Origin of the sequence: Limnohabitans sp. (assembly GCF_040401135.1) — a bacterium.
Taxonomy (GTDB): Bacteria; Pseudomonadota; Gammaproteobacteria; order Burkholderiales; family Burkholderiaceae_C; genus Limnohabitans.
Map to the genome: position 1 here is coordinate 1 of NZ_JBBAOV010000022.1, position 40724 is coordinate 40724.

Here is a 40724-nt window from a genome sequence, read left to right on the forward strand (position 1 = left end):
TACAGCCTCAGAAACCCCCGCTCAGTTGAGTGGGGGTTTTTGTTTTTGTACTTGCATTAGTTTATATTAACGATATATTGATCAACAAATAAGCAAGCGCCGCTTTTTTCTAGACTTTTACACATATCTAATATCCACGCATCAAATTCAATTGCTTTTTCATAATTCGTATGAAGTAGATGTAGGTAGTTGGCAGAATTTGCCCATGCAACATAGTCTAAATATTTAATTTTTTGAAGTTCCAGTAATTTGAATTTCAACAACACCTTCGCAGCATATAAGGAATGTTTCTCAGGTGATGCCTTAAACTGAGCTAGTCGTGTTCTTGCCCTTTTCAAGGCGCCACAGATATCAGTGAAAGAAGACCCATGCCCAGGCAATACAAGTTTGGGATTGAGTTGCTCAATAATTTGGAGCGTCGCTTCTACTTCATCGAATGCTTGGATACCATCGATTTCTGGGAATACAACGCCAAAACCGTTTTCCCATAGTGCATCAGCTGATATAAGAATCCCTTCGAGTTCATTAAATAGAATGATTGAATGAGGGTCATGGCCGGGTGCGGAATAAACCCGCCAAGATGCATCACCCGATAACAAGCAATCGTCATTAGAAAGAAGACCACTTTTAGTGAATTTTGGGCAATGTTGCCCAGTTGGTGTGTAGGTTAAGACCTCCGCATTCCAATCTTCAACAAAAGAAGCATGCCCAGGTGGAATGAATGTACTTATTGCTGGGAATAAATGTTGCAAATACGAGTTTCCACCGCAATGATCGCTGTGCAAGTGAGTGTTGACAATTGATGTTAAGGGTTGATTCTGCAAAACAGATGTCACTAACGAAGCCGTCTGATGAGCGTGAGTCCAATAGCCTGTATCGACGAGCAACGCTTCCTCCTCATGTTGAATCAAAACGTTATTGGATGAAAGCCACCCGCGTTCAAAAAACGTTACTCCGTTCGGTAATTTATGCATATGACTTGTTGTTTGTCGGCTGTAAATCATCACAGTATCAGCTTTTTGTTGGCCTGAGACGCCATCTGAGAGGTTGATGAGCCGTAAGTTACAAGTAGCCTGCTTGAATGATTTAGAGAGAAGCACCTAATCTAGGTCAGGAAACAGCAAGAATAAGGGATAACCCTTAGAATAAATTCATGACATTCGTACAAACTTTTGCTGAAACTACACTGAATGGAGGTTGGAAAATGCTCAACATATCAGGTGTTACACAAGATCTGCTTAACAAAACAGAAGGCGCATTAATTCCCATTGCTGCCTTAGATTTTTCGAAAAGCCAGCAGATTTTGCAGCATTTAAACGAATTGTCTGAGCACGATCGCTATTTACGCTTTGGTTACGCGGCAACAAATATTCATATTGAAAAATATGTGGCTAATTTGAAATTTGATCGTGATGAAATTTATGGAATTTTTAATTCTGAACTTCAAATCATAGCCATGGCGCATTTGGCGCTCATGAAAGAAGACGGTCAGGAGCACTGCTCAGAGTTTGGCGTGTCTGTCTCTGCTCATGCACGGGGTAGAGGATACGGCGCGCACCTATTTCAACGCGCCGTCATACATGCAAGAAATGAAAAGGTGTACAAAATGCACATCCATGCATTGAGTGAAAACGCACCCATGATTCGGATTGCTCGCAAAGGAGGCGCAAAGATAGAGCGCTATGGTTCCGAAGTTGAAGCCTTTTTAAGTTTACCGAAACGTAACTTAGACAGCCGGGTCACGGAGTTCATAGCAAATCAATACGCCAAAACAAATTACAGCATTAAAGAAGACGCCAATCGTTTTTGGAGTTTCTTAGCCAAAGTACAGGAAATCCGAACAGGTGTGCGCAAATCGCGCCATCAAGCCGCTGAGTAAAAAAGGGGTAACGTGTATGCACTATGCTTAGGGTCTGTAAGACTCTAGCAGCAACAGCTGCACAACTGTGATACCCCCGAATTCCCGCGATACTGAAAAACAAGACTCACGCAGCTTTTGGCAGCGGTTAGTTGAGTTTATACACCCCGGTCCAGACTCACGCGAAGAGTTGCTAGGCGCGCTTTCTGATGCAGAAGACAACCAAGTCATAGGAGCAGAAAGCCGCCTCATGTTAGAGGGCGTTTTGCGCATGGCCGATCTTACGGCTGGTGAAGTGATGGTAGCTGCCCCGCGCATGGATCAAATCAACTTAGACGATCCTGTTGAGAAGAGTTTGAATCAAGTCATCGATACGGGGCACTCAAGATTCCCTGTTTTCGAGGGTGAGCGTGACAACCTAGTGGGCATCTTGCTGGCAAAAGACTTGTTGAAGTTACAGCGTGCGCCAACGCTCAACATTCGGACTCTATTACGCCCCCCAGTTTTCGTGCCAGAAAGCAAAGGTTTAAATGATTTGTTGCGTGAGTTCCGCAACACACGCAACCACATGGCCTTGGTGGTGGATGAGTTTGGTCGCATTGCTGGACTCATCACCATTGAAGACGTGTTGGAGCAAATTGTTGGCGATATTGAAGATGAATTTGATAGCCAAGAAGATGTGGGTGATATTTTTGCATTAGCCGATCAAACATATCGAGTCAGTGGCGACGCTTCTTTGGAACGTGTGGGTGAAGCGTTTGGAACGCATTTAGAAGTAACTGCTGCCGAAGAATCTGATGATACAAATTTCGACACCATAGGAGGCTTCATCGCCCATGCTATGGGCCATGTGCCGCGCCGTGGTGAACATTTTGAAATAAATAAATTACGATTTGAGGTGCTGCACACAAGGGGTGGCGCCGTCAAGTGGTTCAAGGTCTACCCCGCCCCAGTAGAAAAGGCTCAGCCATAAATATATGCGTGATAGAGACCACGCTGACAAGACATGGCCTTTGCCTTGGAGCGTGACGGCGCTATTGCTGGGAGCGGGCATAGCGCAAGCTGCATCACTTGCTTGGCCATTTAAGGGAGATTGGTCAGGTGTAACTCAGGGCTGGTTGCAGTGCTTGAGCATGGTTGTGTTGGCTGGGATTTTGGACCGCAGTCAATCTCGTAAACAAGCTTTTCTCTCTGGTTGGATATTTTCTTTTGCTTGGCTCGTTGGCAGTATTTGGTGGTTGTTCATTTCAATGAACAAGTACGGTGGTTTACCCGCTCCTATTGCAGCGTTGGCTGTTGGTTTATTGGCGTCGGGTTTAGCGTTGTTTTATGGAGCAGCATGTACCGTTTTTTATGCTGTTTGCAAAACGGGTGTCAGTATTTTGCTGCGAGCCAGTGCCTTTGCCGCTGTCTGGGTGTTAGCAGAGATCGTCCGCGGCACGATCTTTACAGGCTTCCCATGGGGCGCAGTGGGCTATGCCCATTTGGATAGTGTGTTGCAGCACTGGGCGCCGTGGATAGGTGTTTATGGTTTGTGTGCACTGACGGCATTCATCGCCATGGCCATAGGAGCTGAAAAAAGAGAGCGCAACCCACTTTCAGGTGTCGGCAAAGTCGGGATAGTCATTTTTGTTGCAGCGCTGGCCTTCACATGGGGCACTTCCCCAAGTCGAGCGACCAATGATGCGCACCAGTCACAACACCCTTTGCGCGTTACCTTGTTGCAAGGCAACATCCCGCAAGACATGAAATTTGGTGAGGGCGTCAGCCGCGCACTGCACGATTACCGCGAGGCATTGCTCTCAAATACTAGCGACCTAATCGTCACACCCGAAACAGCGATTCCTTTGATTCAGCAACAGATGCCTGATCGCTATTGGCAGCCGTTAGAAGCTCACTTCAGCAATGGCAACCAAGCCGCATTAATAGGTCTGCCGTTAGCCATGAAAAGCGAGCAAGGTCAGTTGAAATACAGCAACTCGGTGATGGCTTTGATGCCACAAACATCCCCCGCCGTAACGGCTAACTACCAATACGACAAGCATCACCTTGTTCCGTTCGGTGAATTTGTACCGCCACTGTTTCAGTGGTTTGTACGCATGATGAACATCCCTTTGGGTGAGTTCACCCCTGGGGCTCTAGCCCAGCCGAGCTTGATATTTAAGGGTGAGCGGATTGCCCCGAATATTTGTTACGAAGATTTGTTTGGCGAAGAGTTGGCCCGTAGCTTTGCAGATCCAAACAATGCGCCTACGCTGATGGTCAACCTTAGCAACATCGCGTGGTTTGGTGACACGGTGGCAATAGACCAACATTTAAATATCTCACGCATGCGCGCCCTAGAACTAGGAAGACCCATGCTGCGGGCTACAAATACAGGGGCTACAGCCATCATCAACGCACGAGGAGAAGTCACGCACCGATTGCCAAGCGCAGTACAAGGGGCTCTGACGGCCGAGGTGTACGGCAGACATGGCCCCATTACCCCGTATGCCCAATGGGTATCCAGATTTGGACTTTGGCCATTGGTCGGATTTGCCCTGCTGATCTTGCTGCTGTCAGGAGCCACAGCGCATGCATCAAGGCACGGGCAGAGGCGTTTCGGCCCGTAAAATCAAAGCATTGCGGGCATCTTGACCCGCAGACTAATTTGCCAGCGTCTGCTGGTCACTTTGCATGCTGACATTTCAACAAATCATTCTCAAACTTCAGTCCTACTGGGCCGAGCAGGGCTGCGCTTTGCTGCAACCCATCGACATGGAGGTTGGTGCGGGCACCTCGCACACTGCCACATTCTTACGCGCCTTGGGCCCAGAGCCTTGGAAGGCCGCTTACGTTCAGCCAAGTCGTCGTCCTAAAGACGGCCGCTACGGAGAAAACCCCAACCGTTTGCAGCACTACTACCAATACCAAGTGGTGTTGAAGCCAGCACCAAGCAACATCTTGGAGTTGTACCTGGGCTCACTCGAAGCACTTGGTTTTGACCTCAAGAAGAACGACATCCGCTTTGTTGAAGACGACTGGGAAAACCCAACATTAGGCGCCTGGGGTTTAGGCTGGGAAGTTTGGTTAAACGGTATGGAAGTGACGCAATTCACTTACTTCCAACAAGTGGGCGGCATTGATTGCAAACCCATCACAGGCGAAATCACCTACGGACTAGAGCGTTTAGCCATGTACCTGCAAGGCGTTGACAACGTCTACAACCTGACATGGACCGATGACTTGAAGGGTAACAAACTATCTTATGGCGACGTCTACAAACAAAATGAAGTTGAGCAATCCACCTACAACTTCGAGCACAGCGATGCTGAGTTTTTATTCACTGCTTTTGGTGCACACGAAAAACAAGCGAAGCATTTGATCAACGTCCAGCTTGCCTTGCCCGCTTACGAGCAAGTGCTCAAAGCCGCACACACCTTCAATATGTTGGACGCTCGAGGCGCCATCAGCGTGACCGAGCGTGCCGCCTATATTGGCCGCATCCGTAACCTCGCACGCGCCGTGGCGCAAAGCTATTACGAGAGTCGCGAGCGCTTGGGGTTTCCCATGGCGCCACGTGAATGGGTAGAGCAAATGAAGAAGACCGCTTGAGCGTAGGACACAAGAACATGACCACACATAACCTACTCATCGAACTCTTCGTGGAGGAGTTGCCTCCCAAAGTTTTACAAAAACTCGGCGATGCTTTCTCCAACGTTTTGTTTGAACAACTAAAAGCACAAGGATTAACTGCAGCCAATTCGGCTGTGACTGCCTTCGCATCGCCACGACGTTTGGCTGCACACATAACCGACGTGTCTGAATTAGGAGCCGACAAAGCCGTACAACAAAAACTCATGCCTACAACAGTGGGCTTGGATGCAAACGGCAACGCGACACCTGCCTTACTGAAAAAGCTGCAAGCTTTGGGCGCAGGCCCTGAAGCAGTGGCGCAACTAAAGCGCGCACCCGATGGCAAAGCAGAAGCCTTGTTCTACGACAGCATTGTCAAAGGCGCGAGCTTGGCCGAGGGCCTGCAAAAAGCACTGAATGAGGCGATCTCCAAACTTCCCATACCGAAGGTGATGAGCTATCAGCTTGAAACCGACTGCGGCATTGACAACTTTTTACCAGGCTGGACAAGCGTCAACTTTGTGCGCCCCGCGCACAGCTTGGTGGCCTTGCACGGCAGCATGGTCGTGCCAGTCAAAGCTTTGGGCTTGGTGGCTGGTAACAGCACACAAGGTCACCGTTTTGAAGCGCGTGTATCGCCTTTGGTGTTGGCCAATGCCGACGTCTATGCCGACACACTCGCCCAAGATGGGGCAGTCATCGCCAGCTTTACTGAGCGCCGCGCAGAAATAGCGCGTCAGCTTAATGCTGCAGCAGTCAAAGCGGGCGGCGGCGAGGACTCAAGGTCACAAGGAGGGCTAAGGCCGATTGAAGACGCCGCTTTGCTCGACGAAGTAACTGCGCTTGTCGAACGTCCCAATGTGTTGGTGTGCGAGTTCGAAAAACAGTTCCTCGACGTGCCCCAAGAGTGTCTCATCCTCACGATGAAGGCCAACCAAAAATACTTCCCGTTGCTCGACGACGAAGGCAAGCTGACCCATAAGTTCTTGGTGGTCAGCAACATCACACCCGACGACCCATCCGCTGTAATTGGCGGCAACGAGCGCGTGGTTCGCCCACGTTTGGCTGACGCCAAATTTTTCTTCGACCAAGACCGCAAAAAGACACTCGCTTCGCGTGTGCAAGGTTTGTCCAAAGTGGTCTATCACAACAAACTCGGCACACAGGGCGAGCGTACCGACCGTGTGCGCGCCATCGCCAAAGGCATTGCGGCCTTGCTGCCTGAGGCCAAAGACGCCAAATTTTTACAAGCAGTCGACACCGCCGCACAGCTTGCCAAAACCGATTTGCTGACCGACATGGTGGGCGAATTCCCAGAGCTGCAAGGCATCATGGGCGGATACTACGCCCGTCACGATGGCTTGGGCGAGGACGTGGCGCAAGCCATCGAAGACCATTACAAACCGCGCTTTGCCGGCGATGCCTTGCCGCGCAACACGGTCGGAGTAGTGGTGGCATTGGCCGATAAGCTCGAAACTTTGGTTGGCATGTTTGGTATCGGTAATTTACCTACGGGCGACAAAGACCCGTTCGCTTTGCGCCGACACGCGTTGGGCGTGATTCGCATGTTGGTTGAAACAGATTTACCCGTCGGTTTGGACGAACTGCTGCTGCGCGCGTTTGAGGATGCACAGTGGGGCGCCGCTATCCAAGCAACAAAGGCGGTAGGACATGCTGCCTCAACCGTGTATCTAAATTACGAAGCGGCAACGCCTTTGGCATCTTTCATTTACGACCGTATTTCTGGCGGCCTGCGCGAGCAAGGCTATTCAGCCCAAGAGGTCGAAGCCGTGTTGGCGCTGCGCCCTCAGCGTTTGAGTGATGTGGCCAAGCGCCTCACCGCCGTCCGCGCATTCGTCGTTTTGCCAGAAAGCCCTGCATTGGCTGCGGCCAATAAACGCATCGGTAACATACTCAAAAAAGCAGGCGAGGTCGACGCACACGTCAACACAGCCTTGTTCAAAGAAGACGCCGAGCAAGCGCTGTATGCCGTCATGCTCAAGTTGCTGCCAGAGTCTGAGGCGCAGTTCAATGCGGGCGACTACACGTCATCGTTGCAAACTTTGGCTACCTTGCGTTCGCCTGTGGATGCGTTCTTTGACGACGTCATGGTCAATGCTGAAGAGATGGACTTGCGCCTTAACCGCCAGGGCCTGCTCAAGTGCCTGCACTTGGCAATGAACCGCGTGGCCGATTTGTCTTGTCTCGCTTCTTAAAACCCAAGCTCAGCCATCATGCAAACGAAACTCGTCATTCTCGACCGCGACGGCACCATCAACCAAGACAGTGACGACTATGTCAAGTCTGCCGATGAGTGGATTGCGTTGCCCGGCGCACTCGAGGCGATTGCACGCTTGAACCATGCCGGTTGGCGTGTGGTGGTGGCGTCAAACCAATCAGGTTTGGGTCGCGGTTTGTTCGATGTCGCCGCCTTGAACGCTATGCACAGCAAGATGCACAAACTGCTGGCTTCTGCCGGCGGCCGCATTGACGCCGTGTTCTATTGCCCTCACAGCCCCGAAGAAACCTGCAACTGCCGCAAGCCCTTGCCCGGCTTGTTCGAGCAAATTGGCGAGCGTTATGGCATGGACCTCAAAGGCGTTCACACGGTGGGCGATTCGTTGCGCGATTTACAAGCGGGTGCTGCCGTTGGTTGTGATACGCACTTGGTACACACAGGCAAAGGCGAAAAGTTGATGGGGCAAACACTTCCTGCAAACTTTCCACCAGGTACTTTGGCGCACGCCGATTTAGGTGAATTTGTCGATTGGATGCTTGCGTTGCCGGATACCGCTGTTAAAAACAAAACATAGGTGTCCTAATGATGAATCTGCTTCGCTCCGCGCTGCACATGGCGTTTATGTTTGTCACCGTCATCCCCTACACCTTGGCTATCTTGGTGGTGCGCTTGTTTGGCGCCAAAGGAGCCATGCGCTACACCATAGCCCAAAAATGGCTCAAGCTCAGTGTGGATTCTGCGCGCGTCATCATTGGCATTCGTTACCAAGTGCATGGGCAAGGTAACTTGCCGGTGGGCGAGACCAGCCCTGCTATTTTGTTGGTCAAGCATCAGTCCACGTATGAAACGTTTTTGATGCCGGCCATCATGCCGCACCCCTTGGCGTATGTGTTTAAAAAAGAGCTGCTTTATGTGCCGTTCTTCGGTTGGTCCATCGGCAGCTTAGACATGATTCACATCGACCGCAGCCAACGAGCCAGAGCGTTTGCCAAAGTGGTGGAGCAGGGCAAAGCGTTGTTGGCCCGGGGTGTGTGGGTCATCATGTTTCCAGAGGGCACACGCATTCCACGCGGCGAACGCGGAAGCTATAAAAGCGGTGGCACACGTTTGGCCATTGCCACCGGCGCACCCGTTATCCCCGTGGCGGTAACCTCCGCCAAATGCTGGCCTCGCAAAGCTTTCATCAAACACCCGGGCATGGTGGATGTATCGATTGGCAAGCCCATCCCCAGCGAAGGCCGCGAAGCAGACGAACTGATGCGCGAAGTCGAAACCTGGATCGAAGCCGAGATGCACCGCCTCGATCCCGAGGCCTACGTCGGCCAACGTTGAGCTCATAAGCATGAGCCGCTTCTTGCAACTCGTGCTCGACATGTTCGACGGCGCGTCACCCGCCAAACCGTCGCCTCGTCCCAAGCCTCGGGTACTGCATGGCCCGCATCAACCTTCTGAGCCCCTGGGTCAAGTACTGCCCAAGGCGCTTTACACACACCCCCGCGCCACCCGCCGCATTCAGCTAGGGAGCGCCGATGTGGCCTATGCTTTTAGGCGTGGCAAGCGTCGCACCATCGGAATGGCCATTGGCCCCGATGGCTTAGAAGTCAGCGCGCCGCGTTGGGTCACGGTGGGTGAGGTGGAGTCAGCCTTGCGAGAAAAATCCGACTGGATTGCCCGCAAGCTGATCGAGATGCAAGAGCGCCAGCAGCAACTGGGAGCCGCCCGCATCGAGTGGGCTGATGGCGTCGTGTTGCCATATTTGGGCGAGCAGTTGCAGGTGGTGCTTGACTCCTCCAGCGCGCTGAAGAAAAACAGTGCGCAGTTTGAGCCATCGCCGTTGCAGCAGGTTGACCAAGCGCTGACGCATAGCCCCATCGCAGACGTGATCACTGAAGAGGCGGGGCAAATCTCGCCTCCTTTGCGCCACACGCTGCGCCTAGGCCTTCCACTCAACGCTGAGGCCCCACAAATTCGCGATGCCGTACAAGCCTGGCTCATGCGTCAAGCCAAAGCCTTGTTTGTCGAACGGCTTAACCACTTCGCGCCTCAGCTCGGTGTGCAGTGGCAACGCGTCTCGCTCAGCAGCGCAGCCACGCGCTGGGGAAGTGCCAGCGCCAATGGCGCTATTCGCCTCAACTGGCGTTTGGTGCACCACAAGCGCGACGTGATTGACTACGTGGTGGCCCACGAACTCAGCCATTTGCGCGTCATGGACCACAGCCCGCGCTTTTGGGAAACCGTGCAAAGCGTCATGCCCGACTACGCCCAGCGACGTCGTGTGCTTAAGGATGAACCCTTACCTCCTTGGTCATGAGCTGATTATTGGAGATTTGCCGCCATAATTGACGTTTACGTAAACGTAAACAAGGCAATCATGGCGACCACCTATTCCATCAGCGACTTAGCGCGTGAGTTTGACCTCACCACGCGGGCCATCCGTTTTTACGAAGACATGGGTCTCTTGCAGCCCGAGCGCTCTGGCCCTGGCGGGCGCAACCGTGTTTACAGCCACCGCGACCGTACGCGTCTGAAACTTACTTTGCGTGCCAAGCGTTTGGGCTTGTCATTGACTGAGGCCAAAGACCTGATCGATATGTACGACAGCCCGCGTGACACAGGCCCACAATTGCAAAAGTTTTTGGTGGTGCTCGATGCGCACAAGCGCGAGCTTGAAGCGCAAATGGCAGAGATTCTGGCCAACCTCGATGAGGTAAAGGCCCACGAAAAAGAAGCCCGAAGTTTGCTGACCAAGCAAGGTGATAAAGCAGTCAAACCCATCAAGATGCTCAAGGCTTTGAAAGCGAGCGCAGCATGACGCACGTTGCATCTGCTCACCCCGAGTTACACGCCCGCATCGAAGCCAGCTTTGTCCGTCAAGGCATGATGCAGCACCTTGGCGCTCGCATCGTGTCTGTGGCGCCAGGCGAGGTTGAAATTGCCTTGCCCTACTCCGAGCGCGTCACACAGCAACAAGGCGGCTACCACGGTGGCGCCATGGGCGCGTTGGCCGACATTGCCGCAGGCTATGCCGGACTCACCATGGCCGCCGAAGGTCAAGAGGTGACTACGGTGGAATACAAAATAAACTTTCTCGCGGCCTTCTCGGGTGGCGAGCTTCGCGCCCGCGGACATGTGGTGCGCGCTGGCAAACGCCTCATCATTACCACCGCCGAAGTGGTGCACCTGGATGACAACGGCGGCGAATCGTCTTGCGCATTGATGCAACAAACCCTCGCCACAGTGAACAAAACATACTGACCCCCTAGGAGATAAAAATGAACAACTTGCCCGGCCTCAACTTTCAACTCGGTGAAGACATCGATGCTCTGCGCGACGCTGTGCGCGATTTTGCACAAGCCGAAATTGCCCCCCGTGCTGCACAAATCGATCACGACGACCAATTCCCCATGGACCTGTGGCGCAAGATGGGCGACCTCGGCGTCCTAGGCATCACAGTCGGGGAGGAGTTTGGCGGCGCCAATATGGGCTACCTCGCACACATGGTTGCGATGGAAGAAATCTCTCGCGCCTCGGCCAGCGTGGGCTTGAGCTATGGTGCACATAGCAATTTGTGCGTGAACCAAATCAAACGCAACGGCACAGAAGCGCAGCGCGCCAAGTACCTGCCCAAACTCATCAGCGGTGAGCACGTGGGTGCCTTGGCCATGTCTGAGCCAGGCGCGGGCTCAGACGTCATCAGCATGAAGTTGAAGGCGGAGTTCAAAGAGCCGAGCGCCTCGGGCGGCGGCTACTACCTGCTCAATGGCAGCAAGATGTGGATCACCAATGGCCCAGACGCCGACACCTTGGTGGTCTACGCCAAGACCGAGCCCGAGTTAGGCGCGCGAGGCGTCACAGCCTTCTTGATCGAAAAGGGCATGCAGGGTTTCAGCGTCGCGCAAAAGCTCGACAAACTCGGCATGCGCGGCAGCCACACGGGTGAGCTGGTGTTCAACAACGTCGAAGTGCCCGAAGCCAATATTTTGGGCGGCCTCAATATGGGTGCCAAAGTCTTGATGAGCGGTTTGGACTACGAGCGCGCTGTGTTGGCGGGCGGTCCGTTGGGCATCATGCAATCGGTGATGGACAACGTCATTCCCTACATTCACGACCGCAAGCAGTTTGGCCAAAGTATTGGCGAGTTCCAACTCATCCAAGGCAAAGTGGCCGATATGTACACCGTGCTGCAAGCCGGTCGCAGCTTTGCCTACACCGTGGCCAAAAACCTCGACTTACTTGGCACCGACCATGTGCGTCAAGTGCGCAAAGACTGCGCATCCGTCATTTTGTGGACCGCCGAAAAAGCCACCTGGATGGCCGGCGAAGGTGTGCAGATTTTTGGCGGCAACGGCTACATCAACGAATACCCACTGGGTCGTTTGTGGCGCGACGCCAAGCTGTATGAAATTGGTGCAGGCACCAGCGAAATTCGCCGCATGTTGATTGGCCGCGAGCTATTCGCTGAAACTTGTTAAGGGATTTTTACCCCTGCGACAATGAATGCATGAGCAATTCACTTCAACACCTTTTCGATAACAACCGCGTCTGGGCGGCCCGCATGATTGAAGAAAATCCTGCGTACTTCTCTCGTCTGGCCAACCAGCAAAATCCCAAGTATTTGTGGATTGGCTGCTCTGATAGTCGAGTGCCTGCCAACCAAATCACCGGCCTAGATCCGGGTGAAGTGTTTGTCCATCGCAACGTGGCCAACTTGGTGGTGCATTCCGACTTGAATGCCTTGTCCGTCATCCAATATGCGGTCGATGCGCTCAAGGTCGAGCACATCATGGTGGTAGGCCACTACGGGTGTGGCGGGGTGTTGGCAGCGACTCGCGGCACACGTGTGGGTTTGGCTGACAACTGGTTGCGCCATGTGCAAGACGTGCGCTTGCGCCATCGCCAGCGCCTTAACCATTTGCCGCAAGCTGAGCTTGAAGCGGTCATGTGCGAGATGAACGTGATCGAACAAGTGGGCAACGTGGCCTTGTCCAATGTCATGCAAGACGCATGGGGTCGAGGTCAAAAAGTAACCGTGCATGGTTGGATATACGGCTTAGATGATGGCCTGGTCAAAGACCTAGGCGTCAGCATGAGTCACGGCGACGAAGTGGTCGATGTGTTTCGCCGCGCTTTCAAACGCTACCCTCGCGGTGGCATGCTTCCCGCTGCGTGACCCTCTGGGTTGGCGTGGCATTTTTTGTATTGGAGAAATTCATGTCCGACCCCATCGTCATCGTCAGCGCTGCGCGCACGCCTATGGGCAGCTTTCAAGGCGACTTCTCAAGCCTTGCCGCACATGACCTAGGCGGCGCAGCCATCAAGGCCGCAGTGGAGCGTGCAGGCATCCATCCTGAGTTGGTCACCGAAGTTTTGTTTGGCAACTGTTTGATGGCAGGCCAAGGCCAAGCGCCTGCACGCCAAGCGGCTTTCAAAGGTGGTTTACCCAAAAGCGCTGGCGCTGTTACCTTGTCCAAAATGTGCGGCTCAGGCATGCGAGCGGCGATGTTTGCGCACGACATGTTGGTGGCAGGCACACACGATGTGCTGGTCGCTGGCGGCATGGAGAGCATGACCAACGCGCCCTACCTCATGCTCAAAGGCCGTGGTGGCTATCGCATCGGCCACGACCGCATCTTTGACCACATGATGCTCGACGGCTTGGAAGACGCTTACGAACCCGGCCGCAGCATGGGCACCTTTGGGGAAGACTGCGCCGCCAAATACAGCTTCACACGCGCCGAGCAAGACGCGTTTGCCACTGCCAGTGTGCAACGCGCCAAGGCCGCCACTGAAAGCGGAGCCTTTGCCACTGAAATCACCCCCGTCACCGTCAAGACGCGTGTTGGCGAAACGGTGGTGTCGATTGACGAAGGCCCCGGCAAAGTCAAGCTTGACAAAATCAGCTCACTCAAGCCCGCGTTCAAGAAAGACGGCACCATCACTGCGGCTTCCAGTTCGTCTATCAACGATGGCGCAGCCGCCATGGTGCTGATGCGCGAAAGTACCGCCAAGAAGTTGGGTTGCACCCCCTTGGCACGCATCGTCAGCCATGCCACTCATGCGCAAGAGCCTGAGTGGTTTGCCACCGCCCCCGTCGGCGCCACGCAAAAAGCCTTGGCCAAAGCAGGCTGGAAAGTGCAAGACGTGGACCTGTGGGAAATCAACGAAGCATTCGCAGTGGTGCCCATGGCCTTGATGAAAGAACTCAACGTGTCCCACGACATCGTCAACGTGAACGGTGGCGCCTGTGCTTTGGGTCACCCCATTGGCGCATCAGGTGCGCGCATCATGGTCACACTCATCCATGCCCTCAAAGCACGCGGCTTAAAAAAAGGCTTGGCCACGTTGTGTATCGGCGGCGGTGAAGGCACGGCTGTGGCACTCGAACTCGTTTAAGTTTTAATCATGCCTACCGCACTCATCATCGGCGCGTCGCGCGGCATTGGGCTTGAACTGGTTCGTCAATATATGGCGGACGGCTGGCGCGTCATTGCTACCACGCGTGACGATGCGGGGCGCGACCGTGTGCAAGCCCTTGGCGCGCAATGTTTGCGCGTGGATGTGGCCAACCCCATCAGCGTCAGTTCGTTCGAGTGGATGCTCGATGGCGAAAAGCTTGACCTTGCTTTGTATGTGGCCGGCGTCATCGACCACAACAACGCCAGCACACCGCCCACGCAAGATGCGTTTGACCGCGTCATGCACACCAACGTCATGGGCGCGATGATGGTCATCCCGCAAGTCGCGCCTTTGGTCCAGGCGGCCGATGGTGTGTTTGCTTGCATCAGCAGCGTGATGGGCAGCTTGCAAGGCACGCGCAGCAGCGATGCCGCGTTGTACCGCATCAGCAAAGCCGCACTCAACATGGTGGTGCGCACCTCACAGCCCGAGTACCCAAGCGCTCGCATGGTGGCCATGCATCCCGGTTGGGTGCAAACCGAGATGGGTGGTGCCAATGCCACGCTCACGGTTGAGCAGGCTGTCACACGCATGCGCCAAACCTTGGCGCACATCACACCCAAACACGCGGGGCAGTTTTTGTCTTACGACGGCAGCACCATTGCTTGGTGATGCCTTTTACACATTCATTTCAAACCGGATAAAGCCATGTTGCTCACCCCCGACCAAACCATGATTCGCGATGCCGTGCGCGACTTTGCCCAACAAGAACTTTGGCCCAACGCCGCCAAGTGGGACAAAGAGCACACCTTCCCGCATGAGGTGCACAAGGGCTTGGCAGCACTCGGCGCCTATGGCATTTGCGTGCCCGAAGACTTGGGGGGTGCAGGTTTGGACTACACCACACTGGCCATTGTTTTAGAAGAAATCGCCGCAGGCGACGGCGGTACCAGCACCGCCATCAGCGTGACCAACTGCCCCGTGAATGCCATCCTCATGCGCTACGGCAACGCAGCACAAAAGAAGCAATGGCTCACCGAATTAGCACAGGGCAATATGCTTGGCGCGTTTTGTTTGACCGAGCCGCATGTGGGCTCTGACGCATCAGCCTTGCGTACTACCGCTACCAAAGAAGGCGATGAGTACGTCATCAATGGCGTGAAGCAATTCATCACCAGCGGCAAAAACGGCCACGTGGCCATCGTCATTGCCGTGACCGATAAAGGCGCTGGCAAAAAAGGCATGAGTGCCTTCATCGTGCCCACCCGTGCGTCTGGCTATAACGTGGCGCGCCTCGAAGACAAGCTTGGCCAGCACAGCAGCGATACCGCACAAATCAACTTTGACAACTGCCGCATCCCCGCCGAGAACTTGATCGGCGCAGAGGGCGAGGGCTACAAAATTGCCTTGTCTGCTTTAGAAGGCGGTCGCATCGGCATTGCCGCGCAAAGCATTGGCATGGCTCGCAGCGCGTTTGAAGCGGCCTTGCAATACAGCAAAGAACGTGTCAGCTTTGGCACCGCCATCTTTAACCATCAAGCTGTGGGTTTTCGTTTGGCCGATTGCGCCACACAGCTCGAAGCCGCACGACAGCTCATGTACCACGCGGCTGAGTTGCGCGATGCTGGCTTGCCCTGTTTAAAAGAAGCCGCCATGGCCAAACTCTTTGCCAGCGAAACCGCAGAGCAGGTGTGCAGCATTGCCATTCAAACCTTGGGGGGCTACGGTGTGGTGAGCGACTTTCCTGTGGAGCGTATCTACCGCGACGTGCGCGTGTGCCAAATTTACGAAGGCACCAGCGACGTGCAAAAAATCATCATTCAACGAGGATTAGCCTAATGTCTTTCGCCACCACCCACACCGCCACATTGCTGAAATACGGCGGCATCAGCTTCATTGCGGGCGCTGTCAACCACGGCATGTTCAGCGAAAGCCGCTCGCTCATCACCGCTGCTTTTGGCGTGTGTTTTTATTTGCTCGGTTCGTGGCTAGAAATGCGCTTGCAAGATACCCAGCGTTTGAGCTGGGCCGATGTGCTGGGCGTGGGCATTGTGTCGTCTATCGGTCTGGGCTTTTTCACCGGCGGCTTGCAGCATTTTCCTGATTCGCCCGATCGCAGTGTGTGGGCGGTGCCCTTGGGGTTTGCCTTGAGTTTGCTGGCCATGTACTACATGGATTGGCGCACGCGCATGTCGGTCAATCGCCTTATCACCTATGCCTTGTTTTCTATTGCGGTCGTCTCCGCTTGCTCGGCCTTGGCGTGGACGCAACTGGTGGGGCAGGCGGGCGATGGCCACGGCCACTCACATGGCGAGGCTGCCTCGAAGCAAGATGCGCACAACAGCACCGGCGCTAGCGCAGAGACCATTACTCGCACCGTGACGGTTACGTTGAGCGACGACATGCGCTTCACCCCCGCCAACTGGCAAGCCACCTCGGGCGAAACCGTCCGCATCCAGCTCGTGAATGCTGGAAAAGTGCGCCACGAGTTCATCATCGGCACCGAGGCCGAGTTGCAAGCCCATGCCGAAGAAATGAAAAAGCCAAACTCGGGCCACCACCACCACGCCAGCAACGCGGTGAGTGTGGCCGCCGGAACCAGGGGCGAGCTGGTGTGGACCTTCACCGATGCTGGTGTGTTGCATATCGCCTGCTTTGAGCCAGGCCATTACGACGCAGGTATGCGTGGCACGATTTCGGTGTTGCCTTAATTTTTAGGCTCGATTTCGCGGCTCGCGTTGCATGACGATTGTTAAGGTGCGTTTGCACGCGTGCCGGCGCTTTGTCTGAAGGACTCGGGCGCTTTGCCCGTCCAACTCTTAAACGCCCGCATAAAACTTTTCTCGTTAGAAAAACCCACCTCGGTGGCAATTTGCTTCAGGGGCTTTGTGGTGCGCAGTAGCAGCACGCGTGCGCGTTGTTCTCGCACGCTGTCTTTGAGTTGTTGCAGGCTCGCGCCTTCTTCTTGAAGTTGGCGGTGCAGCGTTCGGACCGACATGTTGAGCCATGCGGCCAAGTCATCTGCATTTCGGCTGTGTTCGGGGTGCTGGGCCAAGGTTTGTCGCACCTTTTCGACCAACAAGCGGTCGCGCCGATAGGGGCGCACGGTCAGTAGCAGGGCGCGTTGCAGCATCTGCTGCAGTGCCGCTTCGTCTCGGCGTACGGGTAGGTCGAGGTAGCCGGCGTCAAATTGCAAGGCGTTTTCGCTGGCCTCAAAGGTGGTCGGGCCATCAAACAACACGCGGTAGCTGTCGCAGTGCGCGGGCGGAGCAAAGCGCAAGTGTGTTGCCATTAGCGGAATGCGTGAATCGGTCAGCCAGCACGCGACGCCCAAGGCGTTGCGCAGCACCGATACCAAGCAGAACTCTCGAAAGACGCCTAGGTCTTTCATCTCGTCTAACTGCAAGGTGGCGATGCCGTTGCGCTCGGTCAAGCTCAGACGAATGTCACCGGTCAACAAGCCGTGGTGTCTGCACCAACGATTCAGAGCCACACCCAGCGTAGGTGAGGTGAGCGAGGCGCGCACCAACATGCCGTAACTGCCCCACGGCAAGCGGCGACTGAACCAGCCTAGGCCTTCGTCGTCCAGCTCTTGCATGGCAATGCCCGAGATCAGCTCCATCTGCATGGCGGTCACACGGGAGGTGTTTTTCTTTAGAAGTTTTGGCTCGATTTGTGCCTTTGACAGGGCTACGTCCATACGCAAACCTCGTTGCGCATAGGCGGCGGCGATGGCTTGTATAAACGCAATCGGCGTCTCTGTGCGGCCATGCAACAGGGAGGTCGGTGGGGTCGTTTGGTCGGGTAGCATAAGATTTCATAATTGTGGCAGGATTTGCAACCCATGTGGCGCACCTGTATGCGCTAAAGGGCCTAAGCTCAGACCCTACAGAAGGACAGCCCCATGACCGTTTTGCACACCCAACTCAACCCACGCTCTGCTGATTTCGTGGCCAACGCAACCGCCATGCGCACCGTGGTGGATGACCTGAAGGCCCGCCTGGAAAAAATCGCTGTCGGTGGCGCTACAGAATCAAGCAGGGCAGCGCGCGCAAAACACGTCGCGCGCGGCAAGCTCTTGCCCCGTGACCGTGTGCAAATGTTGCTCGACCCAGGCACGCCGTTTTTAGAAGTGGCCCCACTCGCCGCACTCAACATGTACAACAACGACGCCCCGTGTGCAGGCTTGATCGTGGGCATTGGTCGCGTCAGCGGTGTGGACTGCATGATTGTGTGCAATGACGCCACGGTGAAAGGCGGCACGTATTACCCCCTCACCGTGAAAAAGCATTTGCGTGCCCAAGAAATCGCACAGCAAAACAACTTGCCATGTATTTACTTGGTCGACTCGGGCGGGGCCAACTTGCCCAACCAAGACGAGGTGTTCCCGGACCGTGACCACTTTGGCCGCATCTTCTTTAACCAAGCCAACATGAGCGCGCAAGGCCTCGCACAAATCGCGGTGGTGATGGGGAGTTGCACCGCCGGCGGTGCGTATGTGCCGGCCATGAGTGACGAAACCATCATCGTCAAAAATCAAGGCACTATTTTCTTGGGCGGTCCACCTTTGGTGAAAGCGGCCACTGGCGAAGTGGTGACGGCCGAAGACTTGGGCGGTGGCGATGTACACACGCGCCTCTCGGGTGTGGCCGACCACTTGGCGCAAAACGACGTGCATGCGCTGGCGTTGGCGCGTCAAAGCGTGAAGAATCTCAACTCTCAAAAACAGCCCAACATCGCCACGCACACACCGGTCGCCCCCCATTACGACGCGCACGAGTTGTATGGCGTCATCCCGACCGACACGCGCAAACCGTTTGATGTGCGCGAAATCATTGCGCGCATCGTGGATGCGTCAGAGTTCGATGAATTCAAAGCCCGCTTTGGCACCACGCTGGTGTGCGGCTTTGCGCGCATCGAAGGCATGCCTGTGGGCATCATTGCCAACAACGGCATTTTGTTCAGCGAGTCCGCATTGAAGGGCACGCACTTCATCGAGCTGTGTTGCCAACGCAAAATCCCGCTCGTGTTTTTGCAAAACATCACCGGCTTCATGGTGGGCCGCAAGTACGAGAACGAAGGCATTGCACGCAACGGCGCGAAGATGGTCACCGCCGTGGCCACGGCCGCCGTCCCGAAGTTTACAGTCATCATTGGCGGCAGTTTTGGGGCGGGCAACTACGGCATGTGCGGTCGGGCTTTTAGCCCCAGATTTTTGTGGATGTGGCCGAATGCGCGCATCTCGGTGATGGGCGGCGAACAAGCGGCTAGCGTGTTGGCCACGGTCAAGCGCGACGGCATTGAGGGCAAAGGCGGCCAGTGGAGCGCCGAAGAAGAGCAAGCCTTCAAAGACCCGATTCGCCAACAGTACGAAGAGCAAGGTCACCCCTATTTCGCCACCGCCCGACTGTGGGACGACGGTTTGATTGACCCCGCAGACACACGCCGCGTGTTGGCTTTGGGTTTGAGTGCGTCGTTGAATGCGCCCATCCCCGATACCAAGTTTGGTTTGTTCCGCATGTGATGGAGATTTACAAATGAACGCAGCTTCAAACTCCGCGCTGACCATCACCCACCACGGCGCTGTGCGCACCATCACGCTTTGCCGCCCCGATGTGCGCAACGCCTTCAATGACGAAGTAATTGCCGAATTGAAAACAGCTTTCATCGAGGCTGGCCTTGCCGCCGATGTGCGCTGCGTGGTGTTGGCCGCAAAAGGCCCCGCATTTTGCGCAGGTGCTGACCTGAACTGGATGCGCCGCATGGCCGACTTCACGCGCAGCGAAAACTTGGCCGACGCAGGCCAACTCGCCGCCATGTTGCGTGCGATTTATGAATGCCCCAAGCCCACCATCGCTCGCGTGCAGGGCGATGTGTTTGCCGGTGGCGTGGGTTTGGTCGCTGCGTGCGACATGGCCGTGAGCGTGGACACCGCCACCTATTGCTTGAGCGAGGTCAAGCTCGGACTGATTCCCGCCACCATCAGCCCCTACGTCATCCGCGCCATGGGCGCACGCGCGTCGCATCGCTACTTGTTAACGGCTGAGCGTTTCAGCGCGGCCGAGGCGCATCGCATTGGCTTGGTGCACGAAGTTGTCGCCGCTGATGCCTTAGATGCCAAAGTGGCCGAGCTGGTGCTAGCCTTGGTAGCGGCCAGCCCGAGCGCGGTACGCGCCTGCAAACGTTTGGTGCAAGACGTGGCTGAGCGAGAGATAGACGACGCCTTGGTGGCGCACACCGTGGCGTGCATTGCCGATATTCGCGTGAGTGCTGAAGGCAAAGAGGGCGTGCAGTCGTTCTTGCAAAAGCGCAAACCCAACTGGCTTTTGAAGTGACCTACGCCGCTTGACCTTCGCAATTACATGCTTCGCCTTGAATTTAGAAAGACACACTGTCATGTTTAAAAAAATCCTCATCGCCAACCGTGGCGAAATCGCTTGCCGAGTTGCAGCCACAGCAAAACGCTTGGGGCTAAAAACCGTGGCCGTGTATTCAGATGCAGACGCGCAAGCCAAACATGTGCAGGTGTGCGACGAAGCGGTGCACATTGGCGGCAGCGCACCCAAAGACAGCTACTTGCGTTGGGATCTCATCTTGCAAGCAGCCAAGGACACAGGCGCGCAAGCGGTGCATCCAGGCTACGGCTTTTTGAGTGAGAACGAAGAATTTGCCAAAGCCTGTGCAGCCGCAGGCTTGGTTTTCATTGGACCGCCCGCGTCGGCCATTCAAGCAATGGGCCTCAAAGCGGCGTCCAAACAATTGATGGAAAAAGCAGGCGTGCCTCTGGTGCCCGGCTACCACGGTGCCGATCAAGACCCCGTTTTGTTGCAGCGCGAAGCTGACCTCATTGGCTACCCCGCGCTCATCAAAGCCAGTGCGGGTGGTGGCGGCAAAGGCATGCGTGTGGTCAACAGCAGTGCCGAGTTTGCTGATGCATTGGCCAGCTGCAAACGCGAAGCCATCAACAGCTTTGGCGACGACGCGGTGTTGATTGAGAAATACGTGCAACGCCCACGCCACATTGAAATTCAAGTGTTTGGCGATACCCATGGCAACTGCGTTTATTTGTTTGAGCGCGATTGCTCGGTGCAGCGCCGCCACCAAAAAGTGTTGGAAGAAGCGCCCGCGCCCGGCATGACCGAAGCCTTGCGCAAACAAATGGGCGAAGCCGCTGTGGCCGCCGCCAAAGCCGTGAACTATGTAGGTGCAGGCACGGTGGAATTCATCGTCGAGCAAACGGGCTATGACAGCCCTGAGTCCATGAAGTTTTTCTTCATGGAGATGAATACGCGCTTGCAGGTGGAACACCCCGTGACCGAAGCCATCACCGGCCTCGACTTGGTGGAGTGGCAGTTGCGCGTGGCCAGCGGCGAACCGCTGCCGTTGCAGCAAAGTGATTTACGGATTCACGGCCATGCCATTGAAGCGCGCATCTGCGCCGAGAACCCCGACAACAACTTTTTGCCTGCGACAGGCACTTTGGTTGTGTATCGAAAGCCAGCTTGCAGCAGCTTTGAAATTTCGAGCGTCAGCGGCACGGGCGCCAAAGTGCGCATCGACGACGGCGTTCGTGAGGGCGACAGCATCAGCCCGTTTTACGACTCCATGGTGGCCAAGCTCATCGTGCACGGCGACACGCGCGCGCAAGCGCTGGCGCGTTTGGATGAAGCCCTCTCGCAAACGCGCATCGTCGGCTTGACCACCAATGTGCAGTTCTTGCGACACATCATCCGCACCGATTCATTCGCCACGGCCAAGCTCGACACTGCGCTGATTCAGCGCGAAGAAAAAGCTTTGTTTGCGCAAGAGCCATTGGGTTTGGTGCTGACCGCAGCATCGGTGGTGGCCAACACACTGCACCGAGAGACGGCCTTGAAAGGCAACGACCCCTTCAGCAGCCGCGACGGCTGGCGCGTCTATGGCGTGGCCACGCGCAACTTTAGTTTTGTGTTTCATGGCGATGCGCACGCCGCCGTGTTGACCTATGCGCACGATGGCAGTTTGCAACTGTGTGTCGCCGATGCGGATGGCGAAGTGGCAGGTGCCTTGGCCTACCGCGAGGGCGGTGATGCGTTGCACATCAGCTTCGCAGGCCAGCACGCCCGCGTGCAAGTGTTTCACCACAACGATGGACACCAAGACGTGGCCCATGTGTTTGCACCGCAAGGCGCCACCCGCATCACCGTGGTCAATGCGCTCGACCACGCAGGCGAGGTGCAAGAGGTAGGCGGCCGCTTGACGGCGCCTATGCCCGGTAAGGTGGTGTCGTTTGCAGTTGCCGTAGGTGACAAAGTCAAGGCCGGTCAGCCCTTGGCGGTCATGGAAGCGATGAAAATGGAGCACACCCTTGCCGCCCCCGCGGATGGTGAAGTGCTAGAACTGCTCTATGCGCCCGGTGACCAAGTGGCCGAAGGCGAAGAGCTTTTGAAATTGAAAGTGTGACCATGTTGAAATCGTCTTTGCCACATCGTGTGCGTTTGATTGATGTGGGCCCGCGCGACGGCCTGCAAAACGAAAAACAACCAGTGCCCGCCGCTGTCAAGGTGGAGCTGGTGCACCGCTTACAAGCGGCTGGTTTGAAAGAAATTGAAGTCACCAGTTTTGTATCGCCCAAATGGGTGCCGCAAATGGCCGATAACGCCGAGGTCATGGCGGGTATCCACCGCCAGCCGGGTGTGAGCTACTCGGTGCTGACGCCTAACCTGCAAGGCTTTGAAGCTGCGCTCAAAAGCAAGCCCGACGAAATCGTGGTGTTTGCAGCGGCCAGCGAAGCATTTAGCCAAAAGAACATCAACTGCTCGATCGAAGAAAGCATTGCGCGATTCGCGCCCGTGGTCAAAGCCGCGCGTGAAGCAGGCATTGCGGTGCGCGGTGCGATGAGCTGCACCGTGGGCTGCCCGTATGAAGGCGATGTTGCGCCCGAGCGCGTGGGCTACTTGGCGGGCTTGATGAAAAGCATCGGCATTCAGCGCGTGGACGTAGCCGACACCATTGGCGTGGGTACGCCGCGCAAGGTGCAAGCCGCCATGGAGGCCACGCTCAAACACTATGCGCTCAACGATGTGTGCGGCCATTTTCACGACACCTACGGCCAAGCCCTGGCCAACACCTTGGCCGCCTTGCAAATGGGCGTGTGGAACTTTCAGTCGTCGGTGGCAGGCCTGGGCGGCTGTCCTTATGCCAAAGGCGCCACGGGCAACGTGGCCACTGAAGACGTGGTCTACCTGATGCACGGCATGGGTATTGACACAGGCATTGACCTTGATAAGTTGATCGACGCGGGCGTGTTTATTAGCGAGGCCTTAGGCCGCAAACCCAATTCCCTCGTGTCACGCGCGGTCTTGAACAAGCGTGCGACTTAAGCTGGCGCTGTTCGTTGACAATTCGTCTCTATGTTTGATCGTCTTCTCTCTTTGAAAGCTCGACTTTCGCCCGATGAGCTGCGTTTGCAGCAGACGGCTGCGCGCGAGCTGAAAAAAGAAGAAACACCGCTTTCGCCCTGTATCTCCGTGTGTCGCATGTCCGATCAGACGGGCTTGTGCGAAGGGTGTTTTCGCACCCTCGACGAAATCACTGGCTGGGGCCATTGCCCCCCAGAGGCTAAGCGCGACATGTGGCGTTTGATTCAACAGCGCCTGCAAGCCAAACTGCAGGCTTGATTGCTGAGAGAATCGGCCATGAAAACCATCGTTTGCCACCTCGATTTCATTTCGCCCTATGCCTATCTTGCATTTCAGGCGCTGCCCAAAAGCCTGATGGGTGTGAGCCACCGCATGGTTTACAAGCCTGTGTTGTTTGCGGCAATGCTCAAACACCACGGCCAGTTAGGACCTGCTGAAATTGCAGGCAAACGTGAGTGGACGTATCGCCAAGTGCTTTGGCAAGCCAAGCAACTGGGCGTGCCGTTAGACATGCCGCAATCACACCCGTTCAACCCGCTGGCTTTGCTACGTTTGGCTGTGGCCTGCAGTGATGAGGGTGAGCCGAATCGCTTGGTGTGCGAAACCATCTTCAAACATGTATGGCAGGGTGGTGCCGCAGCCGATGACGTTGCGCGTTTGCAAGCCCTCGCGCAACAGCTGGCGCCCCAACGCTTGGTGGACGCATCGGATGTGAAAGATCAGCTCAAAACCAACACCGAAGAAGCGATTGCGCGCGGTGTGTTTGGCGTGCCTAGCTTCTGTGTGGACGACAAAGTCTTTTGGGGTTTAGATGCCTTACCCATGTTGCGTGCCTATCTTGACGGAGATCAATGGTTTGACTCTGCATGGAACATGGCTGCAAGCATTCAGCAAGGCGTGAAGCGTTGAATAGCCTCGTTGCTATTTTCAATGCCATATGCCTAACGCTTTTCATTTTTCCGCCTCCCCGTTTGACTGCCTAACAACCGACGAGCAACGACTTGTGCGCGACAGCGTTGACGTGGCGTACTACCCTGAGGGCGCATCCATCCTCGATGTGGGCACCGCCCCTACACACTTGTTTGTCATCATCAAAGGCTTTGTCACGCAGTACGAGGGCGATGAGGTGATCACCACCTACGGCCCTGACGACACCTTTGACGGACGTGGATTGGTGGCAGGCAAAACCAGCAACCGTTTTGTGGCGCAAGAGGAAGTGGTGTGCTACCAACTGGCACGTCAGACGGTCACCGATCTGATCGCCAGCAACGCCACTTTTGGCGCCTTGTTGTTCTCGGACTTGAGCAACAAGCTCAACGCGTTGTCGCAGCGCCAAAGTCAGCATGAGCTGCAGTCGCTCACGCTCTCGCGAGTGGACGAAGCCTTCGTCCGTCAAGCGCATTTTGTGGACATGGATGCCGATGTGGTGTCAGTGGTCAAGGTCATGCAAGAGCAGCGCACCAAGTGTGTGTTGGTCCGTGACCGCACAGCCCGGCCTGAGCGTTTGGGCATGTTTACTGCCTCCACTTTGCAGCGCGCCATTTTGAACGGCGCTCCGCTGGATCAGCAAAAGGTGGGTGATCTTGCCAATTTTCAACTCATCTTGGTCAAGCCGGCGGATCAAGTGGGCGATGCCTTGGCCTTGTTGCAGCGCCACCGGGTGCACCGCTTGGTGGTCATAGACGGCGCTCAAGTGGTGGGCGTGCTCGAAGCCTTGGACTTATTTAGTTTTTTGTCTAACCACTCGCATCTCATCACGGTGCAGGTGGAGGCTGCCACCGATATCAATGGTTTGGCGCAAGCCGCGACCCAAATTACCCGCATGGTGACCACGCTGCACCGCAGCGGCACACGCGTGAGCTTGATTGCTCGCTTGGTGCAAGACTTGAACGCGCGTTTGTTTGAACGCGCGTGGCAACTCATCGCGCCCGCAGACTTGGTCGCCAACAGTTGCTTGTTTGTGATGGGCAGCGAAGGGCGAGGTGAGCAGCTGCTTAAAACCGACCAAGACAATGGCCTCATCTTGCGCGATGGCTACACGCCACCTCACAACTTCGAAGCCATTTGCCAAGACTTTTCGAATGCCTTGACGGCATTTGGTTATCCCGAATGTCCGGGCCACATCATGGTGAATAACCCGTTGTGGCGCAAGACCTCCTATGACTTTGGGCAAATGGTGCAGCAGTGGTTGCTCATGCCCGATGCCGACAGTCTGATGAACTTGGCCATCTTCTTAGACGCCCACCCCGTGTGTGGCGATGCGCATTTGCTGCAGTATGCCCAGCAAGCACTGATGCGTTTGGCCACCGACAACGACGCCATGCTGGCGCGTTTTGCTGCGTCCATCGACGCCTTTGGTAACAGCCAAGGATGGTGGAACCGTTTGTTGGGGCTAGACGGCCAAAAAGGTTTGCACCTCAAAAAAGAAGGCATTTTTCCCTTGGTGCATGGCGTGCGCAGCTTGGCCTTGGCGGAACATTTGCAAGAGACCAGCACCACGGCCCGTATCGATGCATTGGTGGCTAAAAGCGTCATTACCCCAGCGCTGGGAGCCGACCTCACGCAGACCTTGCATTTCTTAATGGATTTAAAGCTCAAAGCGGGCGTGACCGAAATGGAAACGCAGCACGCGGTGTCGGGTTTGGTCAATGTCGCCAAGCTCACCACGCTAGAGCGTGACTTGCTCAAAGATGCGTTGGGCGTGGTCAAGCACTTCAAAGTCTTGCTGCGCAGCCGCTTCAAACTTGACACGCTTTGATGAAGTCGCTGATTTCCCCCGCTCGTTGGTGCTCGTCGCTGAGGCGCGAGTGGCTCATCTACCACTTGGGCCTGCCTGAGTTTCGCTTCATGTTTGACACGTCACCGCCTAACGAGTGGGTGTCGTTGGACTGCGAAACCACGGGGTTGAATGTGAGCTCAGATGAAATCATCTCGATTGGGGCGGTCCGCATTGTGGGCAACAAAATCATGGCCAGCGATCGCTTTGAAGTGCTGGTGCGCCCTGAACGCGGGGTGTCAGCTGACAGTGTGCGCATTCACCGCTTGCGCGAACAAGACGTGGCGCAAGGCCTGCCTGTGGATGAAGCCATGAAGCAGCTCTTGCGTTTTATTGGCAGTCGTCCGTTGGTGGGCTACTTTTTAGAGTTCGATGTGGCCATGCTCAACCGTGCCATTTGGCCCATCTTGGGGCAAGGCTTACCGCAGCCCAAGATAGAAGTGTCGGCCTTGTACTACGACCATAAGTTTCGTCAAATGTTGCCCTACGAGCAGCAAACCAACCCGAACATCGATTTGCGATTCGCCACGCTTATGTCTGATCTGGATTTGCCAATGCGTGATGCGCACGATGCGTTGAACGACGCTGTGATGGCGGCGATGGCGTTTATTAAGTTGCGTCATTTGCGGGGTTCTTGAGTTTTTAACTTCCCTTCTTTGGTTCGCGAGGTGGGGTAGACAAACACGGCTTACATCGCTTCGCGACGAATGGCGCCGTTTTTGCCTATCCCACCTCGCTTTCGCTTGTGAGCGAGTGAAGTGATGTGTGTCACTCACACACCTAAGCCGTCGAAGAAAAAAGGGCAGACGTAAAAAAACCGAGCACGAATGCTCGGTTTTTGTTGACTGAGCCCCGAAGGACTCAGTGGCCAAGGTCTTAGTGACCTGAAGCGCCCGATGCGCCGTAGCCAGTTTCTGAACGCACTTGCTGCGCAGGGAACGCAGCACGTTCTTTCTTGGCTTGTTCGCTGTTGTCCAAGATGGAGAACAACCAAATGCCCACAAAGCCGATGGTCATAGAGAACAGGGCGGGTGAAGCATAAGGGAACCAAGCTGAACCTTTGGGGTTGCCCAGTGTGGCTTCCCACACAGAAGGCGACACCACGGTCAGCGCGACCGAAGAGATCAGACCCAAGAAGCCACCAATGACGGCGCCACGAGTCGTGCAATCTTTCCACAGCACAGACATGAACAACACAGGGAAGTTAGCCGACGCAGCAATCGCGAAGGCCAATGCCACCATGAAGGCAATGTTTTGCTTTTCGAACGCAATACCCAAGGCCACAGCAACGACGCCGAGCACCAAGGTGGTGATGCGAGACACGCGCAGCTCTGAGGCGCTGTCAACGTTGCCCTTCTTGAACACCGTGGCGTACAAGTCGTGTGACACAGCCGATGCGCCTGACAAGGTTAAGCCAGCCACCACAGCCAAGATGGTTGCGAACGCTACAGCAGAGATGAAGCCGTAGAACACGTCGCCACCAACAGCTTTTGCCACCAACACAGCAGCCATGTTGGCCGTACCTGCGCCGCCATGGATAACGCCGGTCGCGATGTTAGCCATCTCGGGGTTGGTCAAGACCAAGGTGATCGCGCCAAAACCGATGATGAAAATCAACACGTAGAAGTAGCCGATCCATGTGGTTGCCCAGAACACAGACTTGCGAGCTTCTTTGGCGTCAGGCACCGTGAAGAAGCGCATCAGGATGTGTGGCAAGCCAGCTGTACCAAACATCAAAGCCATACCGAAGGAGATGGCAGAGATAGGGTCTTTGATGAAGCCGCCTGGGCCCATCAATGACAAGCCGACTTTGGAGGGGTCAATCGCATCAGCTTTTGCAATAGCAGCGGAGGCTGCGGCAATGGCTTCAGGGGTTGCAGCAATCGCTGCTGAGGCAGCGGCGGCAGCCATGGCTGCGTCTTTGCCTGTTTGTGCGATGGCTGTTTTCACGGCCACGCCTTGCGTGAACAAAGCTTCAGGGCTGAAACCGAATTGCGCCAAGACCATAAAGGCCATAAAGGTTACGCCAGACAGCAACAAGCAGGCTTTGATAATTTGCACCCATGTCGTGGCAGTCATGCCGCCGAACAACACGTACACCATCATCAACGCGCCCACGATGACCACGGCCATCCAGTATTCCAAGCCGAACAACAACTTGATGAGCTGGCCAGCGCCAACCATCTGTGCGATCAGATAGAACGCCACCACTACCAAAGTGCCAGAGGCAGCAAAGGCGCGGATGGGGGCTTGCTTGAAGCGGTAGCCTGCCACGTCGGCAAAGGTGAACTTGCCCAAGTTACGCAGACGCTCGGCCATCAAGAAGGTGATCACAGGCCAGCCGACCAAAAAGCCGATGGAGTAGATCAAGCCGTCATAGCCCGACGCCATTACAGCCGCGGAAATGCCGAGGAAGGAAGCAGCAGACATGTAGTCGCCCGCAATGGCCAAACCGTTTTGGAAGCCTGTAATGCCGCCACCGCCGGTGTAGAAGTCAGCCGCTGATTTGGTTTTGGAGGCGGCCCATTTTGTGATCCAAAGTGTGCCTGCCACAAACGCGGCGAACATGCCAATGGCTGTCCAGTTGGTGGTTTGCTTGGCTGTGTCGCCTACATCGCCACCGGCAGCCATAGCTGCGCCGCATGCGGCCAAAGCCAGCAGTGCAGTGAAGAGAGTCGTGATTTTTTTCATTTTGTAGCGTCCTCCAAGATTTCCTTGGTCAACTTGTCGTACTCGCTGTTGGCGCGGTTCACGTAGATGCCGGTGATCACGATGGTGAACACGATCACGCCCATGCCCAGGGGAATACCCACTGAGGTAACGCCTGCACCGATAGGTTGTGCGAGGAAAGGTTTGTTAAATGCAATCAATGCGATGTAGCCGTAGTACACGGCTAACATCAACACAGCGAGGAGCCAGCCGAAGCCGCCGCGCTTAGCGCGCAGCTCTTTGTATTTCGGGTGGTTCTGGATCTTGTCGACCACTGGATCACTCATTGTTTTTCTCCCGTTTGGAATATCAAAAAAACGCAAGAAGGATGGTTCCTTCGTTGACCGGGTCATTGTGGAAAGGTGTACTGACCAAGCCCTTACGCCCCTTGTGGTTAAAAAAGGGCTTTTACAGAGGGAAACGCTTTAAAAGTAAGACCAATTTCATGGGTGTAAACACTTAAGCTTTTAGGACTGTTTTCGAACAGTAAATACTGCGTTTTCTCAAAGTTTTTCGTATCCAGAAAAAAACACAAAGGGTTACTACTGTGTTTTGTAATGGCCGCGCTTTTGAGTTGGGGTTTTGCGTGAGGACTTTGTCAGAAAGCAGTCAGCAACCCCCAAGATAGTTGCCCCGCACAGCGCCCATGTCAGGGTGTTGGGAAAACAGTCTAAGGAGACAAAACACATGGCAACACTAGACGTCGCTGAAGCTAATCGCCCGATGACGGGTGAAGAGAAGAAAGTGATCTTCGCTTCTTCATTGGGTACCGTTTTTGAGTGGTACGACTTTTACCTTTACGGTTCGCTCGCTGCAATTATTGCGAAGCAATTCTTTAGCGGCTTGGATGAAGGCTCTGCGTTCATCTTTGCTTTGCTGGCCTTTGCTGCCGGCTTCATCGTGCGCCCTTTTGGCGCGATCATTTTCGGCCGCTTGGGCGACATGATCGGCCGCAAGTACACCTTCTTGGTGACCATCCTGATCATGGGTGTTTCCACCTTCATCGTGGGTATCTTGCCTAACTACGCCAGCATTGGTGTAGCCGCTCCCGTCATCCTGATCTGCTTGCGTTTGCTGCAAGGTCTGGCTTTGGGTGGCGAGTATGGTGGTGCAGCTACATACGTGGCCGAGCATTCCCCCATGGGTCAGCGTGGCGCTTACACAGCTTGGATTCAAACCACCGCAACTTTGGGTTTGTTCTTGTCGTTGATGGTGATTCTGGGTACACGTACCTTGATCGGCGAAGAAGCCTTTGCTGATTGGGGCTGGCGCGTGCCGTTCCTAGTGTCCATCATCATGTTGGCGATTTCTGTCTACATCCGTTTGTCGATGAACGAGTCACCTGCTTTCGTGAAAATGAAAGCTGAAGGCAAAACATCTAAGGCGCCTCTGACCGAAGCTTTCGGTGAATGGAAAAACCTGAAGATCGTTATCTTGGCCTTGTTTGGCTTGGTCGCAGGTCAAGCGGTGGTGTGGTATTCGGGTCAGTTCTACGCATTGTTCTTCTTGACACAAGCGTTGAAAGTGGACGGCGCAACTGCCAACATCATGGTCGCGATTTCGTTGATTATTGGCACACCGTTCTTCGTGGTTTTCGGTACTTTGTCCGACAAGATTGGCCGCAAGCCTTTGATCATGTTGGGCTGTTTGTTGGCCGTGCTGACTTACTTCCCTGTGTTCGAAGCACTGACCAAGGCTGCTAACCCAGACTTGTACGCTGCGCAACAAAAGAACAAAGTGGTTGTGACATCAGATGCCAACGAGTGTTCATTCCAGTTCAACCCCACAGGTACTTTGAAGTTCACCAGCTCATGCGACATCGCTAAGCAAGTGTTGGCTTCTAGCTCTGTGAGCTACGAAAACGTGGCTGGTGCAGCTGGTACAACCGCCACCATCAAAATTGGTGAGACAGAAATCGTGGGTTACAGCTCTAAGGGCTTGCCAGCTGATGAAGCCAAGGCTAAGTCTGCCGAGTTCCGCAAGGCCGTGGCTGATGCTTTGAAGGCTGCTGGTTATCCTGCCAAAGCCGACATGGCCAAGTTTGACAAAGTTACTGTTGTCATCATCTTGACCTACTTGGTGATTTTGGTGACCATGGTTTACGGTCCTATCGCCGCGATGTTGGTGGAAATGTTCCCCACACGTATCCGTTACACATCTATGTCACTGCCTTATCACATCGGTAACGGTTGGTTCGGCGGCTTGATGCCCACCACCGCCTTCGCGATCGTGGCGCAGACCGGCAATATGTACAACGGCTTGTGGTACCCCATCATCATTGCAGGTATGACCTTTGTCATCGGCATGATCTTCGTTCGCGAAACCAAAGACGTTGACATCTACGCCAACGACTAAACCTGTCAGCAACCTAGGGCGACCTGGGTGCTACATTGAAGCCCTCCCTGATGGAGGGCTTTTTACTGATTTCGGAGATTTGATATGTTGAAAATTTTTCTCGGCTTTGTGGTCTTTGCTGCCATGGCCATGTTTGTGATCATGCAAGGCGGCGACAGCTTGGACATGAGTGGCGAAAAGCATGGTGCTGATGCGGTGCATGCACCTGCTGAAGTGGCTTCAATTGCTGCGTCTGGCGCATCTGCAGATGCTTCTGCTGCCAAGTAATTTTTAGTTACTTTGCGCAGTCAAGACGCCACGGCTGGTCCGTGGCGTTTTGCTTTGGCAATGACCCGTCACACATGTGGGCCTGTGCGAATCTTTAGAATATTTGCCACACTCTCAAAGGCTCCGCCATGACAGGCACCATCCGCATCCGTGGCGCACGCCAGCACAACCTCAAGAACTTAGATTTAGACATTCGTACCGGTGAGCTCACGGTGGTCACCGGCCCCAGCGGGTCGGGCAAATCAAGTTTGGTGTTTGACACCCTCTACGCCGAAGGCCAGCGCCGCTATGTGGAAACCTTCAGCGCTTATGCCCGTCAGTTTTTAGACCGCATGGACCGCCCCGCCGTCGACAAGGTGGAAGGCGTGCCACCCGCGATTGCGATTGACCAAAGCAATCCCGTCCGCAGTTCGCGCTCCACCGTGGGCACGATGACCGAGCTCAACGACCACTTGAAGTTGCTCATCGCGCGCGCGGGTCATTTGTTCGACCGGCAAACCGCACAACCTGTGCAGCACGACACGCCGCAAACCATTTATGCCGAACTGCAACGCCGTTGCGCTGAACTTCCGCAAGACCCGCGTCTCATCATGACCTTTCCTGTGGAGTTGCCAGCCAACACCACGTCTGCCGAGATCGAGCAGTGGCTGAGCGCAAGCGGCTTTACCCGCATCCACGCCGAACGTGAGTTGGCCACGCCCACAGGGCCACGCAAATTGCTGGATGTGGTGGCCGACCGCTTTAGGTTGAGTAACACCGAACAAGCCCGTGTGGTGGAAGCGATTGAGCTGGCCATCAAGCGCGGCGGTGGTCGGTTAAATGTGTATTGGCAAGACGTGGGGGCTGCCCCCCATTCTTCAGGCGCTGAAACCAGTTTTTCACTCTGGCGCTTCTCTACCGGGCTGCATTGCCCCGACAGCGACTTGCGCTACAGCGACCCCATCCCCTCGATGTTCTCTTTTAACTCGGCGGTAGGCGCGTGCGAAACCTGCCGAGGGTTTGGTCGCGTGATTGGCGTGGACTACGGGCTGGTGATTCCGAATGACAAGCTCACTTTGCGTGCTGGCGCGATCAAAACTATTCAAACCCCAGCGTGGGTTGAAACGCAAGAAGACCTGATGCGTCACGCCGAAGCCGAAGGTATTCCGCGCGACACGCCTTGGTACAAGCTGAGCCAAGAGCACAAGGACTGGGTCATTCACGGCTCGCCTTTGTGGAAGGGCAAATGGAACCACCAGTGGTACGGCGTCAAACGATTCTTTGAATACTTAGAAACCAAGTCGTACAAAATGCACATCCGTGTGCTGCTGTCTAAATACCGCAGCTACACCACGTGCGGCACTTGCGCTGGCGCACGCCTGAAGACCGACAGCTTGCTGTGGCGCATCGGCTCCAAAGTACATGCCGACGTGGTGCTGCCACCCGATAAACGCTTCATGCCTCATGGGGCGCAATGGACCCGAGCCCAACTCGAAGTCATGCCTGGCCTGTGCCTGCATGACTTGATGCGTTTGCCCATAGACAAGCTCCACCAGTTTTTTAATGCCACGCAGGTGGATGTGGCGGGCGCCGATGCGCAAGCTCTGCATTTGCTGATGGACGAAATTCGCACACGCTTGAAATACCTCAGCGACGTGGGCATTGGTTACCTCACGCTGGACCGACAAAGCCGCACGCTCAGCGGCGGCGAGGTGCAGCGCATCAACCTCACCACGGCACTTGGCACTTCGTTGGTCAACACCTTGTTTGTGTTGGACGAGCCCAGCATTGGCTTGCATCCGCGCGACATGAACCGCATCAACCAAGCCATGCTGCGTTTGCGCAACGCAGGCAACACCTTGGTGGTGGTGGAGCACGACCCTGCCGTGATGATGTGCGCCGACCGCATCATCGACATGGGCCCTGGCCCCGGTGTGAAGGGCGGGCAAATTGTGTTTGACGGCACAACCGAAGCCTTGAAATCAGCCGACACACTCACGGGCGCGTATTTGGGCGCACGCAAAACTATTGGCCTAGGCCTCAAGCGCGTGGTGACCGACAACACGCCACGCCTAATTTTGGAAGGCGCCCGCGAACACAACCTGCAAAACCTGAGCATCGAGTTTCCCTTGCAACGCTTGGTGTGTATCACCGGCGTCAGCGGCTCGGGCAAATCCACCCTCATTCAAGACGTGCTCACGCCCGCCTTGCTGCGTCACTTTGGCCGCGCCACAGAAACGCCAGGCGCACATGACCGTTTGCTGGGTGCTGACTATCTCAGCGACGTGGTATTTGTGGACCAGTCCCCCATCGGCAAAACCGCACGCTCCAACCCCGCCAGCTACGTGGGCGCATGGGACGCAGTACGAGAAATTTTTGCTGTCGCACCCTTGTCCAAACAACGCGGCTACACCGCCTCCAAGTTCAGCTTCAACAGCGGCGATGGCCGCTGCCCCACCTGCGGTGGTTCAGGCTTTGAGCACGTTGAAATGCAGTTCTTGAGCGACGTGTATTTGCGTTGCCAAGACTGCAATGGCCAACGCTACCGTCCAGAAATCCTAGAAGTCCGCATCGAACGCGAAATTCGCAATGGGGCAGCGCGTGCAACGTCTTGCTCCTCTTCGCTGCGCTCAGAATGTCGCGGCGACGTCACCCCCACTGCCCCATCGCGAATTTCGCTCAACGTGGCGGATGTGCTTGAGTTGACAGTTGGGGAGGCGCTGGAGATTTTTGCCAATGACCGTGAAGTGGTGCGCGCCCTGCAACCCATCGTCGACGTCGGCTTGGACTATGTGAAGCTCGGCCAGCCGGTTCCGACCTTAAGCGGCGGCGAGGCACAACGCCTGAAGCTTGCTGGCTTCTTGGCCGAAGCCGCCAAAGCCAAAACATCAAGCAGGCAATCGCTCGCCAAAAAGGGCGTGTTGTTCATGTTCGACGAGCCCACCACGGGGCTGCACTTTGACGACATCGCCAAGCTCATGCGTGCCATGCGCCGCTTGCTGGAAGACGGCAACTCGCTCATCGTTATCGAACACAACTTGGATGTGATTCGTGCCAGCGATTGGTTGATTGACCTTGGCCCCGAAGGAGGCGACGCCGGTGGTTTCTTGGTGGCCGAAGGCACGCCCGAAGAGGTGCGTTTGCACCTCACCTCGCACACGGGCAAAGCCCTGCGCGACTACGCCGCGTCGATGGGCGTGGTGTATGAGATTGATGGCGAGAAAGCCTCTGCTGGGCTGCTGGCCGCTGAAGACACCGCTCGGTTTGCCAAGGCTGCGCGTGGCGCGTCTGTGGCCGATGGTGCGATTCAAATCATCAACGCCAAAGAGCACAACCTCAAAAGTTTGAGCGTCAACATTCCGCGCGGCAAGTTCAACGTCATCACGGGCGTGTCGGGCTCGGGCAAGTCCACGCTAGCGTTTGATATTTTGTTCAACGAAGGACAGCGACGGTATTTAGAAAGTCTCAACGCCTACGCCCGCAGCATCGTGCAGCCTGCCGGCCGCCCCGAAGTGGATGCGGTGTATGGCATTCCGCCCACGGTGGCCATTGAACAACGCTTGAGCCGAGGTGGTCGCAAGTCCACTGTAGGCACGACCACCGAGGTGTGGCATTTCCTGCGCTTGTTGTACGTCAAGCTCGGCACACAACATTGCACTCACGATGGTGCGGCAGTGCAGCCGCAAACCGCAGAGCGTATTGCTGCTCAGCTGATGCGCGAATTCAAAGGTCAGCACATTGGGCTGATGAGCCCGCTGGTGATGAACCGCAAAGGCGTGTACACCGAGCTGGCCGATTGGGCGCGCCCACGTGGCTACACCCACTTGCGCGTGGATGGCCACTTTTTGCCCACCAATGGCTTTCCGCGTTTGGACCGTTTCAAAGAACACACCATCGAGTTGCCAATCGCCAGCCTAGAGGTCTCTGCGCAAAACGAAGTGGCGCTGCGCCAAGCACTGACCACCGCGCTGGAGCACGGCAAAGGCGTGGTGCATGTGTTGAGTCAGCTCGACGGTTTGCGCGAAGCCATGGAAGCAGGCACAGAGACCAACAGCATTGGCCGCTTGGATGTGTACTCCACCAAGCGCGCCTGCCCCGTGTGCGACACCTCGTATGCCGAGCTGGATCCGCGCTTGTTCTCTTATAACAGCAAACACGGCTGGTGCAACGACTGCGTGGGCACCGGCGTGAAGCTCAACAAAGACCAGCGCATGGTGCTGGACGATTCGGTGCGTGACGACAAAGACAAAGGCCGCGAACAAACTTTTGCCGAACCCGATGTGGACGATTTGGTAGACGTGGCTTGCCCAAGCTGCGAAGGCACACGCCTCAACGCCACAGCTCGTGCCGTGAAGTTTGCAGGCGTCGGCATCACCGACATCGCACGCTTGAGCGTGACCGAGATTCGCAAGTGGGTGGAAAAGCTGGCCATGACGGGCCGCGATGCCGACATTGCCCGCGATTTGTTGCCAGAAATCAAAAGCCGTTTGGAGTTCTTAGAGCAAGTGGGGTTGAACTACCTCACGCTTGACCGTGGAGCGCCCACGCTCAGCGGCGGTGAAGCACAACGCATTCGCTTGGCGGCGCAGTTGGGCAGCAACTTGCAAGGCGTTTGTTATGTGTTGGACGAGCCCACCATCGGCTTGCACGCACGCGACAACCAAATTTTGTTGAACGCCCTGCATTTGCTCAGCGAGAAGGGCAACACCTTGGTGGTGGTGGAGCATGACGAAGACACCATTCGCCGTGCGGACCACATCATCGACATTGGGCCTAGCGCGGGTAAGCGCGGCGGGCGGTTGGTGGGTGAGGGGTCTGTGAAGGACATTACCGACCAAGCGGAATCGCAAACGGGTCGGTATTTGTTGCATGCGATGCGGCATCCGTTGCAGGCGCGTCGGCCTGTTACCTCACTCGCTGCGGAGGACGAGGCATTGCCGGGCTCCTCATGCGGCGAGCCAAAATCGTCACCCGGCAACGCCTCATCCTCCTCCGAGGGGTTGGTTCTTAACTGGCTGTCGTTAGAAGGCGCTTCGCTGCACAACTTGAACGACGTGAGCGTGGATGTTCCACTCAAACGTTTGGTGGCGGTGACGGGTGTGTCTGGCTCAGGCAAGTCCACGTTGGCACGAGATGTGTTGTTGCACAACGTAGCCGCAGCTGTGGCGCAGCGTTCAACGCAGGCGGGCCGCAAGCTTGACGACGAAGGTAAGCATCCTGCATGGGTGGGTTGCACGGGCTTAGACGGTTATCAAACCATTGACCGTGTGTTGGAAGTGGACCAAACGCCGATTGGCAAAACGCCGCGCAGCTGCCCCGCAACGTACATTGGGTTTTGGGACACGATTCGCAAACTCTTCGCCGAAACCTTAGAGGCCAAAGCCCGTGGCTATGGTGCGGGGCGCTTCAGCTTCAACACCGGCGAAGGCCGCTGTCACACCTGCGAAGGCCAAGGCTTGCGCACCATTGAGATGAGCTTTTTGCCCGATGTGAAAGTGCCGTGCGAAACCTGTCGCGGTGCACGCTTCAACCCCGAAACATTGGCGGTCAGCTGGCGCGGAAAAAGCATTGGTGATGTATTGCAGATGGAGGTCGACGAGGCGGTGGCGTTCTTTGCCACCATGCCCAACATCGCGCATCCGTTGCAACTTCTCAAAGACGTGGGCTTGGGCTACCTCACCTTGGGTCAGCCCTCACCCACGCTCAGCGGCGGAGAGGCACAGCGCATCAAGCTGGTGACCGAGCTCAGCAAAGTGCGTGACGACGTGACCCGCCGTGGCAACAAAGCGCCGCACACCTTGTATGTGTTGGACGAACCCACGGTCGGTTTGCACATGGCCGATGTGGACAAGCTCATTCGCGTGTTGCACCGCTTGGTCGATGGGGGCCACAGCGTGGTGGTGATTGAGCACGACCTCGATGTGGTGGCCGAAGCCGATTGGATCATTGACCTCGGCCCAGAGGGGGGCGATGGCGGTGGCTTGATCGTGGCAGCGGATACACCCGAGGCGGTGGTGGCTTTGGGCACGCACACCGGTGTGGCTTTGGCGCATGTGCTAGCTCGAGCCTGATGCGTGCAACGCGAAGAGAGGCTCAGTGGTGTTGCCCGTAGCGACATTCTGAGCGCAGCGAAGAGGAGCCTAGGGCAATGCCACTGAGCCTCTCTTCACTACAAAATCAGCCAGCCTTAGACAACGCCAACCCCGCATGCTCTCGCAGCGGATGGAAGTGAATCTTAGGAAACCGCTCTTGCGCCAACCGCACGTCATAAGGCGAGGTGCACAGATACGCCAAGGTGTTGGCCGCGTCCAACGCCATGCGCTGTGGGTACGCGTAGTTGAACTCGCGCAGCTCTGTCGGTGTGTCCGCGGTGATCCAACGCGCACCGGTGTACTGGCAGCTCTCTAGCTTCACATCGCAGTCGTATTCGGCTTTCAAGCGGTGTTGCACCACTTCAAACTGCAACTGGCCCACGGCACCCAGCAGCATGGCGCCACCGGCTTCGGGTTTGAACACCTGAATCGCGCCTTCTTCACCCAACTGGTCCAAGCCTTGTTGCAGTTGTTTGGTGCGCAATGGGTTTTTCAAAATCACGGTCATGAACAGCTCAGGGGCAAAGAACGGCAAGCCGGTGAATTGCAGTGCGGGTCCATCAGTGATGGTGTCACCCAGCTGCACACCGCCGTGGGTGGTGAAGCCGATGATGTCGCCCGCGTAGGCTTCTTCCACCGCCTCGCGACGCTGTGACATGAACGTCACCACGCTGGTGGGGCGCAACTCTTTGGCGGTACGTTGCACCTTGAGCTTCATGCCGGGGGTGAACTTGCCCGAGGCCACACGCACAAAGGCAATGCGGTCGCGGTGGTTGGCATCCATGTTGGCTTGCACCTTGAACACCACGCCCGCGAAGCCTTCGTCTTCGGGCTGAATGGTCTTCTCCACCGTTTGGTGGTTCACGACCAAGTGGCTCAAGCGGGGGCGCGGCGCGGGAGCGAGGTCGACCAAGGCGTCGAGCACCTCCATCACGCCAAAGTTGTTCACGCCCGAGCCAAAGAACACGGGGGTTTGTTTGCCGGCTAAGAAGGCCTCTTTGTCAAACGTGGGGGATGCGCCGGTGGCCAGCTCCATGCTTTCCATGGCGGAGACCCACTCTGCGCCAAAGCGTTCGGCGAGGAACGCTTGCTCGGTGAGCGCGTGTGTTTCAAAGTCTTGTGGCAAACGCTCGCTGCCGGAGTCAAACACGGTCATGGCTTGCGTTCGCAAGTTGATGATGCCGCCGAACAATTTGCCTTGGCCCACAGGCCAAGTCATGGGCACGCAGGGCATGCCCAGTTCGCGTTCAACTTCGTCGAGGATGTCGAGGGGGTCGCGCACTTCGCGGTCCATTTTGTTGACGAAGGTGATGATGGGGGTGTCGCGTTGACGGCAGACCTCAATCAAGCGACGGGTTTGCGCCTCCACACCGTTGGCGGCGTCAATCACCATCAAGGCCGAGTCGACGGCGGTGAGCACACGGTAGGTGTCTTCCGAGAAGTCTTTGTGGCCGGGGGTGTCGAGCAGGTTGATCACGCGGTCGCGGTAAAGCATCTGCATGACCGACGAGGCCACCGAGATGCCGCGCTGCTTTTCAATCTCCATCCAGTCTGAAGTGGCGTGGCGGCTGGCTTTTCGGCCTTTCACAGCGCCCGCGATTTGGATCGCGCCTGAAAACAGCAGCAGCTTTTCGGTGAGCGTGGTTTTACCCGCATCAGGGTGAGAAATGATGGCAAAGGTGCGGCGGCGGCGCACTTCGTTCAAAAAGGAGCTCATGGGGTCTATATAAAAGGGGTTGCCTAGAAAAATGGCAAAACAAGGCGGGAATCATAGCGCTGGGCCCGTGGCGAAGCAGGGTTTTTAGAAGTTCGTTTAAAATCTTGACTATCCGAGGAGCGCTGCAGCCTGTCGGCCCGCAATGGGTTGATTCACAGGTGAGGCTCGGACTGCCAACCGCGCTCACCCACTAGTCGACGTGAGGTGAGCTCCTCGAAGATTTCTTCGGACTCCCAGATGACGCTCACCGCGCGTCGCTAGTGGCTCTGCCAACTTTTGGAGTCTCACAAATGAACGCTGTTCTTAAAACCAACGCTGCCGCTGATTACATCGTGGCTGACATGTCTTTGGCCGCTTGGGGCCGCAAAGAAATCAAAGTCGCCGAAACCGAAATGCCCGGTTTGATGGCCATTCGCGAAGAATTCGCCAAAGCGCAGCCTTTAAAAGGCGCTCGCGTGACGGGTTCTTTGCACATGACCATTCAAACGGCCGTGCTGATCGAAACCTTGAAGTCTTTGGGCGCTGACGTGCGCTGGGCTTCTTGCAACATTTACTCGACCCAAGACCACGCCGCGGCTGCTATTGCTGATGCTGGCATTCCTGTGTTTGCCACCAAAGGCGAAACCTTGGCAGAGTACTGGGACTACACCCACCGCATCTTTGAATTCGGTGCCAAAGGCGCTGAAGGCGAAGGCCCCAACATGATTTTGGACGACGGCGGCGATGCCACGTTGTTGATGCATTTGGGCAAGCGCGCTGAAACCGACGCGTCTTTGATCGCCAACCCGACCAGCGAAGAAGAAACGTGTTTGTTCAACGCCATCAAAGACAAGTTGGCCATTGACGCAACTTGGTACAGCCGCAAGGGCGCGCACATCATTGGCGTGACCGAAGAGACCACCACCGGCGTGTTGCGCTTGAACGAAATGGCCGCCAAAGGCAGCCTGATGTTCCGTGCCATCAACGTGAACGACTCGGTGACCAAGAGCAAGTTTGACAACCTCTACGGCTGCCGCGAATCTTTGGTGGACTCCATCAAGCGCGCCACCGACGTGATGATCGCTGGCAAAGTGGCTTGCGTGGCCGGTTACGGCGACGTGGGCAAAGGTTCTGCCCAAGCCTTGCGCGCTTTGAGCGCCCAAGTGTGGGTGACCGAAATCGACCCGATCAACGCCCTGCAAGCCGCGATGGAAGGCTACAAAGTGGTCACCATGGAATACGCGGCTGACAAGTGCGACATCTTCGTGTCGGCCACCGGCAACAAGAACGTGATCCGCTACGAACACATGGCCGCCATGAAAGACGAAGCCATCGTTTGCA

At 55.8% G+C, this 40724-nt stretch carries 33 protein-coding genes and 1 riboswitch; of the genes, 28 read left to right on the plus strand and 5 right to left on the minus strand.

From position 1 onward, the window contains the following. Positions 1 to 56: 56 nt before the first annotated feature. Complete coding sequence (locus ABWP81_RS07540; protein WP_353140780.1) at positions 57 to 1100, minus strand: MBL fold metallo-hydrolase; 1044 nt, start codon at positions 1098 to 1100, stop codon at positions 57 to 59. A gap of 53 nt (positions 1101 to 1153) precedes the next feature. Between ABWP81_RS07540 and ABWP81_RS07545 the strand changes: the two genes are divergently transcribed. The 16 genes from ABWP81_RS07545 (at position 1154) to ABWP81_RS07620 (ending at position 16819) form a co-directional block, all read left to right on the plus strand. Further along, on the plus strand, positions 1154 to 1879 hold the full coding sequence (locus ABWP81_RS07545; protein WP_353140782.1) for a GNAT family N-acetyltransferase: 726 nt from the start codon (positions 1154 to 1156) through the stop codon (positions 1877 to 1879). 67 nt (positions 1880 to 1946) lie between these two features. After that, positions 1947 to 2831 (plus strand): CorC family transporter, encoded by an 885-nt coding sequence (locus ABWP81_RS07550; protein ID WP_353140784.1) that lies wholly within the window; start codon positions 1947 to 1949, stop codon positions 2829 to 2831. Between the two features lie 4 nt (positions 2832 to 2835). Next, positions 2836 to 4470, plus strand: coding sequence for an apolipoprotein N-acyltransferase (lnt, locus tag ABWP81_RS07555; RefSeq protein ID WP_353140786.1), 1635 nt, complete (start codon positions 2836 to 2838; stop codon positions 4468 to 4470). Positions 4471 to 4534: 64 nt separating this feature from the next. Next, positions 4535 to 5452, plus strand: coding sequence for a glycine--tRNA ligase subunit alpha (gene glyQ, locus ABWP81_RS07560; protein WP_353140788.1), 918 nt, complete (start codon positions 4535 to 4537; stop codon positions 5450 to 5452). Between the two features lie 17 nt (positions 5453 to 5469). Then, positions 5470 to 7689: a glycine--tRNA ligase subunit beta gene (glyS, locus tag ABWP81_RS07565; RefSeq protein ID WP_353140790.1), complete on the plus strand. Its 2220-nt coding sequence runs from the start codon at positions 5470 to 5472 to the stop codon at positions 7687 to 7689. An 18-nt stretch (positions 7690 to 7707) separates the two neighbouring features. Continuing rightward, positions 7708 to 8286, plus strand: a complete 579-nt coding sequence (gmhB, locus tag ABWP81_RS07570; RefSeq protein WP_353140792.1) for a D-glycero-beta-D-manno-heptose 1,7-bisphosphate 7-phosphatase — start codon at positions 7708 to 7710, stop codon at positions 8284 to 8286. 11 nt (positions 8287 to 8297) lie between these two features. Further along, positions 8298 to 9044, plus strand: coding sequence for a lysophospholipid acyltransferase family protein (locus ABWP81_RS07575; protein WP_353140829.1), 747 nt, complete (start codon positions 8298 to 8300; stop codon positions 9042 to 9044). Between the two features lie 10 nt (positions 9045 to 9054). After that, a complete protein-coding gene (locus ABWP81_RS07580) occupies positions 9055 to 10023 on the plus strand; it encodes a M48 family metallopeptidase (protein ID WP_353140794.1) in 969 nt (322 codons plus the stop codon). Between the two features lie 60 nt (positions 10024 to 10083). After that, entirely contained in the window at positions 10084 to 10524 is a 441-nt protein-coding gene (locus ABWP81_RS07585) for a MerR family transcriptional regulator (protein WP_353140796.1), read from the plus strand. Then, positions 10521 to 10967, plus strand: a complete 447-nt coding sequence (locus ABWP81_RS07590) for a PaaI family thioesterase (RefSeq protein WP_353136811.1) — start codon at positions 10521 to 10523, stop codon at positions 10965 to 10967. Before ABWP81_RS07585 ends, ABWP81_RS07590 begins: the two co-directional genes overlap by 4 nt. Before the next feature lie 17 nt (positions 10968 to 10984). After that, entirely contained in the window at positions 10985 to 12184 is a 1200-nt protein-coding gene (locus ABWP81_RS07595; RefSeq protein WP_353140798.1) for an isovaleryl-CoA dehydrogenase, read from the plus strand. A gap of 29 nt (positions 12185 to 12213) precedes the next feature. Beyond that, the gene (gene can / locus ABWP81_RS07600; protein ID WP_353134316.1) at positions 12214 to 12882 is read left to right on the plus strand and encodes a carbonate dehydratase; all 669 of its coding nucleotides are present in this window, start codon (positions 12214 to 12216) and stop codon (positions 12880 to 12882) included. A gap of 41 nt (positions 12883 to 12923) precedes the next feature. Further along, positions 12924 to 14105 (plus strand): acetyl-CoA C-acyltransferase, encoded by a 1182-nt coding sequence (locus ABWP81_RS07605; protein WP_353134319.1) that lies wholly within the window; start codon positions 12924 to 12926, stop codon positions 14103 to 14105. A gap of 9 nt (positions 14106 to 14114) precedes the next feature. Continuing rightward, entirely contained in the window at positions 14115 to 14780 is a 666-nt protein-coding gene (locus ABWP81_RS07610; RefSeq protein WP_353140800.1) for an SDR family oxidoreductase, read from the plus strand. Positions 14781 to 14816: 36 nt separating this feature from the next. Then, positions 14817 to 15947: an acyl-CoA dehydrogenase family protein gene (locus ABWP81_RS07615; protein ID WP_353140802.1), complete on the plus strand. Its 1131-nt coding sequence runs from the start codon at positions 14817 to 14819 to the stop codon at positions 15945 to 15947. After that, the gene (locus ABWP81_RS07620; RefSeq protein WP_353140804.1) at positions 15947 to 16819 is read left to right on the plus strand and encodes a cupredoxin domain-containing protein; all 873 of its coding nucleotides are present in this window, start codon (positions 15947 to 15949) and stop codon (positions 16817 to 16819) included. The genes ABWP81_RS07615 and ABWP81_RS07620 overlap by 1 nt, the downstream gene beginning before the upstream one ends. 41 nt (positions 16820 to 16860) lie before the next feature. Here ABWP81_RS07620 and ABWP81_RS07625 read toward each other — a convergent pair whose 3' ends face one another. Then, complete coding sequence (locus ABWP81_RS07625) at positions 16861 to 17919, minus strand: AraC family transcriptional regulator (protein WP_353140806.1); 1059 nt, start codon at positions 17917 to 17919, stop codon at positions 16861 to 16863. Positions 17920 to 18012: 93 nt separating this feature from the next. On the opposite strand from ABWP81_RS07625, the gene ABWP81_RS07630 reads away from it, so the two are divergent. The 8 genes from ABWP81_RS07630 (at position 18013) to ABWP81_RS07665 (ending at position 26923) form a co-directional block, all read left to right on the plus strand. Beyond that, complete coding sequence (locus tag ABWP81_RS07630) at positions 18013 to 19632, plus strand: carboxyl transferase domain-containing protein (protein WP_353140807.1); 1620 nt, start codon at positions 18013 to 18015, stop codon at positions 19630 to 19632. 13 nt (positions 19633 to 19645) lie between these two features. Next, complete coding sequence (locus ABWP81_RS07635) at positions 19646 to 20443, plus strand: enoyl-CoA hydratase/isomerase family protein (RefSeq protein ID WP_353140809.1); 798 nt, start codon at positions 19646 to 19648, stop codon at positions 20441 to 20443. A gap of 61 nt (positions 20444 to 20504) precedes the next feature. Then, the gene (locus tag ABWP81_RS07640) at positions 20505 to 22550 is read left to right on the plus strand and encodes an ATP-binding protein (protein WP_353140811.1); all 2046 of its coding nucleotides are present in this window, start codon (positions 20505 to 20507) and stop codon (positions 22548 to 22550) included. 2 nt (positions 22551 to 22552) lie between these two features. Continuing rightward, on the plus strand, positions 22553 to 23470 hold the full coding sequence (locus tag ABWP81_RS07645) for a hydroxymethylglutaryl-CoA lyase (RefSeq protein ID WP_353140813.1): 918 nt from the start codon (positions 22553 to 22555) through the stop codon (positions 23468 to 23470). A 30-nt stretch (positions 23471 to 23500) separates the two neighbouring features. After that, positions 23501 to 23767: a DUF1289 domain-containing protein gene (locus ABWP81_RS07650; RefSeq protein WP_353134346.1), complete on the plus strand. Its 267-nt coding sequence runs from the start codon at positions 23501 to 23503 to the stop codon at positions 23765 to 23767. Positions 23768 to 23785: 18 nt separating this feature from the next. Further along, positions 23786 to 24418 carry a 2-hydroxychromene-2-carboxylate isomerase gene (locus tag ABWP81_RS07655; protein WP_353140815.1) on the plus strand — a complete coding sequence of 211 codons (633 nt, stop codon included), beginning with the start codon at positions 23786 to 23788 and terminating at the stop codon, positions 24416 to 24418. A 28-nt stretch (positions 24419 to 24446) separates the two neighbouring features. Beyond that, positions 24447 to 26267, plus strand: a complete 1821-nt coding sequence (locus tag ABWP81_RS07660) for a DUF294 nucleotidyltransferase-like domain-containing protein (protein WP_353140817.1) — start codon at positions 24447 to 24449, stop codon at positions 26265 to 26267. After that, positions 26267 to 26923, plus strand: coding sequence for a 3'-5' exonuclease (locus ABWP81_RS07665; RefSeq protein ID WP_353140819.1), 657 nt, complete (start codon positions 26267 to 26269; stop codon positions 26921 to 26923). The genes ABWP81_RS07660 and ABWP81_RS07665 overlap by 1 nt, the downstream gene beginning before the upstream one ends. Before the next feature lie 238 nt (positions 26924 to 27161). Here ABWP81_RS07665 and ABWP81_RS07670 read toward each other — a convergent pair whose 3' ends face one another. Further along, positions 27162 to 28976 carry a cation acetate symporter gene (locus ABWP81_RS07670; protein WP_353134358.1) on the minus strand — a complete coding sequence of 605 codons (1815 nt, stop codon included), beginning with the start codon at positions 28974 to 28976 and terminating at the stop codon, positions 27162 to 27164. Continuing rightward, positions 28973 to 29281, minus strand: coding sequence for a DUF485 domain-containing protein (locus ABWP81_RS07675; RefSeq protein ID WP_353134361.1), 309 nt, complete (start codon positions 29279 to 29281; stop codon positions 28973 to 28975). The genes ABWP81_RS07670 and ABWP81_RS07675 overlap by 4 nt, the downstream gene beginning before the upstream one ends. A 400-nt stretch (positions 29282 to 29681) precedes the next feature. Here ABWP81_RS07675 and ABWP81_RS07680 point away from each other — a divergent pair, with 400 nt between their 5' ends. The 3 genes from ABWP81_RS07680 (at position 29682) to ABWP81_RS07690 (ending at position 37666) form a co-directional block, all read left to right on the plus strand. Beyond that, the gene (locus ABWP81_RS07680) at positions 29682 to 31349 is read left to right on the plus strand and encodes an MFS transporter (RefSeq protein WP_353140821.1); all 1668 of its coding nucleotides are present in this window, start codon (positions 29682 to 29684) and stop codon (positions 31347 to 31349) included. A gap of 84 nt (positions 31350 to 31433) precedes the next feature. After that, complete coding sequence (locus tag ABWP81_RS07685; RefSeq protein WP_353134367.1) at positions 31434 to 31616, plus strand: hypothetical protein; 183 nt, start codon at positions 31434 to 31436, stop codon at positions 31614 to 31616. 128 nt (positions 31617 to 31744) lie between these two features. Then, a complete protein-coding gene (locus ABWP81_RS07690; RefSeq protein ID WP_353140823.1) occupies positions 31745 to 37666 on the plus strand; it encodes an excinuclease ABC subunit UvrA in 5922 nt (1973 codons plus the stop codon). A 106-nt stretch (positions 37667 to 37772) separates the two neighbouring features. Here the strand turns inward: ABWP81_RS07690 and ABWP81_RS07695 are convergent, their stop codons facing one another. After that, a complete protein-coding gene (locus tag ABWP81_RS07695) occupies positions 37773 to 39404 on the minus strand; it encodes a peptide chain release factor 3 (RefSeq protein ID WP_353140825.1) in 1632 nt (543 codons plus the stop codon). A gap of 108 nt (positions 39405 to 39512) precedes the next feature. Further along, a riboswitch (S-adenosyl-L-homocysteine riboswitch) is annotated at positions 39513 to 39596 on the plus strand. Positions 39597 to 39694: 98 nt separating this feature from the next. Here ABWP81_RS07695 and ABWP81_RS07700 point away from each other — a divergent pair. Continuing rightward, on the plus strand, positions 39695 to 40724 hold a 1030-nt coding region (locus ABWP81_RS07700; RefSeq protein WP_353140827.1), incomplete at its 3' end, for an adenosylhomocysteinase.

Coding starts and splice junctions, on each gene's coding strand:
- ABWP81_RS07545 (WP_353140782.1), top strand. CDS start 1,154: ATGACATTCGTACAAACTTTTGCTGAAACTACACTGAATGGAGGTTGG.
- lnt (WP_353140786.1), top strand. CDS start 2,836: ATGCGTGATAGAGACCACGCTGACAAGACATGGCCTTTGCCTTGGAGC.
- glyQ (WP_353140788.1), top strand. CDS start 4,535: ATGCTGACATTTCAACAAATCATTCTCAAACTTCAGTCCTACTGGGCC.
- glyS (WP_353140790.1), top strand. CDS start 5,470: ATGACCACACATAACCTACTCATCGAACTCTTCGTGGAGGAGTTGCCT.
- gmhB (WP_353140792.1), top strand. CDS start 7,708: ATGCAAACGAAACTCGTCATTCTCGACCGCGACGGCACCATCAACCAA.
- ABWP81_RS07575 (WP_353140829.1), top strand. CDS start 8,298: ATGAATCTGCTTCGCTCCGCGCTGCACATGGCGTTTATGTTTGTCACC.
- ABWP81_RS07580 (WP_353140794.1), top strand. CDS start 9,055: ATGAGCCGCTTCTTGCAACTCGTGCTCGACATGTTCGACGGCGCGTCA.
- ABWP81_RS07585 (WP_353140796.1), top strand. CDS start 10,084: ATGGCGACCACCTATTCCATCAGCGACTTAGCGCGTGAGTTTGACCTC.
- ABWP81_RS07590 (WP_353136811.1), top strand. CDS start 10,521: ATGACGCACGTTGCATCTGCTCACCCCGAGTTACACGCCCGCATCGAA.
- ABWP81_RS07595 (WP_353140798.1), top strand. CDS start 10,985: ATGAACAACTTGCCCGGCCTCAACTTTCAACTCGGTGAAGACATCGAT.
- can (WP_353134316.1), top strand. CDS start 12,214: ATGAGCAATTCACTTCAACACCTTTTCGATAACAACCGCGTCTGGGCG.
- ABWP81_RS07605 (WP_353134319.1), top strand. CDS start 12,924: ATGTCCGACCCCATCGTCATCGTCAGCGCTGCGCGCACGCCTATGGGC.
- ABWP81_RS07610 (WP_353140800.1), top strand. CDS start 14,115: ATGCCTACCGCACTCATCATCGGCGCGTCGCGCGGCATTGGGCTTGAA.
- ABWP81_RS07615 (WP_353140802.1), top strand. CDS start 14,817: ATGTTGCTCACCCCCGACCAAACCATGATTCGCGATGCCGTGCGCGAC.
- ABWP81_RS07620 (WP_353140804.1), top strand. CDS start 15,947: ATGTCTTTCGCCACCACCCACACCGCCACATTGCTGAAATACGGCGGC.
- ABWP81_RS07625 (WP_353140806.1), bottom strand. CDS start 17,919: ATGCTACCCGACCAAACGACCCCACCGACCTCCCTGTTGCATGGCCGC.
- ABWP81_RS07630 (WP_353140807.1), top strand. CDS start 18,013: ATGACCGTTTTGCACACCCAACTCAACCCACGCTCTGCTGATTTCGTG.
- ABWP81_RS07635 (WP_353140809.1), top strand. CDS start 19,646: ATGAACGCAGCTTCAAACTCCGCGCTGACCATCACCCACCACGGCGCT.
- ABWP81_RS07640 (WP_353140811.1), top strand. CDS start 20,505: ATGTTTAAAAAAATCCTCATCGCCAACCGTGGCGAAATCGCTTGCCGA.
- ABWP81_RS07645 (WP_353140813.1), top strand. CDS start 22,553: ATGTTGAAATCGTCTTTGCCACATCGTGTGCGTTTGATTGATGTGGGC.
- ABWP81_RS07650 (WP_353134346.1), top strand. CDS start 23,501: ATGTTTGATCGTCTTCTCTCTTTGAAAGCTCGACTTTCGCCCGATGAG.
- ABWP81_RS07655 (WP_353140815.1), top strand. CDS start 23,786: ATGAAAACCATCGTTTGCCACCTCGATTTCATTTCGCCCTATGCCTAT.
- ABWP81_RS07660 (WP_353140817.1), top strand. CDS start 24,447: ATGCCTAACGCTTTTCATTTTTCCGCCTCCCCGTTTGACTGCCTAACA.
- ABWP81_RS07665 (WP_353140819.1), top strand. CDS start 26,267: ATGAAGTCGCTGATTTCCCCCGCTCGTTGGTGCTCGTCGCTGAGGCGC.
- ABWP81_RS07670 (WP_353134358.1), bottom strand. CDS start 28,976: ATGAAAAAAATCACGACTCTCTTCACTGCACTGCTGGCTTTGGCCGCA.
- ABWP81_RS07675 (WP_353134361.1), bottom strand. CDS start 29,281: ATGAGTGATCCAGTGGTCGACAAGATCCAGAACCACCCGAAATACAAA.
- ABWP81_RS07680 (WP_353140821.1), top strand. CDS start 29,682: ATGGCAACACTAGACGTCGCTGAAGCTAATCGCCCGATGACGGGTGAA.
- ABWP81_RS07685 (WP_353134367.1), top strand. CDS start 31,434: ATGTTGAAAATTTTTCTCGGCTTTGTGGTCTTTGCTGCCATGGCCATG.
- ABWP81_RS07690 (WP_353140823.1), top strand. CDS start 31,745: ATGACAGGCACCATCCGCATCCGTGGCGCACGCCAGCACAACCTCAAG.
- ABWP81_RS07695 (WP_353140825.1), bottom strand. CDS start 39,404: ATGAGCTCCTTTTTGAACGAAGTGCGCCGCCGCCGCACCTTTGCCATC.